The organism is Pseudomonas sp. GL_103 (assembly GCF_057835175.1).
The window spans coordinates 2,618,027-2,674,187 of the sequence record NZ_CM174420.1 but is presented as its reverse complement, the minus strand read 5'-3'; the positions used below and the strand labels follow the sequence as shown (position 1 = coordinate 2,674,187).

General features: G+C 60.8%; 53 protein-coding genes and 3 pseudogenes (2 of these 56 cut by a window edge). 28 read left to right on the top strand and 28 right to left on the bottom strand.

Translation table 11 applies throughout. The features are described from left to right. Positions 1–759: the 5' portion of an NAD(+) kinase gene (locus AC3IP0_RS12335; protein WP_008016128.1), read on the bottom strand. It extends 132 nt beyond the left edge of the window; only the first 759 of its 891 coding nucleotides appear in the window; the start codon lies at positions 757–759; its stop codon lies beyond the left edge, outside the window. A 117-nt stretch (positions 760–876) separates the two neighbouring features. On the opposite strand from AC3IP0_RS12335, the gene AC3IP0_RS12330 reads away from it, so the two are divergent. Then, complete coding sequence (locus tag AC3IP0_RS12330; RefSeq protein WP_489319437.1) at positions 877–1,827, top strand: DUF1853 family protein; 951 nt, start codon at positions 877–879, stop codon at positions 1,825–1,827. 58 nt (positions 1,828–1,885) lie between these two features. On the opposite strand, the gene AC3IP0_RS12325 is transcribed toward AC3IP0_RS12330, so the two are convergent. Next, positions 1,886–2,446 (bottom strand): NADPH-dependent FMN reductase, encoded by a 561-nt coding sequence (locus tag AC3IP0_RS12325; RefSeq protein ID WP_489319436.1) that lies wholly within the window; start codon positions 2,444–2,446, stop codon positions 1,886–1,888. 175 nt (positions 2,447–2,621) lie between these two features. On the opposite strand from AC3IP0_RS12325, the gene AC3IP0_RS12320 reads away from it, so the two are divergent. Next, positions 2,622–2,849, top strand: coding sequence for a hypothetical protein (locus AC3IP0_RS12320; RefSeq protein ID WP_008051885.1), 228 nt, complete (start codon positions 2,622–2,624; stop codon positions 2,847–2,849). Between the two features lie 88 nt (positions 2,850–2,937). Beyond that, a complete protein-coding gene (locus tag AC3IP0_RS12315; protein WP_489319435.1) occupies positions 2,938–3,831 on the top strand; it encodes a LysR family transcriptional regulator in 894 nt (297 codons plus the stop codon). On the opposite strand, the gene AC3IP0_RS12310 is transcribed toward AC3IP0_RS12315, so the two are convergent. The 5 genes from AC3IP0_RS12310 to AC3IP0_RS12290 all read right to left on the bottom strand — a co-directional run bounded on the left by AC3IP0_RS12310 (position 3,797) and on the right by AC3IP0_RS12290 (position 9,023). Next, on the bottom strand, positions 3,797–4,411 hold the full coding sequence (locus AC3IP0_RS12310) for a GNAT family N-acetyltransferase (protein WP_489319434.1): 615 nt from the start codon (positions 4,409–4,411) through the stop codon (positions 3,797–3,799). The two genes, AC3IP0_RS12315 and AC3IP0_RS12310, sit on opposite strands and share 35 nt — an antisense overlap. A 14-nt stretch (positions 4,412–4,425) precedes the next feature. Then, complete coding sequence (locus AC3IP0_RS12305; protein ID WP_090455012.1) at positions 4,426–6,681, bottom strand: Orn/Lys/Arg family decarboxylase; 2,256 nt, start codon at positions 6,679–6,681, stop codon at positions 4,426–4,428. 124 nt (positions 6,682–6,805) lie between these two features. Then, positions 6,806–7,564: a DNA polymerase III subunit epsilon gene (gene dnaQ / locus AC3IP0_RS12300; RefSeq protein ID WP_046037200.1), complete on the bottom strand. Its 759-nt coding sequence runs from the start codon at positions 7,562–7,564 to the stop codon at positions 6,806–6,808. Between the two features lie 155 nt (positions 7,565–7,719). Beyond that, positions 7,720–8,172: a ribonuclease HI gene (gene rnhA / locus AC3IP0_RS12295; RefSeq protein ID WP_007979123.1), complete on the bottom strand. Its 453-nt coding sequence runs from the start codon at positions 8,170–8,172 to the stop codon at positions 7,720–7,722. A 92-nt stretch (positions 8,173–8,264) separates the two neighbouring features. Further along, positions 8,265–9,023, bottom strand: a complete 759-nt coding sequence (locus tag AC3IP0_RS12290; RefSeq protein ID WP_489319433.1) for a class I SAM-dependent methyltransferase — start codon at positions 9,021–9,023, stop codon at positions 8,265–8,267. Positions 9,024–9,088: 65 nt separating this feature from the next. On the opposite strand from AC3IP0_RS12290, the gene gloB reads away from it, so the two are divergent. The 8 genes from gloB to fabI all read left to right on the top strand — a co-directional run bounded on the left by gloB (position 9,089) and on the right by fabI (position 19,734). Continuing rightward, positions 9,089–9,856: a hydroxyacylglutathione hydrolase gene (gloB, locus tag AC3IP0_RS12285; protein WP_489327511.1), complete on the top strand. Its 768-nt coding sequence runs from the start codon at positions 9,089–9,091 to the stop codon at positions 9,854–9,856. Between the two features lie 99 nt (positions 9,857–9,955). Then, positions 9,956–11,389 carry a transglycosylase SLT domain-containing protein gene (locus AC3IP0_RS12280; protein WP_489319431.1) on the top strand — a complete coding sequence of 478 codons (1,434 nt, stop codon included), beginning with the start codon at positions 9,956–9,958 and terminating at the stop codon, positions 11,387–11,389. 152 nt (positions 11,390–11,541) lie between these two features. Continuing rightward, a complete protein-coding gene (locus tag AC3IP0_RS12275; protein ID WP_489319430.1) occupies positions 11,542–13,371 on the top strand; it encodes an extracellular solute-binding protein in 1,830 nt (609 codons plus the stop codon). Further along, on the top strand, positions 13,368–15,209 hold the full coding sequence (locus tag AC3IP0_RS12270; RefSeq protein ID WP_489319429.1) for an extracellular solute-binding protein: 1,842 nt from the start codon (positions 13,368–13,370) through the stop codon (positions 15,207–15,209). Before AC3IP0_RS12275 ends, AC3IP0_RS12270 begins: the two co-directional genes overlap by 4 nt. Positions 15,210–15,213: 4 nt before the next feature. Then, positions 15,214–16,287, top strand: a complete 1,074-nt coding sequence (locus AC3IP0_RS12265; RefSeq protein WP_489319428.1) for a microcin C ABC transporter permease YejB — start codon at positions 15,214–15,216, stop codon at positions 16,285–16,287. 1 nt (position 16,288) lies between these two features. Next, complete coding sequence (locus AC3IP0_RS12260) at positions 16,289–17,308, top strand: ABC transporter permease (RefSeq protein WP_489319427.1); 1,020 nt, start codon at positions 16,289–16,291, stop codon at positions 17,306–17,308. Position 17,309: 1 nt separating this feature from the next. Next, positions 17,310–18,920, top strand: a complete 1,611-nt coding sequence (locus tag AC3IP0_RS12255; RefSeq protein ID WP_489327510.1) for an ABC transporter ATP-binding protein — start codon at positions 17,310–17,312, stop codon at positions 18,918–18,920. Between the two features lie 19 nt (positions 18,921–18,939). Further along, a complete protein-coding gene (gene fabI, locus AC3IP0_RS12250; protein ID WP_489319425.1) occupies positions 18,940–19,734 on the top strand; it encodes an enoyl-ACP reductase FabI in 795 nt (264 codons plus the stop codon). A gap of 58 nt (positions 19,735–19,792) precedes the next feature. On the opposite strand, the gene AC3IP0_RS12245 is transcribed toward fabI, so the two are convergent. Both AC3IP0_RS12245 and AC3IP0_RS12240 read right to left on the bottom strand, forming a co-directional pair. After that, positions 19,793–20,929 (bottom strand): RHS repeat-associated core domain-containing protein, encoded by a 1,137-nt coding sequence (locus tag AC3IP0_RS12245; RefSeq protein WP_489319424.1) that lies wholly within the window; start codon positions 20,927–20,929, stop codon positions 19,793–19,795. 262 nt (positions 20,930–21,191) lie between these two features. Further along, positions 21,192–22,046 carry a LysR family transcriptional regulator gene (locus AC3IP0_RS12240; RefSeq protein WP_489319423.1) on the bottom strand — a complete coding sequence of 285 codons (855 nt, stop codon included), beginning with the start codon at positions 22,044–22,046 and terminating at the stop codon, positions 21,192–21,194. Between the two features lie 112 nt (positions 22,047–22,158). Here AC3IP0_RS12240 and AC3IP0_RS12235 point away from each other — a divergent pair, with 112 nt between their 5' ends. Then, the gene (locus AC3IP0_RS12235; RefSeq protein ID WP_489319422.1) at positions 22,159–22,584 is read left to right on the top strand and encodes a VOC family protein; all 426 of its coding nucleotides are present in this window, start codon (positions 22,159–22,161) and stop codon (positions 22,582–22,584) included. Between the two features lie 117 nt (positions 22,585–22,701). Here AC3IP0_RS12235 and AC3IP0_RS12230 read toward each other — a convergent pair whose 3' ends face one another. The 6 genes from AC3IP0_RS12230 to AC3IP0_RS12205 all read right to left on the bottom strand — a co-directional run bounded on the left by AC3IP0_RS12230 (position 22,702) and on the right by AC3IP0_RS12205 (position 28,147). Further along, a complete protein-coding gene (locus AC3IP0_RS12230; RefSeq protein ID WP_489327508.1) occupies positions 22,702–23,283 on the bottom strand; it encodes a GGDEF domain-containing protein in 582 nt (193 codons plus the stop codon). Between the two features lie 74 nt (positions 23,284–23,357). Further along, positions 23,358–23,939, bottom strand: a complete 582-nt coding sequence (locus tag AC3IP0_RS12225) for a hypothetical protein (protein WP_489327507.1) — start codon at positions 23,937–23,939, stop codon at positions 23,358–23,360. 1 nt (position 23,940) lies between these two features. Continuing rightward, a complete protein-coding gene (locus AC3IP0_RS12220) occupies positions 23,941–26,109 on the bottom strand; it encodes a xanthine dehydrogenase family protein molybdopterin-binding subunit (protein WP_489327506.1) in 2,169 nt (722 codons plus the stop codon). Positions 26,110–26,116: 7 nt separating this feature from the next. Further along, complete coding sequence (locus AC3IP0_RS12215; RefSeq protein WP_489273309.1) at positions 26,117–26,572, bottom strand: (2Fe-2S)-binding protein; 456 nt, start codon at positions 26,570–26,572, stop codon at positions 26,117–26,119. A gap of 172 nt (positions 26,573–26,744) precedes the next feature. Next, a complete protein-coding gene (locus AC3IP0_RS12210) occupies positions 26,745–27,899 on the bottom strand; it encodes an NnrS family protein (protein WP_489319418.1) in 1,155 nt (384 codons plus the stop codon). Further along, positions 27,899–28,147, bottom strand: a complete 249-nt coding sequence (locus AC3IP0_RS12205) for a transmembrane sensor/regulator PpyR (protein ID WP_489319417.1) — start codon at positions 28,145–28,147, stop codon at positions 27,899–27,901. The genes AC3IP0_RS12210 and AC3IP0_RS12205 overlap by 1 nt, the downstream gene beginning before the upstream one ends. A gap of 266 nt (positions 28,148–28,413) precedes the next feature. Between AC3IP0_RS12205 and AC3IP0_RS12200 the strand changes: the two genes are divergently transcribed. Both AC3IP0_RS12200 and AC3IP0_RS12195 read left to right on the top strand, forming a co-directional pair. Further along, positions 28,414–28,917, top strand: coding sequence for a VOC family protein (locus tag AC3IP0_RS12200; RefSeq protein WP_150724096.1), 504 nt, complete (start codon positions 28,414–28,416; stop codon positions 28,915–28,917). 33 nt (positions 28,918–28,950) lie between these two features. Beyond that, on the top strand, positions 28,951–29,784 hold the full coding sequence (locus AC3IP0_RS12195) for an AraC family ligand binding domain-containing protein (RefSeq protein WP_489319416.1): 834 nt from the start codon (positions 28,951–28,953) through the stop codon (positions 29,782–29,784). 17 nt (positions 29,785–29,801) lie between these two features. On the opposite strand, the gene AC3IP0_RS12190 is transcribed toward AC3IP0_RS12195, so the two are convergent. Together AC3IP0_RS12190 and AC3IP0_RS12185 are read right to left on the bottom strand one after the other, a co-directional pair. Next, on the bottom strand, positions 29,802–30,389 hold the full coding sequence (locus AC3IP0_RS12190) for a LysE family translocator (RefSeq protein ID WP_489319415.1): 588 nt from the start codon (positions 30,387–30,389) through the stop codon (positions 29,802–29,804). 86 nt (positions 30,390–30,475) lie between these two features. Further along, positions 30,476–31,807, bottom strand: coding sequence for an aminotransferase-like domain-containing protein (locus AC3IP0_RS12185; protein WP_489319414.1), 1,332 nt, complete (start codon positions 31,805–31,807; stop codon positions 30,476–30,478). 89 nt (positions 31,808–31,896) lie between these two features. Here AC3IP0_RS12185 and AC3IP0_RS12180 point away from each other — a divergent pair, with 89 nt between their 5' ends. Beyond that, the gene (locus AC3IP0_RS12180) at positions 31,897–32,793 is read left to right on the top strand and encodes a DMT family transporter (protein WP_489319413.1); all 897 of its coding nucleotides are present in this window, start codon (positions 31,897–31,899) and stop codon (positions 32,791–32,793) included. A 91-nt stretch (positions 32,794–32,884) separates the two neighbouring features. Then, positions 32,885–33,253, top strand: a pseudogene (locus tag AC3IP0_RS12175) (LysE family translocator); the annotation flags it as partial. A 72-nt stretch (positions 33,254–33,325) separates the two neighbouring features. Here the strand turns inward: AC3IP0_RS12175 and AC3IP0_RS12170 are convergent. After that, a pseudogene (locus AC3IP0_RS12170) lies at positions 33,326–33,484 on the bottom strand (IS5/IS1182 family transposase); the annotation flags it as partial. A 99-nt stretch (positions 33,485–33,583) separates the two neighbouring features. Then, entirely contained in the window at positions 33,584–33,814 is a 231-nt protein-coding gene (locus AC3IP0_RS12165) for a hypothetical protein (RefSeq protein ID WP_489319412.1), read from the bottom strand. 324 nt (positions 33,815–34,138) lie between these two features. Between AC3IP0_RS12165 and AC3IP0_RS12160 the strand changes: the two genes are divergently transcribed. Next, the gene (locus AC3IP0_RS12160) at positions 34,139–35,071 is read left to right on the top strand and encodes a universal stress protein (protein WP_489319411.1); all 933 of its coding nucleotides are present in this window, start codon (positions 34,139–34,141) and stop codon (positions 35,069–35,071) included. A 252-nt stretch (positions 35,072–35,323) separates the two neighbouring features. On the opposite strand, the gene AC3IP0_RS12155 is transcribed toward AC3IP0_RS12160, so the two are convergent. Both AC3IP0_RS12155 and AC3IP0_RS12150 read right to left on the bottom strand, forming a co-directional pair. Further along, a complete protein-coding gene (locus AC3IP0_RS12155; RefSeq protein WP_489319410.1) occupies positions 35,324–36,811 on the bottom strand; it encodes an IS1182 family transposase in 1,488 nt (495 codons plus the stop codon). A 162-nt stretch (positions 36,812–36,973) separates the two neighbouring features. Next, the gene (locus AC3IP0_RS12150) at positions 36,974–38,314 is read right to left on the bottom strand and encodes a tetratricopeptide repeat protein (protein ID WP_489327504.1); all 1,341 of its coding nucleotides are present in this window, start codon (positions 38,312–38,314) and stop codon (positions 36,974–36,976) included. A gap of 329 nt (positions 38,315–38,643) precedes the next feature. On the opposite strand from AC3IP0_RS12150, the pseudogene AC3IP0_RS12145 reads away from it, so the two are divergent. From AC3IP0_RS12145 to AC3IP0_RS12130, 4 genes and pseudogenes are all read left to right on the top strand, one after another. Continuing rightward, positions 38,644–38,904: pseudogene (locus AC3IP0_RS12145) on the top strand (LysE family translocator); the annotation flags it as partial. A 101-nt stretch (positions 38,905–39,005) separates the two neighbouring features. After that, positions 39,006–40,088, top strand: a complete 1,083-nt coding sequence (locus AC3IP0_RS12140; RefSeq protein ID WP_489319408.1) for a bifunctional transcriptional activator/DNA repair enzyme AdaA — start codon at positions 39,006–39,008, stop codon at positions 40,086–40,088. A gap of 35 nt (positions 40,089–40,123) precedes the next feature. Beyond that, positions 40,124–40,936, top strand: a complete 813-nt coding sequence (locus AC3IP0_RS12135; protein ID WP_489319407.1) for an isocitrate lyase/PEP mutase family protein — start codon at positions 40,124–40,126, stop codon at positions 40,934–40,936. 4 nt (positions 40,937–40,940) lie between these two features. After that, entirely contained in the window at positions 40,941–41,558 is a 618-nt protein-coding gene (locus tag AC3IP0_RS12130; RefSeq protein WP_489319406.1) for a DNA-3-methyladenine glycosylase family protein, read from the top strand. Positions 41,559–41,690: 132 nt separating this feature from the next. Here the strand turns inward: AC3IP0_RS12130 and AC3IP0_RS12125 are convergent, their stop codons facing one another. The 3 genes from AC3IP0_RS12125 to AC3IP0_RS12115 all read right to left on the bottom strand — a co-directional run bounded on the left by AC3IP0_RS12125 (position 41,691) and on the right by AC3IP0_RS12115 (position 44,900). Beyond that, positions 41,691–42,788 carry an extracellular solute-binding protein gene (locus AC3IP0_RS12125; protein WP_489319405.1) on the bottom strand — a complete coding sequence of 366 codons (1,098 nt, stop codon included), beginning with the start codon at positions 42,786–42,788 and terminating at the stop codon, positions 41,691–41,693. 2 nt (positions 42,789–42,790) lie between these two features. Beyond that, positions 42,791–43,915 carry an agmatine deiminase gene (aguA, locus tag AC3IP0_RS12120; protein ID WP_489319404.1) on the bottom strand — a complete coding sequence of 375 codons (1,125 nt, stop codon included), beginning with the start codon at positions 43,913–43,915 and terminating at the stop codon, positions 42,791–42,793. 100 nt (positions 43,916–44,015) lie between these two features. Then, entirely contained in the window at positions 44,016–44,900 is an 885-nt protein-coding gene (locus AC3IP0_RS12115) for a LysR substrate-binding domain-containing protein (RefSeq protein ID WP_090454991.1), read from the bottom strand. 228 nt (positions 44,901–45,128) lie between these two features. On the opposite strand from AC3IP0_RS12115, the gene AC3IP0_RS12110 reads away from it, so the two are divergent. Beyond that, positions 45,129–45,287, top strand: a complete 159-nt coding sequence (locus AC3IP0_RS12110) for a hotdog family protein (protein WP_489319403.1) — start codon at positions 45,129–45,131, stop codon at positions 45,285–45,287. Between the two features lie 51 nt (positions 45,288–45,338). Continuing rightward, positions 45,339–45,827 (top strand): GFA family protein, encoded by a 489-nt coding sequence (locus AC3IP0_RS12105; RefSeq protein WP_489319402.1) that lies wholly within the window; start codon positions 45,339–45,341, stop codon positions 45,825–45,827. 131 nt (positions 45,828–45,958) lie between these two features. Here the strand turns inward: AC3IP0_RS12105 and AC3IP0_RS12100 are convergent, their stop codons facing one another. Beyond that, on the bottom strand, positions 45,959–46,567 hold the full coding sequence (locus tag AC3IP0_RS12100; RefSeq protein ID WP_223542583.1) for a MiaE family protein: 609 nt from the start codon (positions 46,565–46,567) through the stop codon (positions 45,959–45,961). A 157-nt stretch (positions 46,568–46,724) separates the two neighbouring features. On the opposite strand from AC3IP0_RS12100, the gene AC3IP0_RS12095 reads away from it, so the two are divergent. Continuing rightward, positions 46,725–47,588 (top strand): universal stress protein, encoded by an 864-nt coding sequence (locus AC3IP0_RS12095; RefSeq protein WP_489319401.1) that lies wholly within the window; start codon positions 46,725–46,727, stop codon positions 47,586–47,588. 111 nt (positions 47,589–47,699) lie between these two features. On the opposite strand, the gene AC3IP0_RS12090 is transcribed toward AC3IP0_RS12095, so the two are convergent. Further along, positions 47,700–48,170 (bottom strand): DUF1289 domain-containing protein, encoded by a 471-nt coding sequence (locus AC3IP0_RS12090; RefSeq protein ID WP_056727706.1) that lies wholly within the window; start codon positions 48,168–48,170, stop codon positions 47,700–47,702. 457 nt (positions 48,171–48,627) lie between these two features. On the opposite strand from AC3IP0_RS12090, the gene acnB reads away from it, so the two are divergent. Beyond that, positions 48,628–51,228 carry a bifunctional aconitate hydratase 2/2-methylisocitrate dehydratase gene (gene acnB / locus AC3IP0_RS12085; protein WP_489319762.1) on the top strand — a complete coding sequence of 867 codons (2,601 nt, stop codon included), beginning with the start codon at positions 48,628–48,630 and terminating at the stop codon, positions 51,226–51,228. A gap of 171 nt (positions 51,229–51,399) precedes the next feature. On the opposite strand, the gene AC3IP0_RS12080 is transcribed toward acnB, so the two are convergent. Beyond that, positions 51,400–53,043 (bottom strand): SulP family inorganic anion transporter, encoded by a 1,644-nt coding sequence (locus tag AC3IP0_RS12080; protein WP_489327503.1) that lies wholly within the window; start codon positions 53,041–53,043, stop codon positions 51,400–51,402. 179 nt (positions 53,044–53,222) lie between these two features. Next, entirely contained in the window at positions 53,223–54,503 is a 1,281-nt protein-coding gene (locus AC3IP0_RS12075; protein WP_489319399.1) for a serine/threonine transporter, read from the bottom strand. A 377-nt stretch (positions 54,504–54,880) separates the two neighbouring features. On the opposite strand from AC3IP0_RS12075, the gene AC3IP0_RS12070 reads away from it, so the two are divergent. From AC3IP0_RS12070 to AC3IP0_RS12060, 3 genes are all read left to right on the top strand, one after another. Further along, complete coding sequence (locus AC3IP0_RS12070; RefSeq protein WP_489319398.1) at positions 54,881–55,264, top strand: tautomerase family protein; 384 nt, start codon at positions 54,881–54,883, stop codon at positions 55,262–55,264. 28 nt (positions 55,265–55,292) lie between these two features. Continuing rightward, the gene (locus tag AC3IP0_RS12065) at positions 55,293–55,880 is read left to right on the top strand and encodes a TetR/AcrR family transcriptional regulator (protein WP_489319397.1); all 588 of its coding nucleotides are present in this window, start codon (positions 55,293–55,295) and stop codon (positions 55,878–55,880) included. A 183-nt stretch (positions 55,881–56,063) separates the two neighbouring features. Then, positions 56,064–56,161, top strand: partial view of a 2-hydroxyacid dehydrogenase gene (locus AC3IP0_RS12060; protein ID WP_489319396.1) — the 5' portion only. Its footprint extends 874 nt past the window's final position; 98 of the gene's 972 nt are visible here — the first part of the coding sequence; its start codon is at positions 56,064–56,066; its stop codon lies off the right edge, out of view.

The following is a 56,161-nucleotide window of genomic DNA, read 5'->3' as shown; positions in this document are numbered from 1 at the left end:
CGCGCAGGTAAAGTGGTTCTGCCCGTCGCACGAAACTTGCGGGTAAATCTGCATATCCTTGGACACGACGATTTTCAGCTCACTGTTGCCATCGACCACAATCGGCCTACCCGACAAGGTATGGGGGTACATCGGCACAATCACAATAGCGTCGAGCTTGGGATGCATGATCGGCCCGCCGGCGGACAACGCGTAGGCGGTGGATCCGGTCGGCGTGGCGACGATCAGGCCGTCGGCCTTCTGGCTGCAGACGAACTGGCCGTCGATGTACAGCTCGAATTCGATCATTCGCGTGGATTTGCCGGGGTGCAGCACCACGTCGTTCAGTGCGTCGCCCTGGCCGATGGCCTCGCCGTGGCGACGGACTTCGGCCTGCAACAGGAAGCGGTTTTCCACCAGATAGTGGCCGTCCAGCACTTCGGCGACCTTGGTTTCCAGCTCATCGGGACGGATGTCGGTGAGGAAACCCAGGCTGCCACGGTTGATGCCGAGCACCGGAATATTGTGTTTGGCCAGTGCCCGGGCGGCGCCGAGCAGGCTGCCGTCACCACCGACCACGATGACCATGTCGCAGACTTCGCCGAGCATCTTGCGCGACGAGGTTTGCAAGCCGTGCCCTGGCAGCACTTCGGCGATGGTGTCTTCGAGGATCACGTGCAGGTGACGATCGAGCAGAAACCGTTTCAGTCGGCGGACGGTATCCAGCACCTGGGAACTGCCCAGGCGACCGATGATGCCGATATTGCGAAATTGCTCCATGGGGCTCCTGCGGGGATCTGTGTGACGGCGAAAACCACGATTATGGGCGAAAGCCGCTCGTAGACAAAATCCTTTCAGCTTCAAGGGTGTGCCCGGGTTTCGGGCTATGCTCGCAAGATGATGCTATTTCCGGATTTGCTCCACCTGCCCCATCAGTTACGCCATCCCGAAGTGCGTGACCTGGCGTGGGTCATCCTCGCGCCCCCCATGCTGGACGATACCCCGTGGCCGCAGCGTCACCCGTTGGCCGGCAGCGACTGGGTGCAGGCACCGGATCGGCTGGAGCATTGGCTGCGGCAGCTGGACCGGGACAGTTATGGCCTGCTGCACTGGCTGGCCCAGGCCCGGACCCGGCGCCTGGGCCTGTACTACGAACGCCTCTGGCAATTCGCCGTGCAGCATGCCCCGGGCATTGAACTGATTGCCGCCAACATGCCGATTCGCCGCGAGGGGCACACCCTGGGTGAACTGGACATGCTGCTGCGCGACCGCGACGGCGTGCATCACCTGGAACTGGCGATCAAGCTCTACCTCGGCCCGCAATCCGGCGACGGACACGACACCGCCCAATGGCTGGGCCCGGGCTGCCACGACCGGCTCGACCGCAAACTGGCGCACCTGAGCCAGCATCAATTGCCGATTTCCGCGCGCCCCGAGAGCCGCGAAGTGCTGGCGGCGCTGGATATCCAGGCGTTCAGCGCCCATTTGTGGCTGGGGGGTTACTTGCTGTATCCGTGGCCCGGGCAGGCCGCCCCGCCATTGGGTGCCCATCCTCAGCATTTGCGCGGTCGCTGGTTGCATCAAAAGGATTGGCCGGCGTTGTTGGCCCAGAGCCCGCCCGGTCGCTGGCAACCCCTGCCCCGCCACGCCTGGCTGGCGCCGGCGCATTATTCGGCGGAGCACACCTGGAACCCCGGACAGATGCAGGCGTGGCTGGATGACCTGGACCCGTTGGCGCCGGCACAACTGCTGGTGCGCCTGACGGAGAATGCCAGCGGCGACTGGGAAGAAGCCGAGCGGCTGTTTCTGGTGGCGGATCTTTGGCCGAATGTGCCGGGACAGGGTTGAGTCTTGCATTGCCTGAGTTGGCCCCTTCGCGAGCAGGCTCGCTCCCACATAATGAACATCAAACCTTCTTGTGCTGCTCGACCCATTGCCCATAGGCATTGATGAATTTTTGCAGGAACGGCTTGACCGACTCGGACAACTTGCCCGCCTCGTCGAACGCCGAACCGGCGTTCCCCAGATAGGCCTCCGGTTGCTGCATCAGCGGCACATTGAGAAACACCATGGATTGACGCAGGTTGTGGTTGGCACCAAACCCGCCGACGGCCCCCGGCGAAACACTGATAACGGCGCCCGCCTTGCCGTTCCAGACACTCTTGCCATACGGACGCGAGCCGACGTCAATCGCATTTTTCAACGGCGCCGGCACCGAACGGTTGTATTCCGGGGTTACGAACAACACCGCGTCGGATGAGCGCACCTGTTGTCGGAAAGTGCTGTAGGCTGCCGGCGGTGAAGCGCCATCGATGTCTTCGTTATAGAGCGGCAGATCGCCAATTTCGACGATGTTCAACTTGAGATTGGCCGGCGCCAGCTCTATCAGGGCCCGTGCGACCTTGCGGTTGATCGATTCCTTTCTCAAGCTGCCGACCACGACGGCGATCGTATAGACGTTGCTCATTAGAGTTTCTCGACTGTCCGATAGGAAGAGCTTGTAGTTATAGATGACGATTCAAGCAGCGGGCGACTGAAAACGCCGTCCCTGACTATTTTTTTCCTGTAGGAAAACTTACCTCGCCCAAGCACGGTCTACAGTGCCGCAAATTGAGTGATTTATCTCCAGAGGTTCTAAGCAGATGGCAGCAGTACTCGTCGGTCAGTTCCATGCAAGAGACGCGGAAGGCCGTATTTATTCGGTGCACGAGTTCCAGGACTCCACCCCGGCGGTAGACGGTTCAGGCCCTGTCACCACCTACAAGCTGGCCATTGGCGACCGTGTCAACAAGGTCGACGACAATGAATTCATGCTGGTGCAAACCGGCGTGACCATTACCCGCGAACCGCAAACCGCCAGCGTTTCATAACCCGTCGTTATGAGCAGAAGTCATATGCGCGGACTTGGGGTAGGATTCAGCCACTGACTCCTCCACCTGCTGAACATGGACTTCACGCATGCGCTTACGCCATATCGAAGTGATCCAGGCGCTCTTGCAGACAGGTCACCTGGGCACCGCCGCCGAATGGCTGCAGTTGCCGGTGGCCGAAGTCGAGCGCTTGCTGCGCGACGCCGAGGATCAGTTGGGTTTCATGCTGTTCGCCAGCGTGCGCGGACGATTGCAGGCCACCCGCGAAGCGCGGGAACTGCAGGTGGAAATTGCCCGGGTCTACGATGCGCTCGAACCGGTGCAGCGCCTGGCCAACAGCCTCAGGCAATACCTGGCGCCGCCGCTGCGCATCATCTGCACCCCGCCCCTGGCCAACCAATTGTTGCCACACAGCATCGCGGCCCTGCGCCGACGCCTGCCCGACGCCCCTTGCACACTGCTGAGCCAGCCGACCCGCGACATCGTCAGAAGCCTGCTGCTGCGTGAAAGCGATCTGGGCCTGAGCCTGCATGACCCTGATCACGCCGACCTCGATTGCCAGGTGATTGCCCAGGGCAAACTCCAGTTGCTCGCCCCCCATGGCTGGCTGCAACCGAAACAGAAATACATTTCACTGCAGGATCTGGCCGGCCAATCGATGATTGGCCTGGAGGGGCACGACCCGTTGAGCCCGGCGCTGGAAAACAAACTGCACGGCTTGCGCCCTGCCCCGGTGATTCAGACCCGGGTCCAGACGCATCAGATGATGCGCAGCATGGTCGAGGCCGGCGAAGGCCTGGCCATCGTCGACCCCTTCACCGCCCTCGGCGCCAAAACCTCGGGACTGGACGCCTGCCCGCTGGCGCCAGCGGTCCCGATCAGCCTCTACGCCCTGACCCTGAAAAACACCGAACCTTCTCCGGCGGTTCAGGCACTGTTGGCCATCGTCACGGAACAAGCCGCGGCGATGCTGACGAACTGAACGGTTTCTCCAGCGGGTTTTCGAAGAGTCGATACCAGAACAGTGCCACTTCGGCGGTGTTCGGATCGATGCCGCGATAGCGCAGGTGGTCAATCCCGCCAATCACGTAACCAGAGCGTTCATAGAGCCGGCAGGCCCCCAGGTTGTTGTTCTGGGTTTCGAGCATGATGCCCGGGAGCTTTTTCTTGCGGCTCCAGAATTGCGCCACATCCAGCAGGGCCTTGGCCACGCCATGCCGCCGGGCCGGTGCGTGCACCGCCAGTTCGTCGATATGGGCAAAGCCGTTCCAGTTGGTGCTGACCACCAGGTGCCCCACGGGCTGGTCATCCAGATACGCCATGAAAATCGCGCTGTCGGCGCCATCGCGATAGCTGCTGAATTCCTCGGGGTCGATGCCGTAGCACTTGCGATAAGGCGTGATCGGTGTGACCGGCCACTGTGCCACCGGCGCTCCTATTTGTGCCGCACCGTAGGACGCGACTTCAAAACTGAAATCACTGCCCCAGATATAGGCGGCAAAACCCTCGTCGGCAACCCGTACCGACAACCCTGGATAATTCGGATTAATAACCGGCTGCATACTGGGAAAGGTCCTCATTCCTTGATGCAATCGACGGTGTAGCACCGTCCACTGCCCTGATCTTCATGTTGCAATCCGTGCACATCAGCAACGAACCCCGGGAAACTGCTATCGAACGTGCGGGCAAACGCCAGGTAATCGATGATCGAGCGGGTTGACTCGGTAAAACGCTCGCCCGGCATGATCAGCGGAATGCCCGGTGGATACGGCACCAGCATCACCGCAGCGATCCGCCCGTCCAGCGCATCGATCGACACGGCTTCGACTTCACCCCGCACCAATTGATCATAGGCGTCCGCCGGCTTCATCGCGACTTCCGGCAGTACCGTGTACATGCGCTTGAGGTGCCTGGCGGTGGCGTTGCTGCGATAACAGGCATGCAACTGATCGCACAGATCGCGCAGCCCCATGCCCTGGTAGCGCGCGACATTCTCTTGCGCCACACAGGGCAGGCAACTGGCCAGACTGACGTTGGCGTCGTAGCTGCGCTTGAACTCCAGCAGTTCGGTAAGCAGCGTGCTCCACTTGCCCTTGGTGATGCCCATGGAGAACAACACCAGGAACGAATACAGCCCGGTCTTCTCGACCACCAGGCCACGCTCCCAGAGGAACTTACTGACCACCGCCGCCGGAATCCCGCGCTCGCTGAGGGCGCCACCGGCCGTCAATCCCGGCATCACCAGCGTGACCTTGATCGGGTCGAGCAGCACATAATCGTCGGTCACGCCGCCAAAGCCGTGCCAGTCGGCATCGGGTTGCAGCAACCAGTCCTCGGTGACGACCCGCTCGATACCTTCCGCCGACGGCGGTTGCCAGATCGAGAACCACCAGTCATCGGCAGCAATGTGCTGGCGCAAATTGGCCAGCGCCCGGCGAAAACTCAGGGCTTCGTCGAACATTTCCTGCAACAGCGAACGCCCGGCCGGTCCTTCCATCATCGCCGAAGCCACATCCAGCGAGGCGATGATGCCGTACTGCGGCGAGGTCGAGATGTGCATCATGAAAGCTTCGTTGAAGCGATCCCGATCCAGTTGCCGCGCACCGCCATCGCGCACGTGAATCATCGACGCCTGGCTGAAGGCCGCCAGCAATTTGTGGGTCGAATGGGTGGTGAACACCAGCGGGCTGTCCTCATCACGGGAGGTGCCCATGCCGTAGCGCCCGGCAAAGAACTCATGGAACGCCGCATAGGCGTACCAGGCCTCGTCAAAGTGCAACACCTCAACGCTATTGCCCAGTTGCTGCCTGATCAACTCGGCGTTGTAGCAGAGGCCGTCATAGGTCGAATTGGTCACCACCGCGAGCTTGACCTTAGGTGAACGCCCCTTGGTCAACGGACTGGCGTCGATCTTGGCCTGGATCGATTCGCGGCTGAACTCACTCAGGGGAATCGGGCCGATGATCCCCAGCTCATTACGCTCCGGACACAAGTACAGCGGAATCGCGCCGGTCATGATGATCGAGTGCAGCACCGATTTGTGGCAATTGCGATCCACCAGTACCAGGTCGTCGCGGGCGACCACCGAGTGCCAGACAATCTTGTTGGCCGTGGAGGTGCCATTGATCACGAAAAAGGTGTGATCGGCGCCGAAATTACGTGCTGCACGGGCCTCGGCTTCAGCCAGGGGGCCGGTGTGATCGAGCAAGGAGCCGAGCTCGGGCACCGACACCGAAAGATCCGAGCGCAGGGTATTTTCACCGAAAAACTGGTGAAACGCCTGCCCGACCGGACTTTTGTGATACGCCACGCCACCGCCGTGACCGGGTGTGTGCCAGGAGTAGTTGGAATCGGCCGTGTGTTGCACCAACGCCTTGAAAAACGGCGGCAGCAGGCCATCGAGGTATTTGCGCGCGGCGCGGGCCACCTGCCGGGCGAGAAAGGGCACGGTGTCCTCGAACAGGTAAAGAATGCCGCGCAACTGATTGAGCTCGGCCATGGCGTCGGCGGGCGCGTTTTCCAGGGTCACCTTTTCGCCCAGGGCGAAGATCGGCAGATCCGGTGCACGTACCCGCGCCAGACCGATCAGCTCTGCCATGTTTTGCAACAAATGGGAGTGAGTGCTGGCGTCCTCGGAGGCAATCAACATGCAGGACAGGCCATGGTAAGTCGACGCCACCAGACGTCCTTCGGTGTAGTCCACCGCCGAAACGACGCTGAACCCTTCCTGCTCCAGCTCCCGGGCAATCCCCCGCACGCGGTCGCCGGCGACGCTGTCGGCCTTGATGTCGCGATGGACAATCAGGACCGGGAATTTCAAGTCTTTGTACATGAGGCTCAGTGTCCTGAGGCGGCAGACCAGAGCCTGCCAATCACCTCAGGGTAGAGTGTTGCAGAGGATGTGGCGAGCGGGATGCCCTGAAATGGGTCACAAGGTGTCCCTTTTTTTGAAAGGGTCAAGCCTGCGCTTCAGCCTCAGCCAACTGCACCCACAACGCCGGGGCGCCCGCGGATTTGCCGATGATTTCCAGGCGCGCCGCGTGGCGGGCCAGGTCGTCTTCACTGGCGCGGATGATGCGCGTCGGCTGGCGGTCCGCCGGCAAGCGGCGAATCTCGGTGGCCGAATTGTCCGCCCCTTCACCCGAACCATTGCCATCGGAGGCGTTGCCGGCCAGGGACAGACTGGTCTGCCCACCGGTCATGGTCAGGTAGACGTCGGCGAGAATCTCGGAGTCGAGCAAGGCGCCGTGCAGTTCACGGCCGGAGTTGTCGACGCCATAGCGTTTGCACAAGGCGTCGAGGCTGTTGCGCTGCCCAGGGTGACGCTCCCGGGCCATCATCAGGGTGTCGAGGATCGAGCAGTGCTGCGTGATGTCTGCGCGGTCCTGCTGGCCCATCAGGGCGAATTCGTTGTTGATGAAGCCAACGTCGAACGCCGCGTTATGGATGATCAGCTGCGCGCCCTTGATGAACTCGAAGAACTCTTCGGCCACCTCGGCAAAACGCGGCTTGCCCACGAGGAATTCGTTGGTGATGCCGTGGACGCCGATGGCGCCCTCGTCACTTTCGCGATCGGGTTGCAGGTACACGTGAAAGTGCCGGCCCGTCAGGCGACGGCCGATCAACTCGACACAACCGATTTCAATAATCCGGTGGCCGTCGGTCACCGGCATACCGGTGGTTTCGGTGTCGAGTACAACGGATCTGGTGGCCATCAGTGCTCAGCTCTCAATCGGTCAATCGTGCAAAAGCGGCGATGTTAACACGGTCCCTGTAGGAGCTGCCGCAGGCTGCGATCTTTTGCTCTTGATCTTGAAAATCAAAGTCAAAAGATCGCAGCCTGCGGCAGCTCCTACGGCAGACATCGCGATCAGCCCTGCTTGTACCCACGCACTTCATCGACGCCACGGTTGGCCAACTGGTCGGCCCGTTCGTTGCCGTGATGGCCAATGTGTCCGCGCACCCATTTCCAGGTGACCTTGTGGCGGTTGACCTGCTCGTCGAGCAACTTCCACAGGTCAGCGTTTTTCACCGGTTCCTTCGCCGCGGTTTTCCAGCCGCGCTTCTTCCAGTTGTCCATCCACTCGTTGATGCCTTTCATCACGTACTGGGAGTCGGTCACCAGCAGCACCTCGCAGGGACGCTTGAGCTCTTCCAGGCCACGGATCGCGCCCATCAGTTCCATGCGGTTGTTGGTGGTGTTGGCTTCGCCGCCCCACAGTTCCTTTTCGACGCCCTTGCACACCAGCAGTGCGCCCCAGCCGCCAGGGCCAGGGTTGCCTTTGCAGGCGCCGTCGGTGAACAGTTCTACGCTATCGCTCATGCCAATCTATCCAGAAAATGCGCTGGCCCGCCGATCGCTGACCGACGACGCCCAAAGCCGGGACAAGCCCGGCCGCAAATGAAAAGTGTGTATTACGGTTCGATGTTGCGCCGGTTGACCTTGGCCATCGGCAACGGGATCAGCTTGCCCATTGGTTCGCGCCGCTCCTGACGGACCGGTCGCAGGCCCACCACGATCTTGCGCGCCACCAATAAATAGAAGCCGCCGCCCGACAATTGCCAGTCACCCGCCTTGCGCTCCCAACCGGCCAGGCGGGTCTGCCACGCCGGTGACGCAAGCGGCGGACGATAGCACCCGAAGCGGCGTTTCTCCAGCGCGAAGCCCAGCAGGTTCAGCCAGTCCGCGACCCGTGACGGCGAAATGCAGCGCGCCTTGTGCAGCGCATCCTGGGCAAACACATGTCGCAGACCCCAACTGCTCCAGGGGTTGATGCCGATGATCAGCAGATGCCCGCCGGGGCGTACGCTGCTTGCCGCCTCGCGAAGCAGACCGTGGGGCGACAGGCAGAAATCCAGGCCATGCTGCAGCACCACCACATCGGCGGCATGCTCGCTCAGCGGCCAGGCCTGTTCCTCACAAACGATCTCGACCCCCGGCAACGGCGCGCCAAGGCGCACGTTGCGCTGTACCTGCGGGGCCGACGGCGGTGTCTGGGCCGAGGGACCGTAATGCACCAGATAGCCACCAAAGAACCGCCCGAGCTCGTCTTCGAGCATGCGCCGCTCTTCGTCCAGCAGAAATTGCCCGAGGGGACCGGCCAGCCACTCGCGGGCGGCGCTGATCAACGCCAGCCAGTCGGGATCGGCTTGTGCGAACGCTTTATCAGTCATTGCATTCTCCAAAGCGCCAGGAAGTTCTAAGATGCGCCAATGTTTTCCGCTTGGCGAATCCGACGATGATACAGATCACTGCACTGCCCGCCTTCACCGACAACTACATCTGGTTGTTACAAGACCACGGCAGCAAGCGCTGCGCGGTCGTCGACCCGGGTGATGCAGCCCCCGTGCAAGCCTGGCTCGCAGCCAATCCGGGCTGGGCACTGAGTGATATTTTGATCACTCATCACCATCATGACCACGTCGGCGGCGTCGAACAGCTGAAAAAAGCGACGGACGCGAAAGTCTATGGTCCGGCCAGCGAAACGATCCCGGCGCGGGACGTTGCGCTCAAGGACAACGACAAGGTCAGCGTGCTCGGCTGGGACTTCGACGTCCTCGCGGTCCCTGGTCACACCCTGGGGCACATTGCCTATTACCATCACGACTTGCTGTTCTGCGGCGATACACTGTTTGCCGCCGGCTGCGGACGCTTGTTCGAAGGCACGCCACAGCAAATGTACAGCTCGCTGACACGCCTCGCCGGGTTGCCGGATGACACGCTGGTGTACTGCACCCACGAGTACACCCTCAGCAACCTGAAGTTTGCCGCGGCCGTCGAACCGAACAACCCGGACACCGCCGAACGCCTGGCCAAAGTCACCCGCCAACGGGAATCCGGGATCATGACGCTGCCCTCGACACTGGCGCTGGAAAAGCTCACAAACCCGTTTTTACGCTCCGGTGAAACATCCGTTAAAGAAAAAGCGGACGAACGGACCGGCACCGATAACTCGGCGCCCGATATGGTTTTTGCTGCGCTTCGAGCGTGGAAAGACAGGTTCTAAAGGGGCTTCTCAAGATTGCAACAATTCTGAAAGGTTGACCGCGCAGGGTGCGCTTTCTAGAATCGCCCGACATTTTTGCCCGGAACTTACTTCCAGCCAATGTCGTCACCTATTCGCAAAGCCATCAGTTCAGACGCATTGACCCGCTTGGCTCAAGCCATAGCGGTGGCTGTGTCCGCCACCCTGGCGGGCTGTTCCAGCCATGCGCCGCAGACCGATGCGGCGCACACGCAGAACATCGCCGCGCGCGCCAAGCAGAAGCCGATCTGGCTCAGCGAAAAACCCAGCCCGCAAATCCCCCAGGACGTCTGGGAGCGCATGCGCCAGGGCTTCCAGCTGCAGGACGGGCTGGGCGTCAATCCGCGCATCGAGCAACAGCGCCTGTGGTTCGCCAGCAATCCATCTTTCCTCGAAAACGCCGGCGAGCGTGGCAGCCTCTACATTCACTACATCGTCGAGCGCCTTGAAGAACGCAACATGCCGCTGGAACTGGCCCTGCTGCCAGTGATTGAGAGTGCCTACAACCCGATGGCCTATTCCCGGGCCAACGCGGTGGGTCTTTGGCAGTTCATCCCGTCCACCGGGCGTTACTTCAACCTGCGTCAAACCCGTTTCTATGATGGCCGTCGCGATATCACCGCGTCGACCACCGCCGCGCTGGATTACCTGACCCGCCTGCACGACATGTTCAACGGCGACTGGATGCTGGCCCTGGCGGCCTACAACGCCGGCGAAGGTACCGTCAGCCGGGCCATCGAACGCAACGAACGCCTCGGCCTGCCCACCGACTACTGGAACCTGCCGCTGCCCTCCGAAACCCAGGCCTATGTGCCGAAGTTGCTGGCACTGTCGCAGGTGGTAATGGCGCCGGAAGCCTACGGCGTGAACCTCAACCCGATCGCCAACGAACCGTATTTCCAGGTCGTCGAAATCAACCAGCGCATGGACCTGTCCAAGGTTGCTGAAGTCGCCAACATCGACGAAGACGAACTGTTCCAGTTGAACCCGGCCTTCAAGCAGCGCACCACCACCCTTGATGGCCCGCAACATCTGCTGGTGCCGACTTCCAAGGCGCAACTGCTGACCAGCAGCCTGCAGACCATGCGTCCTGAAGAACTGATCAGCAAGAAGTCGCTCAAGCCGGTCTTCGAAGGTGCCGACGACACCCAGGTCGCCAGCGTCAAGCGTTCCTACCGGGTCAAGCGGGGTGACAACCTCGGCTCCATCGCCAAGGCCAACAACGTTGACGTGAAGGACCTGCAACGCTGGAACAAACTGACCGGCAAGAACCTCAAGCCCGGCCAGACCCTGGTCATGCAGGACACCAGCAAACGCAGCTCCGGGCGCGTCAACACCGTGATCGCAGCCAATACCAAGAAACAGCAGACCAAGTACAAGGTCCAGCAAGGCGACTCGCTGTACATCGTGGCCAAGCGCTTCAACGTAGAGATGCAGCACCTCAAGCGCTGGAACCCGCGTGTTGGCCAGGCGCTGAAGCCTGGCCAGATGTTGACGGTGGCCAATCCGCACTAAAAAACAGCCCCTGAATTCAGGGGCTTTTTTATGCCTGCGCAGTTTTTGTGGCCCGGCCGATATTGCGCATTAAGCCCCCGTCTTTTTCCTGTCCATACAAGCTGTTACTGTACGGTCCACAAAGCCCAAGCCGCCTGGATCGGATCCCCTATTTGAAGCGTCCCCTCCTCTTCCTGATCAGCCTGGCCTTGAGCTCCACCGCAAGCGCGACGATCAGCGAAAGCCATGGTTATGCGCAGTTCGGCACGCTCAAGTACCCGGCCCGATTTACCCACTTCGACTGGGTCAACCCGCAAGCGCCCAAGGGCGGTACGTTGCGGGTCATGGCGTTTGGCACCTTCGATACGCTCAACCCCTACACCTTCAAGGGCACCAGCCCGGTCACTACGCCGAGTTTCCTGCAATACGGCATCAACGAACTCAACGAGCCGCTGATGGTCGGCACCGGGCAGTACGCACCTTCGGGTGACGAGCCCGCGTCCAGCTATGGCCTGATCGCCCAGTCGGTGGAGTACAACGAGAACCGCAGCTGGGTGGTGTTCAACCTGCGTCCCGAAGCACGCTTCCATGACGGCACGCCGATCACCGCCTACGACGTCGCGTTCTCCTATCGCATGCTGCTCAAGGAAGGCCATCCGCTGTACCGCACCAGCCTTCAGGAAGTGCAGCGAGTCGACATCCTCAACCCGCAGCGCATCCGCTTCGTGTTCAAGCGTGCCGGCAATCCGTTGCTGATCCTGCGCCTGGGTGAAATGCCAGTGCTGGCGCAGCACTACTGGAAAGGCCGCGACTTCAAGGCCACCACTTTCGAACCGCCGCTGGGCAGCGGGCCGTATCGCGTCACCTCGGTCACGCCAGGACGGCAAATTGTCTTTGAACGGGTCAAGGATTACTGGGGCAAGGACCTGGCGGTCAATCGCGGCAAGTACAACTTCGACCGCATGGAAGTCGAGTTCTACCGCGACAGCGACGTAGCTTTCGAGGCGTTCAAGGCCGGTGAATTCGACATCTACATCGAGCATCAGGCGAAGAACTGGGACAGCGGCTACAATTTCCCCGCCATACGCCGCGGTGACGTGGTCAAGGCACAGATTCCCCATCAGATCCCGACCCAGACCCAGGGCCTGTTCATGAACAGCCGTCGTCCGATTTTCTCGGACGCCAAGGTCCGTGAAGCGCTGGGGCTGATGTTCAACTTTGAATGGACCAACCGCACGCTGTTCGGCGGCGCCTACCAACGCGCCATGAGCTACTACCCCAACAGCGAGTTCTCGGCCAGCGGTTTGCCGGTCGGGCATGAATGGCTGCTGCTCAAGCCCTATCGCGAGCAGTTGCCGGCCAGGCTCTTTACCGAGCCGTTCAACCTGCCGCAAACCGACGGCCGCGGCATCCCCCGGCAGACTCTGCGCAAAGCCCTCGGCCTGCTCGCCGAAGCCGGCTGGAAGCTCAATGGCCAGCGCCTGCAAAACGCCGCCGGACAGCCGTTGCGCCTGGAACTGCTGCTGGTCAACCCGAACCTGGAACGCATTCTCCAGCCTTACGTCGAGACCCTGGCCAGCATCGGCATCGACGCGCGGCTGCGCACGGTCGATCGCGCGCAATACAAGCAGCGCCTCGACCAGTTCGATTTCGACATGATTCTGATGACCCTCAACCAGACGCTCAGCCCGGGCCTGGAACAATGGCAGTACTTTCACTCCAGCCAGGCCGGGGTCAAGGGCAGCAAGAACTTCGCCGGCATAACCAACCCGGTGGTCGACCACTTGCTTGAGCAGTTGCTGGCCGCCCAGACCCGCGATGAACAGGTCGCCGCCGGCAAGGCCCTCGACCGCGTGCTGCTGTGGCAGCACTACATCGTTCCCAACTGGTACCTCAATAATCACCGTCTGGCGTACCGCAACCGGCTCGCCTTCGTCACCACGCCGCCCTACACCCTGGGCCTGAACGCGTGGTGGCTGAAATCTTCGGAGAAAGATCAATGAGACCCATTCGTACCCTGCTCCTGCAGGCCAGCGGTCTGCTGTTCGCCGGGCTGGCCTGCGCCGCCCCGCAACATGCCGTGACCCTGTACAACGAACCGCCGAAATACCCGGCCGATTTCAAACACTTCGACTACGTGAATCCCGACGCGCCCAAGGGCGGAATCTTCCGTCAGGCCGGTTTCGGCGGCTTCGACAGCCTCAACCCGTTCATCAGCAAAGGCGTGCCGGCGGACGATATCGGCAACATCTACGACACCCTGGCCAAGCAAGGCCTGGACGAGCCGTTCACCGAGTACGGCTTGATCGCCCGGCTGATCGAGAAAGCCCCGGACAACGCTTGGGTGCGCTTTTACCTGCGCCCCGAAGCACGCTTCCATGACGGCCATCCGGTACGCGCCGAGGACGTGGTGTTCAGCTTCCAGATGCTGACCAAGGACGGCGCGCCGATGTACCGCGGCTACTACAGCGACGTGGCTGAAGTGATTGCCGAAGACCCGCTGACCGTGCTGTTCAAGTTCAAGCACACCAACAACCGGGAGCTGCCGCTGATCCTCGGCCAGTTGCCGGTGCTGCCCAAGCACTGGTGGGCCGACCGCGACTTCAACAAGGGCAACCTGGAAATCCCGCTGGGTAGTGGCCCGTACAAGGTCAGCGAAGTGAAGGCCGGACGCTCGGTGCGTTACGAGCGGGTCAAGGACTACTGGGGCAAGGACCTGCCGGTCAATCGCGGTTTCTACAACTTCGACGTGATGACCACCGATTACTACCGCGACAACACCGTCGCCCTGGAAGCGCTCAAGGCCGGGCAGTTCGACTACTGGCTGGAAATGACCGCGAAGAACTGGGCCAACGCCTACAACATTGCGGCGGTCACCGAAGGTCGACTGGTCAAGGAACAGATTCCCAACGGCAACCCCACCGGCATGCAAGGCTTCGTGTTCAATATGCGCCGCCCGGTGTTCCAGGATGTGCGTGTGCGCCAGGCCTTGTCGCTGTTGCTGGATTTCGAATGGACCAACAAGCAACTGTTCAACGGCGCCTACGCGCGCACCCGCAGTTACTTCGAGAACTCGGAAATGGCCGCCACTGGCCTGCCTGACGCCGATCAGGTGGCGATCCTCGAACCGTTCCGCAGCAAGCTGCCGCCGCAGGTGTTCAACGAAGCATTCCAGAACCCGAGCACCGACGGCAGCGGCATGATCCGCGCCCAGCAACGGCAAGCCTATCAACTGCTGCAGGAGGCCGGCTGGCGCATCGTCGATGACAAGATGGTCGACGCCACCGGCAAGCCGGTGGTCATCGAGTTCCTGTTGGCCCAGACCGAATTCGAACGGGTGCTGCTGCCGTTCAAGCGCAACCTGAGCGACCTGGGCATCGACCTGGTGATTCGCCGGGTCGACGTCTCGCAGTACATCAACCGCGTGCGCTCCCGGGACTTCGACATGATCGTCGGCAGCTTCCCGCAGTCCAACTCGCCGGGGAACGAACAGCGGGAATTCTGGATGTCGGACGCCGCCGACAAGCCCGGCAGCCGCAACTCCATGGGGCTGAAAGATCCGGTGGTCGACCAACTGGTCGAGCAACTGATCAACGCCGATTCGCGCAACAGCCTGGTGGCCCACGCCCGCGCGCTGGACCGGGTGCTGCAATGGGGCTATTACGTAATACCCAACTGGCACATCAAGACCTGGCGCGTGGCGTACTGGAACCACATCGGCCATCCAAAGGTCTCGCCTAAATACGACATCGGCACGGCCACCTGGTGGGTCAAGCCCGATATCAAGCCGGCAATAGAAGTCGAAACCACACTGCAGGCCGATCCTGCGGGCACGGAGTAATCAGATGCTGGCGTACATTTTTCGGCGACTGTTGCTGATCATTCCAACCCTGTTCGGCATCCTGCTGATCAACTTCGTGATCATCCAGGCCGCCCCGGGCGGGCCGGTGGAGCAGATGATCGCCAAGCTCGAAGGCTTCGAAGGTGCCACAAGCCGCATCGCCGGCGGCGGTGCCGAAGTCTCGGTGGCAGGCTCCGCCTATCGCGGCGCCCAGGGCCTGGACCCGGCGCTGGTCAAGGAAATCGAGCACATGTACGGCTTCGACAAATCGGCGCCGGAACGCTTGTGGATCATGGTCAAGAACTATGCGTCCCTGGATTTCGGCGACAGCTTCTTCCGCGACGCCAAGGTCATCGACCTGATCAAGGAAAAGATGCCGGTGTCGATCTCCCTCGGGCTGTGGAGCACCCTGATCATGTACCTGGTGTCGATCCCGCTGGGGATCGCCAAGGCCAAGCGGCACGGCAGCCACTTCGACGTCTGGACCAGTTCGGCAATCATCGTCGGCTACGCGATCCCGGCGTTCCTGTTCGCCATCCTGTTGATCGTGGTGTTTGCCGGCGGCAGTTACCTGGACTGGTTCCCGTTGCGCGGGCTGACCTCGAACAACTTCGATGAACTGAGCATGGGCGGCAAGATCCGCGACTACTTCTGGCACCTGGCGCTGCCGGTGACCGCGCTGGTGATCGGCAACTTCGCAACCATGACCCTGCTGACCAAGAACAGCTTCCTCGACGAGATCAACAAGCAGTACGTGATCACCGCCAGGGCCAAGGGCCTGACCAACCACCGCGTGCTGTACGGCCACGTGTTCCGCAACGCCATGCTGCTGGTGATCGCCGGTTTCCCCTCGGCCCTCATCGGCATTTTCTTCACCGGCTCGTTGCTGGTGGAGGTGATCTTCTCCCTCGACGGCCTCGGCCTGATGAGTTTCGAGGCAGCGATCAACCGCGATTACCCGGTGGTGTTCGGCACGTTGTTCATCTTCACCCTGCTCGGACTGGTGGTGAAACTGATCGGCGACCTCACCTACACCTTTGTCGATCCGCGCATCGACTTCGAAAGCCGGGAGCATTGAGATGAACCTGTCCCCTCTCAATCGCCGACGCTACGAACTGTTCAAGGCCAACAAGCGTGGCTGGTGGTCGCTGTGGCTGTTCCTGATCCTGTTCGGCGCCAGCCTGGGCGCCGAGCTGATCGCCAACGACAAGCCGCTGGTGGTGCACTACGACAACAACTGGTACTTCCCGGCGCTCAAGCGTTACCCGGAGACCACTTTCGGCGGTGAGTTTCCGCTGGAAGCCAATTACAAGAGCCCGTACATCCGCGAACTGCTCAAGGCCAAGGACGCCTGGGTGCTGTGGGCGCCGATTCCCTATAGCTACCAGAGCATCAACTACGACCTGAAAGTCCCGGCCCCGGCCCCGCCATCGACGGATAACCTGCTGGGCACCGACGATCAGGGCCGCGACGTGTTGGCCCGGGTGATCTACGGTTTCCGCATTTCGGTGCTGTTCGCCCTGACCCTGACCGTGCTCAGCTCGATCATCGGCGTGATCGCCGGGGCCTTGCAGGGTTTCTACGGCGGCTGGGTGGACCTGGCCGGGCAGCGCTTCCTGGAGATCTGGTCCGGGCTGCCGGTGTTGTACCTGCTGATCATCCTCGCCAGTTTCGTGCAACCCAATTTCTGGTGGTTGCTGGGGATCATGCTGCTGTTCTCGTGGATGAGCCTGGTGGACGTGGTGCGCGCCGAATTCCTGCGCGGGCGTAACCTGGAATACGTGCGTGCCGCCCGCGCCCTGGGCATGCAGAACGGCGCGATCATGTTCCGCCACATTTTGCCCAACGCGATGGTCTCGACCATGACCTTCATGCCGTTCATCCTCACCGGCGCCATCGGTACACTGACCGCCCTGGACTTCCTCGGCTTCGGCCTGCCGGCGGGCAGCCCGTCTTTGGGTGAACTGGTGGCCCAGGGCAAATCCAACCTGCAAGCGCCGTGGCTGGGCATCAGCGCCTTTGCCGTGCTGGCCTTGATGTTGAGTTTGCTGGTATTCATCGGCGAGTCCGCTCGCGATGCCTTCGACCCGAGGAAGTGAAATGAATCAGGAAAATCTGATCGAAGTGCGCGACCTGTCCGTCGATTTCGTCGTCGGCAATCGCTGCCAGCTGGCGGTCGAAGGTGTCAGCTTCGACATCAAGCGCGGTGAAACCCTGGCTTTGGTCGGCGAGAGCGGTTCCGGTAAATCGGTAACAGCGCATTCGATCCTGCGCCTGCTGCCCTACCCGCTCGCGCGGCATCCGTCCGGCACCATCTTGTATTCCGGGCAGAACCTGCTGGACCTGAAAGAAAAAACCATCCGCCACATTCGCGGCAACCGGATTGCGATGATCTTCCAGGAGCCGATGACCTCGCTCAATCCCCTGCACTCGATTGAAAAGCAGATCAACGAAGTGCTGGGGATCCACAAGGGCCTGACCGGCAAGGTCGCGACCAAGCGCACCCTGGAGCTGCTGGAGATGGTCGGAATCCCCGAGCCACACAAGCGCCTCAAGGCCCTGCCCCACGAATTGTCCGGCGGCCAGCGCCAGCGGGTGATGATCGCCATGGCCCTTGCCAACGAGCCGGAACTGCTGATTGCCGATGAGCCGACCACCGCGCTGGACGTGACCGTCCAGCTGAAAATCCTCGAATTGCTCAAGGAATTGCAGGCCCGTTTGGGCATGGCCCTGCTGCTGATCAGCCATGATTTGAACCTTGTGCGAAGAATTGCGCATCGCGTATGTGTCATGCAGCAAGGTTGCATCGTCGAACAGGCATCGTGCGAAGAATTGTTCCGCGCGCCGCAGCATCCGTACACTCGGGAACTGCTGGCAGCGGAGCCCGACGGCAAGCCTGCAAGCAACGTGATCGGCCCGCCCTTGCTGGCGGTCGAAGACCTGAAAGTCTGGTTTCCGATCAAGAAAGGCCTGCTCAAGCGCACGGTGGATTACGTCAAGGCGGTCGACGGGATCAATTTCAGCCTGCCCCAGGGCCAGACCCTGGGGATTGTGGGCGAAAGCGGTTCCGGCAAATCGACCCTGGGCCTGGCGATTTTGCGGTTGATCGCCAGCAAAGGCGCCATCCGCTTTGAAGGCCAGCAGCTAGACTGCCTGACGCAGCAACAGGTACGGCCGCTGCGGCGGGAGATGCAAGTGGTGTTTCAGGACCCGTTCGGCAGCCTGAGCCCGCGGATGTGCGTGAGCCAGATCGTTGGCGAGGGCCTGCGGATCCACAAGATGGGCACCGAGGCGCAACAGGAACAAGCGATCATTGCGGCACTCAAGGAGGTAGGTCTGGATCCGGAAACCCGGCACCGCTACCCCCACGAATTTTCCGGCGGGCAACGGCAGAGAATCGCCATTGCCCGGGCATTGGTGTTAAAACCGGCGTTGATTTTGCTGGACGAGCCGACTTCGGCCCTCGACCGCACGGTACAACGCCAGGTAGTGGAGCTTTTGCGTTCACTGCAAAGCAAGTACAACCTGACGTATCTGTTTATCAGCCATGACCTGGCTGTGGTGAAAGCGCTGAGCCACCAGTTGATGGTGGTCAAGCATGGCAAAGTGGTCGAACAGGGAGACGCGCAAAGCATTTTTGCCGCCCCCCAACATCCGTATACACAGCAGTTGCTGGAAGCCGCTTTTTTGGCTCCGGCCACTGCGCAATAACCTGAAAGAGGAGCAACACATGGGTTTTCTCGCCGGTAAGCGCGTACTGATCGTCGGTGTCGCCAGCAAGCTGTCCATCGCATCCGGCATCGCTGCCGCCATGCATCGCGAGGGCGCTGAGCTTGCCTTCACTTATCAGAACGACAAACTCAAGGGTCGTGTCGAAGAGTTCGCACAAGGCTGGGGTTCGAGCCCTGAGCTGTGCTTCCCGTGCGACGTGGCCAGCGATGAAGAAATCGCCAAGGTCTTCGAAGAGTTGAGCAAGAAGTGGGACGGCCTGGACTGCATCGTGCACTCCGTCGGCTTCGCACCTGGCGACCAACTGGACGGCGACTTCACCGAAGCCACCACCCGTGAAGGTTTCCGCATCTCCCACGACATCAGCGCCTACAGCTTCGTGGCCCTGGCCAAGGCCGGCCGCGAAATGATGAAAGGCCGCAACGGCAGCCTGCTGACCCTGTCGTACCTGGGCGCCGAGCGCACCATGCCGAACTACAACGTGATGGGCATGGCCAAGGCTTCCCTGGAAGCCGGTGTACGTTACCTGGCCGGCTCCCTGGGCCCGGACGGTACTCGCGTCAACTGCGTATCGGCAGGTCCCATCCGCACCCTCGCCGCTTCCGGCATCAAGAACTTCCGCAAGATGCTGGCCGCCAACGAAGCGCAAACCCCACTGCGCCGCAACGTCACCATCGACGAAGTCGGCAACGCCGGCGCCTTCCTGTGCTCGGACCTGGCGTCCGGCATCAGCGGTGAAATCATGTACGTGGACGGTGGCTTCAACACCACGGCCATGGGCAGCCTCGAAGAGTAATCTTCGGTTAGCCAATAAAAAACCCGCCTTTTGAGGGCGGGTTTTTTATATTGATATTTTAATCACGCCACGGCCCCAAGTCTTCAATACCCGTAACTTCCGCCTTAATTCTTCTTCGCACTTGCCAACTTACAGCATCGACTTCCTTACGCACTCTTTTTATTTGGTCCGCCACCTCAGTAAATACGTACTCCCCTCCCCCGTAATAAATCTCCTCCCCTGAACTACTTTTTTTTGCAAAAATCATTTTATCAAAATGCTCATAAGGAACCTCAGGCTGAATATATTTCTGCCTATGAAGATCTTCCCACCTTTGAAAATGCGGTACTTCGCTATAATTTTTTACAGATGATAAATATTTTTCATCCAAATAAACTTTATGGATATCTGTCACTCCCGAGAGATGGATAAAAGGCCTGTTCCCTACATTTTTACCCTGCTGAAAGAAAGCAGCTGCCTCACTTTCCAATTTAAAGCCCGATGCATCAGGCCCAGCGCCCCCAGAGACTCTCCGTGTTATTAGATCCATCGTGTCAGCCACTTTATAACCTACTTGCTTATAAATTTTACTTACCCGACCTTGGGGACCAGCAGCGGCCACATAAGGAGCTAACATCCTATTAGCAAGTCTATATTTGAGTCCATTAAGAAACTCACTCACGACATGCCCTGTCGGATCCGTCCGCCCAATCGGATTCCCCACACAATACGCATAAGCATTCAATCCCCCCTTTCCAAACGGACTCCAACTGTCCGGACTATTGAACCGCATCAACACCGGATTGAACGCCCTGTATCCATTACCCAGCAAATAATGCCCGGTCACGGGATCTGCCCGTTCCCCGTTGAAACCCAACAAACTACTCAAGCCGCTTTCGGCTCGATGGTGGCCATAGGGTGAGTAAGCGATGGGCTGCGGCAGATTGTCTTTCTGGAGCGTTTGCAGGACTGAACGTTGCTGATCAGTGGCCAGTAGCGCGACGTCGATTGAGTCGCCATGGCGCTGTTGTTGCCCAAGAACCTGATCACCAGACTGGAAAATGGTGTTGCGTAATGCACCCTGTATCTCGTTGGCGAGGCGACTTTTACAGTAAAACCGCTGATACACGGGGGTATTCGGTTGGGCGTGACTGGTCAGGCGATCCAGAGGATCGTAGTGATATTCGCAGAGCAGTGACCGCAGTTGAGTCAACATAGGATTGATCCATTCATTGAGTATGGATAAATCACTATCTGCCCTGTTTCGTTTATTGGGTACTAGCAGAACTGATAGGTTGAAACGGATAAGTGCGCGCAGGCACAGCGGTGAAATCATGTACATGGGCGGCGGTTTCAGCACCAAGGGCATGGGCAGCATCGAAGAGTAATCTTCGGTTAGCCCATAAAAAGATCGCAGCCTTCGGCAGCTCCTACACAGATCTCTGTAGGAGCTGCCGAAGGCTGCGATCTTTTGATTTTCAGAGCAAGCAGTTCGCAAACAACCGCTGAATCGGCTGATTACGCTGACTGTAACGCTGCAACAAGACAATCTCTCGATAGAAGGTCAGCTCGCCTAAGCGGATTACCCTGACCTTCGCCCCATGCTCAAGCCACAACCCGGCCTCCGGCAACAGGGAAATCCCCAACCCACACTCGACCATTTTCACAATGGCCTCCAGTTCATCCAGCTCCAGCGCCACCTGCACCTCGATCTGCCGTTCCCGCAGAAACCGCGTCACCAGTCGCCCGCCGAATGAATTGCGGTCGTAGCGCACATGAGGGTGCTCGGCGAGCAGTTGTAGCGGATCATCGCCGTCCAGGTCCGCCGGTACGATCAGCACGAACGGCTCGCGGCGAATTACCTGTGCGGACAATTCCTTGGGCAACTCGAACGGCGGCTTGATCAGGATCGCCAGGTCCACTTCTCCGGTGTCCACCTGACTCAACAGGTTCAGCGACACCCCGGGCACCAACTTGGGCTCCAGCAAAGGCGCCTGTTGGCGCAAGCGCACCAGCGCCTGGGGCAGCAGCCCAGTCTGGGCGGTGGCCACTGCGCCGATTTTCAGTTCGCCACGGTATTCACTGACATCGTCACTGACGGCCATGCGGCTGAAGGTTTCGAGCATTTCCCTGGCCATCGGCAACGCACGCTGCCCCGCCGCATTGAGCAGCGCCTGGCGCCCGGTGCGGTCGAACAGCCGGATGCCAAGGGCCTGTTCCAGATTGCGAATCTGCGCGCTGACCGCCGATTGCGTCAGGCCGATGTGCATGCCGGCTGCGGCGAAGGTGCCATGACGCGCCACCGCGATAAAGGTTTTCAGTTCTCGCAGCATGGCGGCCTCGATTGATCGAAATAATTTGAGCTCGACGCAAAAATTATCGTCTTTCAATCAAAAAGCACAGGGCTAAACTCGACACATTCCCACCCACACCGAGGTTCGCCTGATGCAACTGTCCCCTTTTCACCTGGCCATTCCGGTCTACGACTTGCCGGCCGCCCGACATTTCTATGGTTCAGTGTTTGGCCTGGAAGAAGGTCGTTCCAGCGAGCATTGGGTGGATTTCAATTTCTTCGGCCATCAACTGGTGATTCACCTGGCACCGAAAAACCCTGCGCAAGAAGCCGCGCACACCAATGCCGTGGATGGTCACGATGTGCCGGTGCCGCATTTTGGCGTGGTGCTCGGGATGGCCGAGTGGGAGACTCTGGCCGAGCGGTTGAAGTCACTGGGGACTCGCTTCGTGATCGAGCCGGGGATTCGTTTTCAGGGGCTGGTGGGTGAACAGGCGACGATGTTTCTGTTTGACCCTTGCGGGAATGCGCTGGAGTTCAAGGCGTTCAAGGATATCGGGCAACTGTTTGCCAAATAGGTGGTGCCTGTCAGGACTCCATCGCGAGCAGGCTCGCTCCCACAGTAGATTTGTGGCGTTCACAAAACCTGTGGTTGCGAGCCTGCTCGCGAAGAGGCCCGCCAACACAACACCGCCCTAACGGCTCATCACACGCTCGGCCGCCTCCAGCAGCTCCTCGATTGAGTCATGAACAACGGGGTCATATTCGACCTGGGTAACACTGAACCGAATGTCATAACTGCGATGCGCCGTGGCGTTGCGCTCATCGAGAATCTCATTGAGCCGTGCCTTGATCGCCGCAATCTCCACGACGCTGGAACCGGTCAGCAGCGCCACGAACCGGTCGCCGTCGAGTCGGCCGACCACATCGTTTTCACGAAAGCCGATCCGCAGGACGTCGGCGAACGTCTTGAGCGCATCGTCACCTTTGGCCCGGCCATACAGATAGCAGATGTGTTTGAATTCATCGAGGGTGAAGTACAGCAGCGCCGCCGGCGTCTCCAGCTCCTGGCAGGCGTCCAGCCCGAGTTGGGCCAGTGCGGTGAAGCCATGGCGATTGGACAGCAACGTCAACTCGTCCATGCTCGCCATCTGCACGCCTGCCAGCTCTTGCTCGGCCTGGCGAGCCAGATCGCGCAGCCGTTCACGTTCTTGCTGTGGCGTGAGCAAGGGGTTGGCTGATCGGCCCGACTTGCCCGTTTTGCCTGAGATCAACATCGTTCACTCCTTTGGCAGGTATGCACGTTAGAGTCGCCCGTACCCGCATTGACTCCCTGTTAGCGTGCCGCTGGTCAGCTACCGGCCACCGGGCACGGCCCTCCTGCATCGGCCCAGCGTTTGAACCGGGTGACGAAGATATCGTGGGGTACCGGCACCGGCGCACGATTGCCGCCGGGGTTCCAGCCCCACAGCACCAGCTTGTCGTCGCTGACGTGCTTGATCAGCGCCGCGAAATCCCGATCGCCATTGCTGGAGCGATCCTTGATCATCGCGCACAGCCGGTCGGCTGGCAGGCCAATCCAGGCCATCCGCTGCGCTGCCGGCGGAAGGCTCCAGTGCGGCGCACCCGGTGGCGCGTGGGGGCCGTAACTGGCCGGCGGATTGCTTTGGGCATGGCAGGTTGCACAGGGCAACCCGGCCGAGCCCTTGCCGTCCATGCCACGCACGACATTCATGGCGTGGGGCACGCCAGCATCGAATTGCAGCGGCGAATCCCCGGGGATGTGGCAGTTCTGGCAACGGGGGCTCTGGAAGACCTTCTGCACGGTATCGAACGCCTGCAAGGCCTCGCGGTCATCGGCGAACACATGGGATGCGTAGGCGACGAGAAAGATCAGGATCAACGCCCCAAGCAACCAGTGATGTCGTTTCATCTCACACCCCCGACAGCTGCAAGGGCAGTTCCCGCAGGCGCTGCCCGGTCAAGGCAAACACTGCGTTGGCCACCGCCGGCGCCATGGGTGGCACACCGGCCTCGCCGATACCACCGGGTTTGTCGCTGCTGGGCACGATATGCACTTCGACCACCGGCATTTCGTTGAGCCGCAGCACCTGATAGTCGTGATAGTTGGACTGCACCACCTGCCCGTCCTTGAGCGTCAGCTTGCTGTGCAAGGCGAAGCTCAGGCCAAAGGTAATGCACGACTCCATCTGCGCGGCGATGCTCTGGGGGTTGACCGCAATGCCGCAGTCCACCGCACACACCACCCGGTGCACGCGGATGGCAAGGTTGTCCTGGGACACCTCGGCCACCTGGGCCACATAACTGCCGAACGACTCATGCACCGCCACACCCAGGGCATGGCCGTCCGGCAGCGGCGCCGTCCAGTTGGCCTTCTCCACCGCGAGGTTCAGCACACCGAGGTGGCGCGGATGGTCCTTGAGCAAGGTGCGCCGATATTCCACCGGATCCTTGCCGGCCGCCGTGGCCAGCTCATCGATCAGCGACTCCATGACAAACGCGGTGTGGGTGTGCCCCACCGAACGCAGCCACAACACGCTGATGCCGGTTTTCGGTGAGTGCAGTTCGATCTGGTGATTGGCCAGTCCTTCGAGGTAAGGGCTGTCGGCCACGCCTTCGACGGAGGTCTTGTCGATCCCGTCCTTGACCATGCTCGCTTCGAGCGAGGTCCCGGCCATGATCGACTGCCCGACCATCACATGTTTCCAGGCCAGCGGCAGACCGTCGGCGCCCAGCCCGATACGCGCATGGTGCAGGAACGCCGAGCGGTAATAGCCGCCGCGGATGTCGTCTTCCCGCGCCCACACGGTTTTCACCGGTGCACCGGCGGCCTTGGCGACATACACCGCTTCGCTGACGAAATCCGAGGTCGGATTGGCCCGGCGCCCGAAGCCGCCGCCGAGAAACTCGGTATGGATCACCACCTGTTCCGGTTTGAGCCCGGTGATTTTCCCGGCGACCATCTGGTCCAGGGTCTGGAACTGGGTGCCGGTCCAGATTTCGCATTTGTCCTGGGTGATGCTCACCGTGCAGTTCAGCGGTTCCATCGGCGCGTGGGCCAGGTAAGGCACGCTGTACTCAACGTCGATTTTCCTGTTCGCTTTCGCCAGTGCAGCCTGGGTATCCCCCGCCTGGCCTGCGTTCAGGCCGGGGGTGGTGGCGAGCTTGCGGAAGCTTTCCAGCAACGCCTGGCTGTCGAGCCCGGCGTTCGGCCCCGGATTCCACTCGATTTTCAGCGCATCGCGCCCCAGCTTCGCAGCCCAGAAATGATCGGCAATCACCGCGATGCCTGTCGGCACTTGCACCACCTTGTGCACCCCCGGAATCGCCAGCGCTTCGGCGCCTTCAAAGGATTTGACGCTGCCGCCGAATGTGGGCGAACGGGCGACCATCGCGGTCATCAGCCCGTCAAACTGCACGTCCATGCCGAATTTCGCCCGGCCGGTGATTTTTTCCGGTGTGTCCAGGCGCTTGGTGGGTTTGCCGATCAGCCGCCAGTCCTTCGCGTCCTTGAGTTTGATCGAGGCCGGGTCCGGCCGTGGCAACTGCCCGGCGTCATCGGCCAACTCGCCATAGGTGGCACGGTGCTCACCGGCAATGACCACCCCCGATTCGGTACGGATCTCGGACGGCGCAACGTTGAAACGCTTGGCCGCCGCGTCGATCAGCATCAAGCGCGCCGCCGCGCCGGCCTGGCGATAGCGGTCGAACTCCATCCAGGTCGAGGTCGAGCCGCCGGTGATTTGCATCCCGCCAAAGCCAGGCAGGCCGTAATCGGCGGCTGATGCCGGGGAATGCTCGACACGGATTTTCGTCCAGTCGGCGTCCAGTTCTTCGGCGATCAGCATGGTCAGGCCGGTCCAGATGCCCTGGCCCATTTCCGAGTGGCCGAGTAACACGGTCACGCTGTTGTCGTTGCCAATGCGCAGGAAGGCGTTGGGCGCAAACACGTTGCCCTGGTTCTGGGCGCCCATGGCGAAACGGTGGGCGCCGGGCATGGCAAACGCGACCACCAGCCCACCGCCCAGCACGGCACTGCCCTTGAGAAAACCACGACGGGATAACGCGTTGATGCTGTTCATGCTCACCTCAACCCAGCTCGGCGGCGCGTTTGACCGCCGCGCGGATCCGCGGGTAAGTGCCGCAACGGCAGATGTTGCCGGACAGCGCCTGATCGATGTCGCTGTCGGTCGGTTGCGGAATTTTCGCCAGCAATGCCGCCGCCGACATGATCTGCCCGGACTGGCAGTAGCCACACTGGACCACGTCAAGTTCCGCCCAGGCCTGTTGCACCGGGTGCGAACCGTCCGCGGACAGGCCCTCGATGGTAAGAATCTTTTGCCCATGGGCCACGGCCGTGGCCGGTGTGATGCAGGAGCGCAGCGGTGCGCCATCGACGTGCACGGTGCAAGCCCCGCATTGGGCCATGCCACAGCCGAACTTGGTGCCGGTGAGGTGGGCGACATCGCGCAAGACCCAGAGCAGCGGCATGTCGGCGGGGACATCCAGCTCCTGATCCTGGCCATTGATGTTCAGGGTGAGCATGGCGCGGTTCCTCAGACTCAGGGTGATCTGAAGGGGCGTCGCTGCGGCCTTGTAAAACCTGCGCGCGCCTCGGGCTATCCCTTCAGCTAAGCGCAAATTTGCCGGCAGGCCGTGGCGCATCGACCACCGGTCATGAAAAAGCCGCCTCGAAGGGCGGCCCTGAAGGTCTTCGCTAGAGCCTCGGCCCCAATAAAATGCCGGTGTAGCGCCAGACAAAAACACCGAAAGCGCTACACCACAGCAACGCCGACAGCGCCAAACCCTGGCCGGAAAACGGCACCAGCCACACTCGAAACGCACCCGCCAGCAACAACAGGGCAAACCCTGCAACGATCGCCTTTGACGGCTGCAACAAGCGCCCGGTATGCCCCAGGCTGACCCGCGCGATCATCGCCAGAACCAACCCGCCGATACCGCCGACGGCCAGCGAATGGGTGGCCAGGCTTTGTTGCGGCATCCAGCCCAGGTGCCACAGCGCCATGGCCAGCGTCGCCACAGCCAGCCAGGCGTAAGCCAGGTACAGCGACCACAGCAGCGGCACGCGCCACAGACCACGATCATGCCAGCGCCACAATCGCAGCAGATGCAAACCGCTGATCAACGCAAACAACAGCGCCAGCCACACCCGTGGGACGTCATTCAATCCGGCGGCAAAAGACACCGCCGCCAACATCGCGCTGATCAGCAGCACCTTGCCCGGCAACGGATGGACCGCAGGCGATGCGGGCCGGTTCAAGCCGCGCTGGATAAAGAACGGAATCACCCGCCCGCCGATCACGCTCATCAGCGCGCCCACCAGCCACAAGGCAGCCAGCACGCCATGACGTTGCAGATTGGCGTCATCAACAGCAAACCCCAGCAACGTCAACGCCTGACACCCGGCCAGCAGCGTCACCATCAACAGAATCGGATAATTCTCGCGCTTGCCCGCGGCCAGCAGATCGCGCCCCAACACCCACGCCAGCAACGGCAGAAACGGAACCTGCAAGGCCAGCAGCAAGGGCGCAGGTATCGGCAGGCACCAGGCCAGCCGTGCCAGCAGCCACACCAGCACCAAGCCGATCAGCGGCCAGCCCTTGAGCCCCGGCCGACCGGTCCAGTTGGGCACCGCCGTCAGCAGGAACCCGGCAATGATGGCCGAGGCAAATCCGAAAGGCATTTCATGTCGATGCCAGGCGAGCATACCGCCCACCGGTTGCGCACCGGGCAAGCGGCCGTACAGCCACAAGGCCCAGATCGCGATGGCGAGGGCCGCGAACCCGGCCCCGGCCAGAAAGAAAGGTCGAAAGCCCAGGCTGAAGACCGGTGCAACGGCAAGCCGGCGCATCAAGCCACCACTCGGGCCGGGAATTGGCTCAGGCGATACTGGGAAAGCAGGCGCATGACATAGCCGATTTTCAACAGGGTCGGGCCGAGAATGGTCATGGCGTGCATGGTCACCAGCGCGGTGATCGCCAGATGGCCGTCGTAGAGATAGGCACCGTAAACGCCGGCCAGCAGCATTGCCAGGCCCGCGCCGAGTACACGGCTCGACCATTGAAGAACGTTCCGAGGGTTGCTGAAGAAGTTGAACATTGTGCGTACTCCTGAAGGCGTTCAGTTGTACGTTTACCTCTTCAAGTCCCGTGCCAGGTTTTTACCCCTTCAGATCCAGGCACTTGCGCGCATACGAGTCATAAAGACACACCACACAAATAGTCTTATTAACTCCATAAAAAGTCATTTTGACTACAGTAGCGCACCCCTGCGGCAATTTTCTCGATCTACGGTACGGCCAGACGACCAGAGGCTGACTACGCTGAAAGTCCGGAACATGCGTTACCTGCAGAGGAGCTGGCACCATGCTACGCGTACAAAAACTCACGCCCTGCCTGTGGTTCGACGATCAGGCCGAAGAGGCGGCGAAATTCTATTGCTCGATCTTCGACCATTCGAAAATTACTGCCATCACCCATTACGGCCACGCCGGATTCGAGTTCCACGGCCGGCCCGAGGGTTCGGTCATGACCGTCAGCTTCGAGCTCGACGGGCAGAGCTTCACCGGTCTCAACGGCGGACCGCTGTTCACCTTCAGCGAGGCGGTTTCGTTTCAGGTCAACTGCCTGAGCCAGGAAGAAGTCGACCATTACTGGGGCAACCTGTCGGCCGGTGGAACGCCCGAGGCCCAGCAATGCGGTTGGCTCAAGGACAAGTTCGGGCTGTCGTGGCAGATCGTCCCCGTCGCGATGATGGACATGATCAAGGACCCCGACACGAAGAAATCCCAACGGGCCATGCAGGCGATGATGCAGATGAAAAAACTCGATATTGCGACGTTGCAGCGCGCCTTTGACGGCGAGAGCTAATACACTCGGGCACTGACCTGCCGAGGAGTGAGCATGAAGCACGCCGTTGCCAAGAACGCCGACAAGGCCCCGCGCTTCTGGCGCGATGATGCCCTGCCCTTCATCGAAGCCCGCTCCATCGCCGACGGGCGCGAAGTCTGCTACACCCGGCACGCCCACGAGCACTTTTCCATCGGGGCGATCACCGCCGGGCGCAGCACCTATCTCCATGAGCAGTCAGCCTTCGAGGTCAGCGTCGGCACGGTGGTGCTGATGAACCCCGGCGACGTCCACGCCTGCAACCCGATCGAAGACCAACCCTGGTCGTACCTGATGCTGTACGTCGATACGCCGTGGCTGACCGATTTGCAGCATCAGCTCGGGTTCAGCGATGACGCGGCGTTTCGCCGCTTTTCCCTGACCCACACCCGGGACGCCCAGCTGTTTGCCGACCTCGCGGGTTTGTATGAGGTGCTGGTCGATCCACAGCAGGACGTGCTGCGCAAACACAGCGTGGCCGTGGAGTTCTTTACCGAGGTTCAGCTACGACTCAACCCGGCCGACCCGCCGCTGCGCGAACCCAATTTCAAGCTGGAGCGCGCGGCCGACTACATCCGCGACCACTGCACGCAAACCCTCAGGCTCGAAGACATTTGCGAGGCGGCGCAATTGTCACCGTCCTACCTGATCCGCGCTTTCAAACAGCATTACGGCATGACGCCCCACGCGTTCCTGGTGAACCGGCGCATCCAGTTCGCCCAGGATCAATTGCGCAGCGGCAAGCTGATCGCGGACGTGGCACTGGAAGCGGGGTTCGCCGATCAGGCGCATTTTCAACGGGCGTTCAAACAGCATCTGGCGGCGACACCGGGGCAGTATCGGGGGTGAATCCTTGGTGATTGCCGTTACGGCAACAACAGGTACACCGCACTCACCACCAGCAACAACGCCATGGCGCGATTGAACAGGCGCATACCCGCCGGGTTGTTCAGAAAACCGCGCAAAAACGTCCCGGCATACGCCCAACATCCGACCGATGCATAGCAGATCACCAGGTAAATCGCGGCGAACTGCCAGACCAGGCGTGCCTCGCCATCGGCGACAAACGCGCCCATGCCGGCCACGCAGGCCAGCCAGGCCTTCGGGTTGAGCCATTGCATGATGGCGCCATACAGCATCGACGGCGCCTGGGCCGACTCACTGGCCTGCACCTGCCCGTTGTCGGCCGCCAGCTTGTAGACCATGTACAACAGAAACGCCACGCCTGCCCATTGCACCACCTGGGTCAGCGCCGGCCAGCGTTGCAGCAACTCATGCAGGCCCAGGCCCATCAACACCAACAACAAGACAAACCCCAGGGTGGCCCCGGCCACGTGACGCTGGCTGGCCCGGAAGCCGAACCGTGCACCGGAACTCAACGCCACAATGTTAACCGGCCCCGGCGTGATGGAAGCGACCAGCGCAAACGCCGCCATGGACATCATCAGACTCATTGCACACCTTCTTCCATCGAATTGAACAAGGCCCTCAAGGTAAAGAGCCGAGCGGCTCGCGTATTGAAGAAAACTGCCCTGCAGCGCTATGAGTAATAGCCAACGACGTTCTTAACCTTGCCCAGGGCCACCCGCAGCGAATCCATGTCCACGGAGCCCAACGCCAGGCGTATCGCGTGCGGCACATGGGACGAAATCGCAAAGGGCTCGGCGGGCGACACCGACACCTGCTCGCGCATCAGCGCCATGGCGATCTGGTCGGCCCGGGCGTCTTCCGCCAAGGGCAGCCAGATAAAATAGGAGTTCGGGTGACTGATGATCCTGAGCCCTGCCAGCACCTCGCGGGCCAAGGCTTGCCGGGCCCGGGCGTCCGCGCGTTTTTGCGCCTCCAGTTGGCTGACGGTGCCGTCGTCGAGCCAGGCCGTGACGATGGCGGTCATCACGCCCGGAGTGTTCCAGGTGGTCGCCATGATGGTGCGTTCGAAGGCCGCGACCCATTGCGCGGGTGCGGCGATGAAACCGACGCGCAGCCCGGTGGCGACATTCTTCGACAGACCGGACACGTACACCGTCCTCTCCGGCGCCAACTCGGCCAACGGTGGCGGTACGTCTTCGGCCAGGAACGCGTAGGCCGCATCCTCGATGATCGTCAGGTCATGCTGGCGCGCAATCGCCACCAACTGCTCGCGCTGATCGAAGTCCATCACCCAGCCCAAAGGGTTGTGCAAGGTCGGCATCGAGTAGACGGCCCGTACCGATCGGCTGCGGCAGAGTTTTTCCAGCGCTGGCAGATCAGGCCCAGTATCGGTGACCGGAATCGGCAAGACTTCCAGATGCAGGGTTTCCGCCAGCGTCTTGAAACCGGGATAGGTCAACGCATCGGCGGCGATCACATCGCCGGGCTTGAGCAGCGTCATCATCGCCACCGCCAGGCCATGCTGGGCGCCGCTGACGATCAACACCTGTTCAGGCGGCACGCTCAGCCCGCGCTCAAGCAGATGGCGCGCAACCGAGGCCCGCTCGTGCAGGCGTCCCGCGTGGGGCTGGTAACGCAGGAGGGATTCCAGGTCACCGGACAACGCCAGTTGACGCAAGGCCGTGCGCAACAGGTCGGCCTGACCGGGCAACGACGGGTAGTTGAAATTCAGGTCGATCATCCCCGCCGCCACCACGTGCTGCGAGATGCCCTGCCCCGGCGGCAACGAGGTTTCCCTGACAAAGGTTCCGCGTCCGGTTTCGCCGCTGACCAGGCCCATGCCCTCCAACTCGGCATACACCCGGCTGGCGGTGACCAGTGCCAGACCGTGCTCGATTGCCAGTTGCCGGTGAGTCGGCAGGCGCGTGCCGGGCGGCAGACGCCCGGAGCGGATGTCGGCGGCAAAGGCATCCACCAGGGTCTTGTAGCGGGATCGAGGCATGTCGAGATGTATCCATGACAATTTTTTGATTGTATCAATAGTCGCTCATACGATGAGTTTCGTGCAATCAGACAATGAGCGTGAGCCAAATGGAACGGACCTCGAACCTGCAACACCGGACGCTGGAAAACAGTACCAGCGGCTGGATCAACGGCCTGATCGGCGTGGTGATCTTCAGCGGCTCGCAGCCGGCGACCCGGGTGGCGGTGCTGGAGTTTGACCCGGTGTTCCTGACGGTCGCGCGCGCGACCATCGCGGCGGTCCTGGCGCTGTGCCTGCTGTGGTTATTCAAGGAAAAACGCCCGGCGCGCCAGCAACTGATACCGCTGATCATCGTTGCCCTGGGCGTGGTCATCGGCTTTCCCCTGTTGACCGCGCTGGCGCTGCAATACGTGACGTCCGCGCACTCCATCGTCTTCGTTGGCCTGTTGCCCCTGGCGACGGCGGTGTTCGGCGTCCTGCGCGGCGGCGAGCGGCCACGGGCGGCGTTCTGGATTTTCTCGGTGCTGGGCAGCCTGCTGGTGGTCGGCTTTGCCCTGTCCCAAGGCCTGACCGCCTCCCCCCAAGGCGACATCCTGATGCTGCTGGCCATCCTCGCCTGCGGCCTGGGTTATGCCGAAGGCGCGAAGCTGTCGCGCACGCTGGGTGGCTGGCAGGTGATCAGCTGGGCGTTGGTGCTGTCGCTGCCGGTCGTGGCGGCGCTTAGCTGGACGCGCATGCCGGCTTCGTTCACCGGCATCAGCACGCCGGCCTGGTTCAGCCTGGCTTACGTCTCGCTGTTCAGCATGCTGATCGGTTTCGTGTTCTGGTATCGCGGGCTGGCCCAAGGGGGCATCGCCGCCGTTGGGCAATTGCAGCTGCTTCAGCCGTTTTTCGGGCTGACCCTGGCCGCCACCCTGCTGCATGAACATGTCAGCGTAGGCATGCTGGGTGTCACCGTCGCCGTGATCCTCTGCGTCGCCGGGGCGAAAAAGTTCGCCAGATAGCCCCGTGTACAGTGGTTTGCGCCCATGACTGTATGGGTCTGGCCAAGGGTGAGCCGTGATAAAAATAGCGCTCTTGCTACAGGAGCCCACCATGGACCTCGCCACCCTCACCCTGTTTCTGCCGGCCTGCTTCGCCCTCAACATGGCACCCGGCCCCAACAACCTGCTGTCGGTCAGCAATTCGACCCGCTATGGCTACCGCACCGCCTGTGTGGCCGGCATCGGCCGGTTGCTGGCGTTCGCCGGGATGATTGCCCTGGCCTCGGCGGGGCTGGCGGTGGTGCTGCAAACCTCCGAGCTGCTGTTCTACGCCATCAAGATCCTCGGCGCGGCCTACCTGTTCTACCTCGCCTGGCAATTGTGGCGCGCCGATCCGGGTGTCGAAAACGTGGTCACCACTGCCCCCGTGGGCACGCTGGCGCTGGCCAGGCAGGAATTCCTGGTCGCGGCCGGCAAGCCTAATGATGGGCAATGTAAAATCGTCTAATAGGCTGCTATCGGCTGACGTTCAGGCAAGTCCAGATTGCGGTTACGCCGGATGACTGCGTTGTCTCTCCGGGTAACAGGGCTTGAACAAAGCAACCAGCCCAGTCCATGCCACCACCTGATCCATCACAATCAGGAAGCGCTCGCGACGAGTTTGCTTGCGTTTTTCGGCGTACTCGGCATCGAAAAAGGTAATCTGCTTCAGGCGTCTCGGCCAGCGAGAGCGGTGCTTTTTCTTCAGATCGAATGGGGTTTGTTCAGAGTTTCCTTAGGTGAAAATCAACTAACTCAGTCGACCAACTACCTAAGCTTTAAGCAGAATAGCCACCATACTTAGCCATTGAGTTGAGCGCGCAAAAAGCGCCCACAAGAAAGCAACTCGATTCATTCCACCAAGGTCGGGGGTATCCACTCGGGCGTAGTATTTGCGCGGGCGGATAGGCGCAGGCAGGCACAGCATTGAACGCGGCAGACACTCACGCGCTTTCTTTGCCAGCAGCGCGACCAGCAAGAAGTAACGCAGTTCATCCAGCACCAAGTGTACCGGCCGCGTTACAACTCAATATAGATGCAAAGGAACAACAGCGCCAGCGCTGTGGAGTCAGCTTGCGCAGTTGCATGAGCGATCAGCCGCCGTTCCGGTTATTAATGCCAGCTCGATTCAAGCGTTAACAATCGGACTGAGCGGGCAGAATTCGATTTTAGCTGTCGCGTGCATGATGTCGGTAAGTGAGCTTCCAGTTGACGGGTGGGCAAGGGTTGGCCAGTAACGCGTACAACCCGCCCGAAGGGGCATAGGCCAAGAGCGCCCGTGCCGCCGCCCCACATAAAAACTGTACTCACGCACAGGAAGATACTCATGCACACCATTCGCAACACCTTGGTGGTGGTGGATTCGCAGCAGTCCGAGAACCTGATCCTGAATAGAGCCAAAATGATTGCCAGCGCCACCCAGTCGCACCTGCATCTGCTGGCCTGCGACAAGGGACACCACCATTCCTCCTACCTGAACGACATGCAAGCCGCCTTGGTACAGGAGGGTTATAGCGTCAGCGCCCAGCAGGCCTGGCATGGGAGTTCACACAAGACCATCATCGCCGCCCAACGGGCGCAGGGCTGTGGCCTGGTGATCAAGCAGCACCTGCCCGACACCCCGCTGATGAAGGCCCTTCTCACCCCCGAGGACTGGAAGCTACTGCGATACTGCCCCTGCCCGGTGCTTATAGTAAAAACTGCAAGACCCTGGAGCGGTGGCACCATTCTCGCGGCCATCGATGCTGGCCGCAGTGATATGGAGCATCGCGTCCTGCATTCCGGCATTGTCAGCCACGGCTACGACATCGCCGCACTGGCCGGCGGCACTCTACACATGATGAGCGCCCACCCCTACCCCATGCTTTCGGCGGCCGACCCCGTACTCCAACTCAAAGAGAGCATTCAGGCTCTCTATCGCGAACTGTGCAAGACATTCCAGGCCGAATTCGACGTCAGCGACGAACGCCTGCATATCGAGGAAGGTTCGGCCGATGTGCTGATCCCGTACATCGCGCACAAGCTCAAAGCCGTGCTCACGGTGATCGGTAGCGTAGCCCGTACCGGACTGTCCGGCGCATTGATCGGCAACACCGCCGAGATGATTCTGGACACCCTGGACAGTGACGTACTGGTGCTCAAACCGGACGACATCATTACCCATCTGGAGGAACTGGCCGCCCCATCACCCAGTACATCGGTAGATACTGCGGCATCCTCTTGGCCATATAACCACCATAATCATCGGCCACATACTTAGGAGTTAGTCAACTGCACCGGCCAACCAACTGCCTTGGCATAGCACCTCAGATCAACCATGCAGATTCACTCAGTAAGCAAGACCTGCCATCCTGCTAGTCAGCGCCAAGAAGAAGGCGAGGCCAGCCCGCACCGGAATCAGCTAGCAAACATGTCTGCTGGATGAATTGCCACGTGTTTCGTTGGCACTTGTGATCGTCGGCTTTGGGTCCAGGCTGTGTGAAAACGCACTGAATACGTCGAAAGCTGAGAGCTACGGACGTTGCCTGCGAAACCAGCAGACGGAAGCGCGAATTACCCTAGTCAGCCGCTTGATCGCCTCAAGCAGTCCCAAGATGCCGAAGATGCTCATCATTCGTTTGAGGTTGCAGGCGAGCACATGAAGGCTCATTTCGGTACTTACCCGCGGAAGTGTTTTGGTGTGGAAGTGGGTGGCTCCCATCCAGTATTTGAGCGTTACAAAAGGATGCTCAACAGTTTGACGGCGAACCTTCATCTTCCCCGGGTCAAGTTCCAACCGAACCTGCATCGCATCGATTACCGCCTCATGTTCCCAGCGCTTCACACGGCGCTCCTTACCCGTCGTACATTGCTTGTGCATTGCGCAGGACTGGCAGCCCGAGAAGTAGTAACAATGCAATAACATGCCGTCTTCCATCGACGAATGCCGCCGGGTCAGTAACTGTCCCGCAGGGCATCGATACTCGTCCGATGCAGCAACGTAGATGAAGTCCTGCTTGCCAAATCGGCCTTCGGCTTTGCTGCCCGAGATCAGGGGTTTCGGTACGAGGGTGGTGATGCCAGTCTGCTCGCAAGCAAGGATTTCCAGACCCTTGTAATAACCTCGGTCGGCTACCACCGTCAGCGACTCAGCGCCGATCTCTTCACGCGCGTGGTTCGCCATATTGCTGAGTTGCGTCCGGTCATTGCCAACATTGGTCACCTCATGGGCAATGATCAGATGGTGCTTGTCGTCGACGGCTGTTTGTACGTTATAGCCAACCGTTCCGGTGCCTCGCCCGCTCGTGGCCATTGAGCGTGCATCTGGATCGGTAAGAGAGATTTGCTGGTCTGGACTGTCATGAAGCTGCGCCTCGATGTCCTTGAGTTTCTGCATCTGCTGTTTCAGGGTTTCGATTTTTTCTTTCAGCCGCTCGGCCTTGGCCTCGGCCACTTCGGGCGTTGCCCGATACGCCGAATCCATCGCCGCCAGATAACGGTCAATGCTCTGCTCGATCTGTTGCATGCGCGCCTTCACTTTGCTCTGGGTGAAGTTACGGTCACGGTTGTTGACGGCTTTGAACTTGCTGCCATCGATGGCGATGATCGATTGAGAGAAGAGATTGAGGTTGCGACAAAGCACTACGAACTGGCGGCATACCCTGCGAATGGCTTTGCCGTTATCCTTGCGAAAGTCGGCAATGGTTTTGAAGTCTGGAGCCAAACGCCCCGTAAGCCACATCAACTCGACGTTACGCTCGGCCTCACGCTCAAGCCGGCGGCTGGACTGAATCCGATTGAGGTAGCCGTAAATATAGATCTTCAGCAAGATCGCGGGATGGTAGGCCGGACGCCCCGTTGCAGCAGGATCGACACCTTCAAACCCAAGTGCACCCAGATCGAGTTCATCGACGAAAACGTCGACCACGCGCACTGGATTTTCTTCAGCTACGTAATCGTCCAGACACTCCGGCAGCAAGGTGACTTGCGTCCGAGCCTCACCTTCAATGAATCGCTTCATGATCGCCCCCGATACGATCTCGACGATCAGAAGGTTAGACAATCACTGGCGTGTTCACACAGCCTGGACCCATAGCTGCCCGCTTCTACAAGGTTGCTGCAAGCCCCGGAGAAAATAGATCTGCCCCCTTATTGCTGGTCCCCTTATTGGTCGGACTTCCTGCTATCGCGCATGCAGCGGCTGAAATTGACCCGCTCGCATTTTCCAGGCGCGGTTGATCGGGCTCTCAGGCTTCAATGCAAGGCGCTCGGCAACCAGTGCCTCGGCAAGTGTGCGGTTGCCAAGGCGAATAGCGGCTTCGGTCAGCGTCCATGAGAAGACATCACGCTGCGCGTGACTACCGCCGAAGCGGTTGGCTTTGGCTCGTAGCGGCATCAACGACGCTATAGCCTGGGCGTAATCCCCACGACCAAACGCCACCAACCCTTCGCACGCCGGCACACCAATCTCTCTACTCATCATGGCGTTGGTACCAGTGCCAGCAGCAGCCCGCTTCAGGGTATCCAACTGCTGAGTTTGTGCACGGCTGTTTTCAGAACCCACGAATGACATCATCGCGTTCACGTCGTTAAAGGCGTAGAAGCCGTCTTCACAACGGGACTCCCATCTTTCGGCCAGTCCTTTCCACCGATCTCCAACGTCATGACCGAGCAGAGAGAGTCTCCAGAGCAGCGCTGATCCATCAAGTAGCTCAAGCGCTTGACCAAATCCACCCGCTGAAATGTCCTCATCAAAGAGACGAAACGCGCCCGCCACATCATTGGCCTCAAGGAGGAATAGCGCTTGGTGCCACCACAAATGGAAGGCAAACATGCTATTGGGAGCCCAAGCACTGGCGCTGGATGAAAGATACTTGGCCCCCTCTTCGCTACGGCCCTGCATTTCCATGACATGGGTGACGGCATGCACTGCCCAGCCATCCTGCGGGTTCAAGGCAACAGCCTCGCGCCCCTGCTCTTCGGCCTGCCGGTAATCCCCTGCCTCTTCCAGGCCAAAGGCATACATCCCTTTCACAAAGCCAAAGCCAGGAGTCTGGTTATCCCAGCGCGGCATCACACGAGCCACGCGATCACGTAGCATGTGCGAGTAACCTAGATAGAAGTCGCCCAAATGGGCGAGTTGCAGTGCCAGCAGATCGCGGGGGTGCTCCATCGAAACACGCCCCCAGGTTTCGATTGCCCGCTCCCAGTCGCCGTCGAACCAAGCGCGTACGGCATGGATATGCTGCCGCTCGCGATCATTCGCTTTCGGTGCCAACCGCTCTGCCGCGTCCAGACTTTTGAACAGCTCTGAGTCAAACGCTTTGTCGGTCGCAGTCGCAATCGCGCCAGCACGAAAGGCGTAGGCCAGCGCAAAATCCGGGTGCTGCGCGATAATTTTGTCAGCCGCCGCCAGAGGATCGGCCTGGTAGGCATGCAGCAAGTCGCAAGCGCTATCCAGAGCATCGATCGCCTCCTGCACGCCATAGGAAACAGGATTGCCACGCTTGTCGCGCTTGCTCATGGCTTCCTCCTGACCACGCCCTAAGGGCATACATGATCGAGATGTGAAGATCGCTCTCGATTGTCCCCCCGAATGTGGCTCGGAGACACTTTTCCGACGAAACGTGAATGGCTGCTTCTGGCCCAGGCTGTGTAAAAACGCCTGCATCATTTTTCAGGCCTGCGTTGCTACGTGAAATGTGCCGGAGTTCTGGTCAAATCAAGACCTGAAATTTGCGCGGGATCGCGTTATTTGACGCGATTCAGATCGCCGTTTCTGGTCGAGAACGTTTTTACACAGCCTCGGTCGAAAGCGCCCCCTCAGGTCAGGACGAAATCAAGCTGCGCCCCAGCAACCCCAAAGCCATCCTGATTTTCACCGCGTTCCTGCCGCAATTCGTCGACTCGACCCACGCCATTGCGCCGCAGTTCGTGGTGTTGGGTGCGCTGTTTCTGGTGCTGGAGTGGATTGCCATCGGCGCCTATGCCTACATGGGCCTGCACATGCGCCGCTGGTTCGCCAGGCCGTCGGGCAAGCGGATGTTCAACCGTTGCTGTGCCGGGTTGTTGTCGGCGGCGGCTTCAGTATTGCTGATGGCCAGACGCGCCTGAAGTAGATATTTTTCCCACATTGACCCGCAGTGTTCAAAGGAGCGAAATTCACTGTCGATTTTCCGGTGGAGGCCATCCATGACGCGATCTATGCTGCGCCCATGAACCTACAAAAAACGCTGCTTCCGCCCCGTGCCGAGATGGTTCGCGCCATGCTCGAGCGAGACACCTCCTACGAGGGGGTGTTCTTCACGGCGGTCAAGACCACAGGCATCTTCTGCCGTCCCGGTTGCACCGCCCGCAGCCCGAAGCCGGAGAATGTCGAGTTCTTTGCCAACGCCGAACAATGCCTGGCGGCGGGCTATCGCGCCTGCCTGCGCTGCAAACCGCTGGACACCGCCGCCAGTGCGCCGGACTGGGTGCAGACACTGTTCAAATCGGTAGACGCCGACCCGGAGCAGCGCTGGACAGACGCCCAACTACTGGCCGAAGGCATCGAACCGCTGAAACTGCGCCGCTGGTTCAAGCAGCATTTCGGCATGACCTTCCACGCCTGGCTGCGCGCCCGGCGCCTGGGCATGGCGTTGGACGGGATCAAACAGGGCGACTCCATCGACGACGTCGCCTTCGATTCCGGCTACGAGTCCCTGAGCGGATTTCGCGACGCCTTTCAAAAGTCGTTTCACATCACCCCGGGCCGCGCGGCCAACAGCGAGCCGCTGCTGTTCACTCGCCTGACCACGCCGCTGGGGCCGATGATCGCCATGGCCGAACGGCGTGGGCTGGTGCTGCTGGAGTTTCTCGACCAGGCCTCGCTGAACCCGGCGGTCGAGGCGCTGCAAAACCGTTTCGGTTATGCCGTGGCGCCGGGGCACAACGCGCATTTGCAGCAAATCGAAGAGCAATTGTCCGCGTACTTCGCCGGCACGCTCACTGAGTTCAGCGTGGCCTTGCACATGCCCGGTAGCGAGTTCTCCCGCCGGGTCTGGGCTGAACTGGCGAAGATCCCCTACGGCCGGACCACCACCTACGGCGCCATCGCGGCGAGCCTGGGCAAGCCCGGTGCCAGCCGGGCGGTGGGCCTGGCCAACGGGCATAACCGCTTATCGATTGTCGTGCCCTGCCACCGGGTGATCGGCGCCGACGGCTCGTTGACCGGCTACGCTGGAGGCCAGCCGCGCAAGGCGTTTCTGCTCAGGCTGGAAAACGCCGCGGTGCAGCTCACGGAGCAATTGGCGCTCTGATCCCCCCACAGATTTTTCATAAGGAAGGAAACTCGATGGACAGGCTCGATAATCAACTGCACCAACTGCATCAAGAAGGTTTGCTGATCCTCACCAACGTCGCCGATGCCGCCGGGGCGCGGCTGGTGGAGCAACTGGGCAACAAGGCCGTGGCCACCAGCAGCGCGGCGGTCGCCTGGGCACACGGCTATCCGGACGGCAACACCCTGCCCCTTGAGCGCCTGGTCTCGACGGTCGAGTCGATTGCCCGGGTCATTTCGGTGCCGCTGACCGTGGACATCGAGGCCGGTTATTCCGATGACCTGGAACGGGTGGCCCAGGTGGTTGACGCGGTGATCGCCGCTGGTGCGGTCGGGATCAACATCGAAGACGGTTCCTCGCCGCCGGAGTTGCTGGTACGCAAGATCGAAACCGCGCGCCAGGTGGCCGACCGACGTAACGTGAACCTGTTTATCAATGCGCGCACCGATGTCTACCTGCGGGGCCTGGTGCCCGCCGAAGACCGCGTAGCCGAAACCCTCAGGCGCGCCGCGCTGTATCAGGCGGCCGGTGCCAATGGCCTGTTTGCCGCAGGCGTTACCGCGGAGTACGAGATCAAGGCGCTGTGCCAGGGCACCTCGCTGCCACTGAATGTGCTGGGGTTCGCGGGCCTGCCGTCGCCCGAAGCACTTGAGGCACTGGGCGTACGCCGCCTGACTGCAGGTTCGGGCATCGCAGAATTCCTCTACGGCGCCATGGCCGGCATCGCCAAGAGTTTTCTGCAAACCGGCCGGTTCGATAGCCACGACCTGAAGGCTTTGACCTATGGCGAAGTGAACGCCCTGTTGAAACCGTCCGGGAAAGCCTGAGCCCATGGCCGACGGCTATCGGGCGGCCAGTGCGTTCCTGGCCGCCATCGATGAAGACTGGCGCCGCCACATCGACGCCATCGGCCCGTGCCTGCACCAGCCGCATGCGGCGCGTGACCCGTATGAGTCGCTGGTGCGGGCGATTGCCTATCAGCAACTGCACGCCAAGGCCGGCGATGCGATTGTCGGCCGGCTGCTGGCGCTGTTCGGTTCGGATTCGTTTCCCCGGCCTGAACAGATCGTCGCCACGGATTTCGACCGACTGCGCAGTTGCGGGTTTTCCGCGAGCAAGATCGCGACCATCCAGGGCATCGCCCAGGCGTCGCTGGACGGCGTGGTGCCGGATTACGCCACGGCGCTGGCCATGGACGATGAAGCGCTGATCGAACGCCTGATCACCCTGCGCGGCGTGGGTCGCTGGACCGTGGAGATGCTGCTGATCTACAGCCTGGAACGCCCGGATATCCTGCCGGCCGATGATTTTGGCGTGCGTGAAGGTTATCGACGGCTCAAAGGGCTGGAGGTGCAGCCGACGCGCAAGCAAATGATCGAGATCGGGTCGGCGTGGAGCCCTTATCGGACGGTGGCCTCCTGGTATTTGTGGCGGGTGCCCGGGCGGTAGACCGCGTTATCGTTCTTCGCGAGCAAGCCCGCTCCCACAGTTGACCGAGTTCTCAAATGGGATCGCGGTCGAATGTGGGAGCGGGCTTGCTCGCGAAGGCGTCTGCCCAGTCAATACATCACCCGAAACTGATCACAACCCCGACTTCAACCGACTGAACGCCCGGATCAACGCCCGGTTGAACGCCTTGCCATTGTCATTCTTGCTATACAACGAAGCCCTGACCGCGGCCGTCGGATACGTCCCCGGATCATTGCGAATCGCCGGGTCGACCAGATCATCCGCCGCCGTGATCGCATTGGCGTAATGGATACTGTCGGTGATCGGCGCAATCACCTCCGGGGTCATCAGATAGTCCATCAATGCCAGGCCGGCCTTCGGATGCGGCGCATCCTTGGGAATGACCATGGCGTCGAACCAGATCAGCGTGCCCTCCTTAGGAATCCGGTACTTGAGCGAATACGGCTTGCCCGCCGCCTCGGCCTGGCCCGCGGCGATGGCCACGTTGCCGTTCCACGACATCGCCACGCAGGTGTTGCCGTTGGCCAGGTCGCTGATGTTCAGGTCGTTGTCGAAGTAACGAATGTACGGCCGAATCTTCGCCAGTTGCTGCTCGGCCAGCTTCAAGTCATCGAGGTTCTGGCGGTTGATGTCCAGGCCCATGTACTTCATGACCGCCGCAAACACTTCGTTGGGATCGTTGAGCAGACTGACCCCGCAATCGGCGAATTTCGATACCACCGCCGGATCGAACAGCATCGCCCAACTGTCGGTCGGCGCGTCGGGCAGGCGCTGCTTGATCGCCTGCTCCTGGTAACCCACCCCCGTGGTGCCCCAGGCGTAAATCCCGGCATGGCGGTTGCCCGGATCGAACACCGCCATGTGCTGGCGAAACTCCTCGCCGACGCCGGCGAAATGCGGCAGTTGCTGCTTGTCGACCGTCTGCACCGCGCCACTCTCGATGGCCCGGGACAGATGCTGCCCCGCCGTCAGCACCAGATCGTAGCCACTGCGGCCGGTGAGCAGCTTGGTCTCGACGGTTTCCAGGGAGTCGAAGTGGTCGACCACCACATGGATGCCGGTTTTTGCTTCAAAATTCTTCAAGGTGTCCGGGGCCAGGTACTCGCCCCATATGTACAGGTTGACCACCGGTTTGGTGGTGTCGGCGGCCTGCACACACAGGGGTGCAAGCACCAGCAGTATTGCTTGAGTCAGTTTGTGCAGGCCCACGGTCACGCTCCTTTCTTGTTGGCGTGGGCGGCGGCGTACTGCGGCATGGTGATGCACGCGACGTTGCCGCCACCGAGGAGGATTTCCCGGGAGTTTTCGATGCCGACGATGCTGTGTTTCGGGAACAGCTCGGCCAGGGTCGCCAGCGCCACCTTGTCGTTGCGATCACCGAACAACGGCACCACGATGGAACTGTTGCCGGCGTAGTAGTTGATGTACGACGCGCAGATCTTCGTCCCGGCCTGGCGGGTATGGGTGCTGTCCTGCTGGTCCAGGCCTTCGGCTTCTTCGGCAGTCCACTCCAGTACATCCGGCTGCGGCAGCTTGTGCACGATCAACTCGCGGCCGCGACTGTCGCGGGTACTGCGCAGGATGTCGTAGGCCTCCTGATAGATTTCCCACTGCGGGTCGTCGCGATTGTCGGTCCATTGCAGCACCACCTCCCCAGGCCGCACGAAACACGCGAGGTCGTCGACATGGCCATCGGTTTCGTCGAACTTGCAGCCCCGTGGCAGCCAGATCACCTGCTCGGCGCCGAGGTAATCGGTCAGGCGACGGGTGACTTCGGCCTTGCCCAGGTGCTGGTTGCGATTGCGGTTGAGCAGGCATTGTTCGGTGGTCAGGATGCTGCCCTGGCCGTCGCTCTGGATGCCGCCAAGTTCGGCGATCAACGGTGCGCGATAGCGGTCGAAGCGTTCAATTTCGAGGATCTTGCCAGCGATCTGGTCGTCCTTGTCCCACGGATAGTACAGGCCGCCGTCGAGGCCGCCGTAGGCGTTGAATTCGAAGTCGACGCCGCGCACTTCGCCGCTCTGGTCATTGACCACAAAGCACGGGCCGCTGTCGCGGAACCAGGTGTCGTTGCAGGTCATTTCCACCACGCGCACTTGCGGCGGCAGCTGCCGGCGCGCGGTGGCGAACTGTGCCGCCGAGGCGCACACGGTGACCGGTTCGCTCATCGAAATGGCGGTGACGATCTGCACCCAGACTTTCTGCGCAGGCTTGGCCCCGTTGCGCCAGACGTCGGTGCGCTCCGGCCAACCGAGCCAGCAACCGGACTTGGCTTCGAATTCGCCGGGCAGACGGAAACCGTCCAGTTTGGGAGTAGTGTCGAGCAAGCGGGCCATGGTCAAACCTCTTCAACATGGATTGGAATGACCACAGGCTAAGGGCGTTGGCGACTGGCTCGCCAACGATGATTATTTCGGAATACTTGAATCTAACTCATCAATCGAGCAACTGATCGTTGAACCATTCCAGCATCTGCGCCACCGCCGGACGCTCCAGCCGCAGCCGCTCGCACACCAGCGCGTATTGGCCCAGCGCAGTCATACTCGAGGTGAACGGCCGTACCAGCCGCCCGCTGAGCAAATCTTCCTGGGCCGTCAGGTTGTCGCCCATGGCCACGCCCTGCCCTTGGGCCGCGGCCTCCAGCGCCAGCCCCGCATGGGCGAAATACAGTTGACGGTCGGGGCGCTGGTCGCCGGCATGGCTGGTGAGCCACGCGGTCCAGGTCTTGCCGTCCTGGTCGTCGTGCAACAGGCAGTGGCGGGCCAGGTCCTTCGGGGTTTTCAGCGTGCCCTGGTTGAACAGGCCGGGGCTGCACACCGGGAAGAACTGCAACGCCGGCAGCGGCCGGACAAAATACGCGGTACTGTCCACTGGGCCGGTGCCATAGGTGATCGCCAGGTCGATGTCTTCCCCGGGCGCCGTGGCGTCGATCGGTTGTTCGTACAGATGCAAGGTGATGTGCGGGTAGCGCGCGTAGAAATCCGTGAGCCGGCTCATCAGCCACTTTTGCGCCAGCTCGGCGGTGACCGCCAGACGTAACACCGCCAGGGATGAAGGGTCGCGCAGTTCATCACAGGCATCGCCAATCAGTTCGAAAGCCTGCTGCAAGCTCTGCATCAGGCGCCCGGCGGCCAGGGTCGGGCGAATCTGACGGCCCTCGCGCACGAACAACGGCACGCCGAGCTGCTCTTCGAGTTGGCGAATCTGGTGGCTGACCGCGCTGTCGGTGACACACAACTCAGCCGCCGCCCGACCGAAATGGGCGTGGCGGGCGGCGCATTCGAAGGTTCGCAGGGCTGCCAGGGAAGGTAGTCGTCGCATCAGGTCATGTCCCGGTTTCGAGGGGGACATGCTGACTTGGCCTTTGGTGGGCGTCCAGTGGGACCGCGTTTTCGTTCATCGTCGGAGCGCCGCCCGGAGCAAGCTCGCTCCCACAGGGGAGCGCGTCGAACACCGATTTTTCGCTCACCACAGATCCACTGTGGGAGATTCTATGTTGCAGGGGAACCCTGCAGCCTTAGATTCGGCTGGTATTCGCTCTGGTTTTTCATGAGGGCGCCTGCCATCGGTGAAGTGTTCATCGCCCGGGGCCGGGTGGTGAAGGCCGGCAAGAAGCAGGTGTTCGCCCGCGCCGAGCTGTTCGCGCAAACCGGTGATCAACTGAAACTGGTGGCGACCGGCGACGCGATCCTGGTGCCGGTCGAGTAGCCCGGACGGTCTAGGCTGTTCCGGGTACGTTCCAGACAACCGGAGATTCTCATGCAACTCGAAGGTTCCTGCCATTGCGGCGCGGTGTCGTTCAGTTTGACCTGCGCCCACCCCTACCCTTACCAGCGCTGCTACTGCTCGATCTGCCGCAAGACTCAGGGCGGTGGTGGCTATGCGATCAACCTCGGTGGCGATGCCGCCAGCCTCAAGGTTCGCGGGCGCAAGCACATCGCGATTTACCATGCGCGGCTCAAGGAAGACGGCGACAAACGCGCCCACAGCAGTACCGCCGAACGGCATTTCTGCTCGGTCTGCGGCTCGGGCCTGTGGTTGTTCAGTCCGCAGTGGCCGGAGTTGATTCACCCGTTCGCCTCGGCCATCGACACCCCGCTGCCGGTGCCGCCGGAACACACGCACCTGATGTTGGGTTCAAAGGCATCATGGGTAGAAGTCGAGGCGCAGCCCGGAGATCTACAGTTCGATGTGTACCCCGAAGAGTCCATTGCGCAATGGCATGAACGGCTGGGTTTGAGCCGTTAGCTTTTGTGTTGCTGATGGCCCCTTCGCGAGCAAGCCCGCTCCCACATTCGACCGTGATCCCATCCGAGAACTCGGTCAACTGTGGGAGCGGGCTTGCTCGCGAAGGCGTCTGCCAGAACAACACCGAATAATCAGGCCGCCGCAGGCACACCACTATGAAAACGGAACTCCACGTCCGGCGACTCGATCAGTTCCTGCTCGGCGGCGCGGACCCTGTCGATCACCTGGGCGATGTCCTTGGCGTCGCCGTACTGGTAGGCCAGTTTCAGGTAACCCTGGAAATGCCGGGCCTCGCTCTTGAGCAAACCGAAGTAGAACTTGCCCAGCTCTTCGTCCAGGTGCGGCACCAGGGCTTCGAAACGCTCGCAACTGCGGGCCTCGATGAACGCCCCCACCACCAGGGTGTCCACCAGTTTCACCGGCTCGTGACTGCGTACCACCTTGCGCAGCCCCGACGCATAGCGCCCGGCGGACAGCTGGCGCAGTTCGATCTTGCGCCGCTTCATCAGGCGCATGACCTGTTCGTGGTGCACCAGCTCTTCCCGGGCCAGGCGCGACATCATGTTGATCAGATCGACGTGTGAGTGATACTTGGCGATCAGGCTCAACGCGGTGCTGGCCGCCTTGAATTCGCAGTTCTTGTGGTCGATCAGCAGGGTTTCCTGATCGGCCAGCGCGGCCTGGATCCAGCCGTCGGGGGTGCGGCAGCCAAGGAACTCGTGAATTTCGGGAAGGATCATGGGGCTCACGGAAAAATAGGTTCAAAACGAAGGGCGCCGATTATACCGGCCTGCCCGCAGACCACCAGTCGCCAACCGTTGATATGCATCAAGTCCCCGAATCGCAGACAGCAACTATAGTTGTGCAACGCCGTGTTTTTTTCAGGAGATCGCGCACATGCAAGCCGTTCGCAGCATTCTGGTGGTCATCGACCCCGAACATTCCGAAAGCCTGGCGCTCAAACGGGCGAAGTTGATCGCCGGTGTGACCCAGGCACAGTTGCATCTGCTGGTGTGCGACCCCAAGCATGATCACAGTGGCATGTTGGGTGTGCTCAAGGCCGCTTTACTGGAAGACGGTTACAACGTCACCACTGAGCAGGCCTGGAATCAGAGCCTGCATCAAACCATCATCGATGTGCAGCAAGCCGAAGGCTGCGGTCTTGTGGTGAAGCAGCACTTTCCCGACAGCGCGCTGAAAAAGGCCCTGCTGACACCCGAGGACTGGAAATTGCTGCGCCAATGCCCTTCCCCGGTACTGCTGGTGAAAACCGCTGGCTCATGGAAAGACAAAGTGATCCTGGCAGCCGTCGACGTCGGCAACACCGACCTCGAACACCGCCACTTGCACGACACCATCATTGATCATGGCTATGACATCGCCACCCTGGCCAAGGCTCGCTTGCACGTGATCAGCGCCCACCCGTCGCCGATGCTGTCGTCGGCCGACCCGACGTTTCAACTCAGCGAAACCATCCAGGCGCGCTACCGCGAGCAATGCAAGTCGTTCCAGGCGGAATTCGACATCGACGATGATCACCTGCACATCGAGGAAGGCCCGGCGGACGTGTTGATTCCGTTCATGGTGCACAAGCTGCAGGCGGCCGTGACCGTCATCGGCACCGTGGCGCGCACCGGGTTGTCAGGGGCGTTGATCGGCAATACCGCGGAAGTGGTGCTCGATTCGGTCGAGAGCGACGTGCTGGTGCTCAAACCGATGGAAGTGGCGGATCATCTTGAGGAGATTGTCGACAAGCATTGAGATTTTTGCTGTTTGGCCGGACGCCATCGCGAGCAAGCTCGCTCCCACAGGGGATCTGTATCGTTCACAAACCTTCTGTGGGAGCGAGCTTGCTCGCGATGCTTTTAAGAGCTACCCGCCGAAGGCATCTTTCAAAAACCCCGGCGCAATGTAGCGCTGGTAATGGGCCTCGGAGAGCAGGAAAAATTCCCGATCAATGGCGTCGCGCAGTTCCGGCAGGTTCCACTCGCGAAACTCCGGCAGCAACACCATCCCGTAGGCTTCCAGGTTGTTGATCACCCGCGCGCCCCGGGCGATCAACTGGTAGGCCCAGCAATATTCCGACTGATGGGGCACGAAGCGGATCTTGCGCTGCTCCAGCTGCATTCTCAGCAGCGCAGGATCGAAAATTTCCACCTTGGCGGCCATCACCTGGGACAGCAACTGCTCAAGACGCAGCCATACCGCGCGCTTTTCTTCCTCGTTGTAACCGTTCCAGTGGATCACTTCGTGGTGGAAACGCTTGCAGCCACGGCACACCAGGTCACCGTAAACGGTGGAGCAGAGGCCGACGCAGGGTGTCTTGATGGTCTGATTGGGCATAGATAGGCAAAACGCGAAAAAGCAGGACAGGCCGGCATGTTAGCCCTTTGTCGGCCATTGATCACCCCTCAAAGTTCAGGGCCTATGGAGAATCGGGCTCTGGTGACCGCCTCCACCAAAGTCCAATAAACACTGACTTACCTTTAATTTTTTTTTGCCGTAGAATCAGCCTGCCTTTTTAGGCGCCAATGTCCGTTAGAAGCTGTTTTCAAAGCGTCACGAGCACAGTCGTTCCTTCAGAGCGGTGTTGGCGAGGGGTTTTTCCAGCGGGGAAAAGCCCAACGCCAACCCTCATCAGCTCCCGTTCTGCAGGCGTAAAACTTTGAAAGCAGCTTCTGTAAGGAATTGTCGGTAATTCTGGCTAAGTGGCTCACAACGCCATGCAGCGCATGAGTACGGCAATTTCGGGATGAGCGTCCCGGACACCCATTTGGGACCACTGATGAGGGTAATAACTGTGCTTGAAGCCTACCGCAAACATATCGAAGAGCGCGCAGCACTGGGTATCGTTCCCCAGCCGCTAAACGCCGAACAAACTGCAGGCCTGGTCGAGCTGCTGAAAAATCCCCCGGCTGGCGAAGAAGCATTCCTCGTTGACCTGATCACCAATCGCGTTCCGCCTGGAGTGGACGAAGCAGCCTATGTAAAGGCCGGCTTCCTGTCCGCCATCGCCAAAGGCGAAGCCAAATCCCCCCTGATCGACAAGAAGCGCGCTGTTGAACTGCTCGGCACCATGCAGGGCGGCTACAACATCGTGACTCTGGTTAACCTGCTGGACGACGCCGAACTGGCTCCAGTAGCTGCCGAAGAACTCAAGCACACCCTGCTGATGTTCGACGCCTTCCACGACGTCGCTGAAAAAGCCAAGAACGGTAATGTTCACGCCCAAGGCGTGCTGCAATCCTGGGCTGACGGCGAGTGGTTCGTGAAGCGCCCGACCCTGGCCGACAAGATCAGCCTGCGCGTGTTCAAGGTCACCGGCGAAACCAACACCGACGACCTGTCCCCTGCGCCTGATGCCTGGTCCCGTCCTGACATCCCGCTGCACGCCCTGGCCATGCTGAAAATGGCTCGCGACGGCATCGTGCCTGACGCACAAGGCGTCACCGGTCCGATGAAGCAGATCGAAGAAATGCGCAACGCCGGTTTCCCTATCGCCTACGTCGGTGACGTGGTCGGTACCGGTTCTTCGCGTAAATCGGCCACCAACTCGGTGCTGTGGTTCTTCGGCGACGACGTTCCTTATGTACCGAACAAGCGTGCCGGCGGTTTCTGCTTCGGCAGCAAGATCGCTCCGATCTTCTACAACACCATGGAAGATGCCGGCGCACTGCCAATCGAATTCGACGTTTCCAACATGCACATGGGCGACGTGATCGACCTGTACCCGCATGCTGGCAAAGTCTGCAAGCACGGCACCGACGAAGTCCTGACCACCTTCGAAATGAAGACCCCGGTGCTGTTGGACGAAGTTCGTGCCGGCGGCCGTATTCCGCTGATCATCGGCCGTGGCCTGACCGAAAAGGCTCGCACCGAGCTGGGCCTGGCACCTTCGGACCTGTTCAAGAAGCCTGAAGCACCGGCTGAAAGCACCAAGGGTTTCACCCTGGCGCAGAAAATGGTCGGCAAGGCTTGCGGCGTGACCGGCGTTCGTCCGGGCACCTACTGCGAACCGAAGATGACCACCGTGGGCTCCCAGGACACCACCGGTCCCATGACCCGTGACGAACTGAAAGACCTGGCGTGCCTGGGCTTCTCGACCGATCTGGTGATGCAGTCCTTCTGCCACACCGCGGCTTACCCCAAGCCGATCGACGTGACCACCCACCACACCCTGCCTGACTTCATCATGACCCGCGGCGGCGTTTCCCTGCGTCCGGGCGACGGCATCATCCACTCGTGGCTGAACCGCATGCTACTGCCAGACACCGTCGGTACCGGTGGTGACTCCCACACCCGTTTCCCGATCGGCATCTCGTTCCCGGCCGGTTCCGGTCTGGTTGCGTTCGCCGCAGCCACCGGCGTCATGCCGCTGGACATGCCTGAGTCGATCCTGGTTCGCTTCAAAGGCGAACTGCAGCCAGGCGTCACCCTGCGCGACCTGGTTCACGCCATTCCTTACTACGCGATCCAGGCTGGCCTGCTGACCGTAGAGAAGAAAGGCAAGAAGAACGCCTTCTCCGGTCGCATCCTGGAGATCGAAGGCCTGCCTAAGCTGACCGTAGAGCAAGCGTTCGAACTGTCTGACGCCTCGGCTGAACGTTCGGCTGCCGGTTGCACCATCCAGCTGTCCAAAGAGTCGATTGCCGAATACCTGCAGTCCAACATCACCCTGCTGCGCTGGATGATCGGCGAAGGCTACGGCGATGCACGTACTCTGGAACGTCGCGCTCAAGCGATGGAAGCCTGGCTGGCCAACCCTGAGCTGCTGCAAGCGGACAAAGACGCTGAATACGCTGAAATCATCGAGATCGACCTGGCCGACATCAAGGAGCCTGTGCTCTGCGCGCCGAACGACCCGGACGACGCTCGCCTGCTCTCCAGCGTTGCTGGCGAGAAGATCGACGAAGTGTTCATCGGTTCGTGCATGACCAACATCGGTCACTTCCGCGCTGCCGGCAAGTTGCTGGAACAGGTCAAGGGTCAGCTGCCAACCCGTCTGTGGCTGTCGCCGCCGACCAAGATGGACGCTCACCAGCTGACCGAAGAAGGCTACTACGGCATCTACGGCAAGGCCGGCGCGCGCATGGAAATGCCGGGCTGCTCGCTGTGCATGGGTAACCAGGCACGTGTAGAGCCGAACTCGACTGTCGTGTCGACTTCGACCCGTAACTTCCCGAACCGTCTGGGTGACGGCGCGAACGTCTACCTGGCTTCGGCCGAGCTGGCGTCCGTGGCTTCCATCCTGGGTCGCCTGCCGACCGTCGAGGAGTACATGGAATACGCTGGCAAGATCGACAGCATGGCGGCCGATGTCTACCGCTACCTGTCCTTCGACCAGATCGCCGAGTTCCGTGAAGCTGCTGCGAACGCCAACATCCCGGTCGTTCAAGCCTAACGTTGCAACGCAATGAAAAACGCCGCCCATCGTGAGATGAGCGGCGTTTTTTTATGCCTTCTGCCACAGCCCCCTACCCCTGTGGGAGCGAGCTTGCTCGCGATAGCGGTTTGTCTGTTACATCTATGTCGACTGATCCACCGCTATCGCGAGCAAGCTCGCTCCCACAGGTTATGCGCCAGCCTTCAGCGCCTGTTGCACCGCCCCGTCCACACTCAAACCACTCAGAATCACACCGCTGGATTGCACCTGCGCCAGCGCCGTTTGTGCATCGTCCTTCAGACGCGCCAGAATCAGCCGCTTGCCTTCCTGATGCACCCGCACGAAAAACTCCTGCAACGCCTCGATGCTGGTGCCATCCAGGTCGGGGGACTCCTCAAGACTGAGAATCACCGTATGAACCGGCGTTTGCGAATGCCGGATCAGACGCAAGGCACCGCCGAGAATCCGCTCGACGTTGGCAAAGAACAACGCTTCCCCCGGTCGCACAATCAACACGCCCGGCACGGCTTGCGCCGTTAGATGGCGCTGCAGGTCGACAAAGTCGTGACCGCCATCGATGCGCCCCAGAATCTGGATATCCGCCGCCGACATCTGCTTGAGCATCAGCAACACACTGATCGCCACCGCCACCAGCAAGCCGTCCAGCACCCCCAGCACCAACACCGCCCCCACGGCGCAGATCACCAGCAAGCGGTCACGGCGCCAGATGAAATAGCGTCCCAGCGGCTGCAGGCTCAAGCCCCGCCCCAGAGCATGGATGACGATGGCGGCGAGGATCGGCTCCGGGGTCAGGGCGATGTAAGGCAGCACCGTCAGGACAATGAGCAGAACCACCAGCGCCGCCACGATACCGGCTAGACGCGAAGTGGCGCCCGCCGCCTCATTGGCCGACGTCGCCGAATACCCCGCGCCCGCCGGCATGCCATGGAACAGGCCGGACAACAGGTTGGAAGCCCCCAGCACCAGCAGGTCGCGGTTCGAGGTCACCCGGTCGCGATGTTTTAGCGCATAAGAACTGATCGAGCCGTAGGACTCCGCATACAGGATCATCACCATGGCGAACGCCAATTCGCCCAGGCGCAGCCAGTCGGCAAACGGCAGTACCGGCAGCTTCGGCACCTCCAGGCTCAGGTCGATCACGCCAATCAGCTTCACGCCATAAGCCGGCAGGTCCAGCCACTGCCCCGCCGCAATGCCGAGCACCACCACCAACAAACCACCCGGCAAGCGCCGAAACCGCGCAAACAGCCATAACAAGGCCAATGCCACGGCGCCGACGCCAGCCGCCACCCAGTTCCATTGCGGCAATTGCTCCAGCAGTTGCGGCAGAAACCCCACCAGATTGGCATCGGTCAAATGCACGCCGACTACACTGGCGACCTGTTTGAGAATGATGGTCAGCGCCAGGCCAAAGGCAAAGCCGCGCAGCACCGGTTTGGCGATGAACGAAGTCACGCTGCCGAGCTTGAACAGCCCCGCTAGCAGGAAAAACGCTCCGGTCACCAGCACCAGGCCGATGGCCAGGGTCGAACGAAGCCCGGGATCGCCATTGGCCAGGGTGGCGGTCGCGGCGGCCAGCACGGCGGCGGAGGATGAAGTGGCCGAGACAATCGCAAAACGGCTGGTGCCGAACAGGCCATAACACAGCAACCCGGCGAACAAGGCGATCACCCCGGCCTGGGGCGCCAGGGCGGCGATGCTTGAATAGGCGACCGCTTCGGGCAGCAACAGGCCGGCAATCGACAGCCCTGCCAACAGGTCCTGCCAGCGATTGGGTTGCTCGATGGGATTAGCCTTTGGGGCGCTCGACAATCCAGTGTCTCCAGGCGAAAAAAAACCGCTGCACGTATCACGTGCAGCGGCCACTGTAGCTGAAAATCAAAAGATCGCAGCCTGCGGCAGCTCCTACGCAGGCCGCGAACCGCTGCGATGTGTCGGTCACCCGATCTCTGTAGGAGCTGCCGCAGGCTGCGATCTCTTGATCTTTAACCTCAGGCGGTCAGCGAGTAGATCAACGCCGTAATCGCCACCAGGCCCACCGCCGTCACGAAGACGTTGGATGCCTGACCGCGATAGCGCGCCATCGCCGGCACCTTGCGGATGGCGTACATCGGCATCAGGAACAGGATCGCCGCGATCACCGGGCCACCGAGGGTTTCGATCATGCCGAGGATGCTCGGGTTCAGCGTGGCGACGATCCAGCACACCACCAGCATGAACGCAGCGGTCATGCGGTCCAGGGCCTTGGCGGACGGACGCTTGCCGCTCTTGACGATCAGGCCCTTGAGGCCTTCGCTGGCGCCGATGTAGTGCCCCAGGAACGACTTGGAAATGGCCACGAAGGCAATCAACGGCGCCGCGAAGGCGATGGTCGGATTGCTGAAGTGGTTGGCCAGGTACGACAGGATCGACAGGTTCTGCGCCTTGGCTTCAGCCAGTTGCGCTGGCGACAGGGTCAGCACGCAACTGAAGACGAAGAACAGCACCATCACCACCATCAGCAGGTGGGCGCGGGACAGGATCTGCGAGCTGCGCTCTTCGGCGTGTTCGCCGTAACGACGCTTCTGGTCCACCGCGAAGGCCGAAATGATCGGCGAGTGGTTGAACGAGAACACCATCACCGGAATCGCCAGCCACAAGGTGTGCAGCAGTGCCGAAGGCGCAGGCACCTGGCTCGCGGTGGCCAGGATGCCGCCGTTCCAGTGCGGGACCAGATACACCGCCAGAAACAGCAGCGCGACGATGAACGGGTACACCATCAGGCTCATGGCCTTGACGATCATTTGCTCACCGCAACGCACCACCGCCAGCAGGCCAAGGATCAACACCAGTGACAGCACGGCGCGCGGTGGCGGCGTGATGTGCAGTTGGTGTTCCATGAAGCTGCCGACCGTGTTGGTCAGGGCCACGCTGTAGATCAGCAGGATCGGGAAGATCGCGAAGAAGTACAGCAAGGTGATCAGCGCGCCGGCCTTGATGCCGAAATGCTCTTCCACCACTTCAGTGATGTCGGCGCCTTCGCGACCGGACAGCACGAAACGGGTCAGCCCGCGGTGTGCGTAGAACGTCATCGGAAACGCCAGCAACGCCAGGACCAGCAGCGGCCAGAAACCGCCCAGGCCTGCGTTGATCGGCAAAAACAGGGTACCCGCACCAATCGCCGTGCCAAACAGGCCCAGCATCCAGGTGGTGTCCTGGCGATTCCAGCTCGACAGCGTCGCGGGTGTCGCTTCTACATAGCGTTCGTTAACGCTATTGGCCTGATCATTCATCCGGTGGGATCTCCACATTCCGGTCACTTGCCACCCGGCCAGGACGCGTCGGAATACCCGACAGGCGGCGTCCGGCCGAAACAGGGGCGGCATTCTGGGGGATTAGTGAGCAGAAGCAAAGACTTAGGTGAGGAACGGTGGTACCAATCGAACGATAGTGAACGACACATAACCTGTGGGAGCGGGCTTGCCCGCGAAGGCGGCGGCACATTCAGCGTTGAGGTGACTGACACACCGCTATCGCGGGCAAGCCCGCTCCCACAGGGATTTGTGCGTCTTTCAGATCCTGCACTTCATCGCAAGATGGCGTCTGCCACTTGATAAAGGTCAAACGTCATGTATTTTTAACCGACCAGCATTCCTTCTGGAGTCTTCCCATGCCACTGGTTCGCGTCGACATCAAAAAACACCGGGACCCCTCCCACGCCAAACGCATCGGGCAACTGATCTATGCCGCCATGCGCCAGACCATTGGCGTACCGGAACACGACAACTTCCAGATCCTGGCCGAACACGACGAGCAGCATTTCATCTTTGATCCCGAGTATCTGGGCATCAACCGCACCGATAACCTGGTCGTCATCCAGATCACCCTCAACGAAGGGCGAACCCTGGAGCAGAAAAAAAACCTCTACAAAACCATCGCCGAAAGCCTTAACGCAGAGATGGCGGTGCGCCTGGAGGACGTTTTCATTAATCTGGTGGAAGTGAAAAAAGAGAACTGGTCGTTCGGCAACGGGATTGCCCAATACGCCCTCTGATATTCAACCTGCAAACCGAGAGTGACCCATGCCCCGAGTTTCCCGTAAACAAGCCGACCTCAACCGCGAGACTATCGTCGAAGCCGCCACCCGGCTGTTTCGCGAACGCGGCTTGCACGGGATCAGCGTGGTCGATGTGATGGCCGCCGCGGGCCTGACCCACGGCGGTTTCTACGGGCACTTCGAATCCAAAGAGGCCCTGGCACAGGAGGCCAGCGGCCGGGCTTTCGAGCAGGCCGCGCAACGCTGGCTAGGGCGGGTGGCCGAGCATGACAGCAAGGACGCCTCCCGCCGCGCCGTGGTCGAAACCTATCTGTCCAACGAAAGCCGGGACAATCCGGGCGACAGCTGCCCGGTGGTGGCCTTTGCCGGGGACATGTGCCATGAGGCCGCCGAGAGTGGATTACGCCAAACCTATCTGCAGGGCGTGAACAACCTGCTCGATTCCCTCGGCTCGCTGCTGGACTCAGAGGACGAAGCCAGCAAGCGGCAGCAGGCGCTGGTGCAGTACTCGCTGATGTTCGGTGCGCTGATGCTGTCCCGGGCCACCCGCGGCGATCCGCTGTCGGATGAAATTCTCGAAGCTGCCCGGGCCGCCCTCACGCCGTCGAAGTAAAGCGACCGCACCCCGCGCAATGAACAGATCGCAGGCTTCGCCAGCTCCTACACTCAGCGCAGTGCCCGCCATGGCGCAGGAGCTGCCGCAGGCTGCGATCGCTGGTGGTTGCCAAGCCACCCTGAAATCAGCAATCTCAAGTGACGTTCGAGCCGATTTTTCGATGCCCACAGGGAGCCACGCATGCCTGTAACCGTTCTGGTACTGGTTGAAACCATCAATGATTACCTGCCTATCCTTGAACATCAGGGCTTTCACCTGATCCTGGCCCCGACGCCCGC

Excerpts from the sequence above, each read along its gene's own strand:
- AC3IP0_RS12330 (WP_489319437.1), top strand. The coding sequence starts at position 877 with ATGATGCTATTTCCGGATTTGCTCCACCTGCCCCATCAGTTACGCCAT.
- AC3IP0_RS12325 (WP_489319436.1), bottom strand. The coding sequence starts at position 2,446 with ATGAGCAACGTCTATACGATCGCCGTCGTGGTCGGCAGCTTGAGAAAG.
- AC3IP0_RS12320 (WP_008051885.1), top strand. The coding sequence starts at position 2,622 with ATGGCAGCAGTACTCGTCGGTCAGTTCCATGCAAGAGACGCGGAAGGC.
- AC3IP0_RS12315 (WP_489319435.1), top strand. The coding sequence starts at position 2,938 with ATGCGCTTACGCCATATCGAAGTGATCCAGGCGCTCTTGCAGACAGGT.
- AC3IP0_RS12310 (WP_489319434.1), bottom strand. The coding sequence starts at position 4,411 with ATGCAGCCGGTTATTAATCCGAATTATCCAGGGTTGTCGGTACGGGTT.
- AC3IP0_RS12305 (WP_090455012.1), bottom strand. The coding sequence starts at position 6,681 with ATGTACAAAGACTTGAAATTCCCGGTCCTGATTGTCCATCGCGACATC.
- dnaQ (WP_046037200.1), bottom strand. The coding sequence starts at position 7,564 with ATGGCCACCAGATCCGTTGTACTCGACACCGAAACCACCGGTATGCCG.
- rnhA (WP_007979123.1), bottom strand. The coding sequence starts at position 8,172 with ATGAGCGATAGCGTAGAACTGTTCACCGACGGCGCCTGCAAAGGCAAC.
- AC3IP0_RS12290 (WP_489319433.1), bottom strand. The coding sequence starts at position 9,023 with ATGACTGATAAAGCGTTCGCACAAGCCGATCCCGACTGGCTGGCGTTG.
- gloB (WP_489327511.1), top strand. The coding sequence starts at position 9,089 with ATGATACAGATCACTGCACTGCCCGCCTTCACCGACAACTACATCTGG.
- AC3IP0_RS12280 (WP_489319431.1), top strand. The coding sequence starts at position 9,956 with ATGTCGTCACCTATTCGCAAAGCCATCAGTTCAGACGCATTGACCCGC.
- AC3IP0_RS12270 (WP_489319429.1), top strand. The coding sequence starts at position 13,368 with ATGAGACCCATTCGTACCCTGCTCCTGCAGGCCAGCGGTCTGCTGTTC.
- AC3IP0_RS12265 (WP_489319428.1), top strand. The coding sequence starts at position 15,214 with ATGCTGGCGTACATTTTTCGGCGACTGTTGCTGATCATTCCAACCCTG.
- AC3IP0_RS12260 (WP_489319427.1), top strand. The coding sequence starts at position 16,289 with ATGAACCTGTCCCCTCTCAATCGCCGACGCTACGAACTGTTCAAGGCC.
- AC3IP0_RS12255 (WP_489327510.1), top strand. The coding sequence starts at position 17,310 with ATGAATCAGGAAAATCTGATCGAAGTGCGCGACCTGTCCGTCGATTTC.
- fabI (WP_489319425.1), top strand. The coding sequence starts at position 18,940 with ATGGGTTTTCTCGCCGGTAAGCGCGTACTGATCGTCGGTGTCGCCAGC.
- AC3IP0_RS12245 (WP_489319424.1), bottom strand. The coding sequence starts at position 20,929 with ATGTTGACTCAACTGCGGTCACTGCTCTGCGAATATCACTACGATCCT.
- AC3IP0_RS12240 (WP_489319423.1), bottom strand. The coding sequence starts at position 22,046 with ATGCTGCGAGAACTGAAAACCTTTATCGCGGTGGCGCGTCATGGCACC.
- AC3IP0_RS12235 (WP_489319422.1), top strand. The coding sequence starts at position 22,159 with ATGCAACTGTCCCCTTTTCACCTGGCCATTCCGGTCTACGACTTGCCG.
- AC3IP0_RS12230 (WP_489327508.1), bottom strand. The coding sequence starts at position 23,283 with ATGTTGATCTCAGGCAAAACGGGCAAGTCGGGCCGATCAGCCAACCCC.
- AC3IP0_RS12225 (WP_489327507.1), bottom strand. The coding sequence starts at position 23,939 with ATGAAACGACATCACTGGTTGCTTGGGGCGTTGATCCTGATCTTTCTC.
- AC3IP0_RS12220 (WP_489327506.1), bottom strand. The coding sequence starts at position 26,109 with ATGAACAGCATCAACGCGTTATCCCGTCGTGGTTTTCTCAAGGGCAGT.
- AC3IP0_RS12215 (WP_489273309.1), bottom strand. The coding sequence starts at position 26,572 with ATGCTCACCCTGAACATCAATGGCCAGGATCAGGAGCTGGATGTCCCC.
- AC3IP0_RS12210 (WP_489319418.1), bottom strand. The coding sequence starts at position 27,899 with ATGCGCCGGCTTGCCGTTGCACCGGTCTTCAGCCTGGGCTTTCGACCT.
- AC3IP0_RS12205 (WP_489319417.1), bottom strand. The coding sequence starts at position 28,147 with ATGTTCAACTTCTTCAGCAACCCTCGGAACGTTCTTCAATGGTCGAGC.
- AC3IP0_RS12200 (WP_150724096.1), top strand. The coding sequence starts at position 28,414 with ATGCTACGCGTACAAAAACTCACGCCCTGCCTGTGGTTCGACGATCAG.
- AC3IP0_RS12195 (WP_489319416.1), top strand. The coding sequence starts at position 28,951 with ATGAAGCACGCCGTTGCCAAGAACGCCGACAAGGCCCCGCGCTTCTGG.
- AC3IP0_RS12190 (WP_489319415.1), bottom strand. The coding sequence starts at position 30,389 with ATGAGTCTGATGATGTCCATGGCGGCGTTTGCGCTGGTCGCTTCCATC.
- AC3IP0_RS12185 (WP_489319414.1), bottom strand. The coding sequence starts at position 31,807 with ATGCCTCGATCCCGCTACAAGACCCTGGTGGATGCCTTTGCCGCCGAC.
- AC3IP0_RS12180 (WP_489319413.1), top strand. The coding sequence starts at position 31,897 with ATGGAACGGACCTCGAACCTGCAACACCGGACGCTGGAAAACAGTACC.
- AC3IP0_RS12160 (WP_489319411.1), top strand. The coding sequence starts at position 34,139 with ATGCACACCATTCGCAACACCTTGGTGGTGGTGGATTCGCAGCAGTCC.
- AC3IP0_RS12155 (WP_489319410.1), bottom strand. The coding sequence starts at position 36,811 with ATGAAGCGATTCATTGAAGGTGAGGCTCGGACGCAAGTCACCTTGCTG.
- AC3IP0_RS12150 (WP_489327504.1), bottom strand. The coding sequence starts at position 38,314 with ATGAGCAAGCGCGACAAGCGTGGCAATCCTGTTTCCTATGGCGTGCAG.
- AC3IP0_RS12140 (WP_489319408.1), top strand. The coding sequence starts at position 39,006 with ATGAACCTACAAAAAACGCTGCTTCCGCCCCGTGCCGAGATGGTTCGC.
- AC3IP0_RS12135 (WP_489319407.1), top strand. The coding sequence starts at position 40,124 with ATGGACAGGCTCGATAATCAACTGCACCAACTGCATCAAGAAGGTTTG.
- AC3IP0_RS12130 (WP_489319406.1), top strand. The coding sequence starts at position 40,941 with ATGGCCGACGGCTATCGGGCGGCCAGTGCGTTCCTGGCCGCCATCGAT.
- aguA (WP_489319404.1), bottom strand. The coding sequence starts at position 43,915 with ATGGCCCGCTTGCTCGACACTACTCCCAAACTGGACGGTTTCCGTCTG.
- AC3IP0_RS12115 (WP_090454991.1), bottom strand. The coding sequence starts at position 44,900 with ATGCGACGACTACCTTCCCTGGCAGCCCTGCGAACCTTCGAATGCGCC.
- AC3IP0_RS12110 (WP_489319403.1), top strand. The coding sequence starts at position 45,129 with ATGAGGGCGCCTGCCATCGGTGAAGTGTTCATCGCCCGGGGCCGGGTG.
- AC3IP0_RS12105 (WP_489319402.1), top strand. The coding sequence starts at position 45,339 with ATGCAACTCGAAGGTTCCTGCCATTGCGGCGCGGTGTCGTTCAGTTTG.
- AC3IP0_RS12100 (WP_223542583.1), bottom strand. The coding sequence starts at position 46,567 with ATGATCCTTCCCGAAATTCACGAGTTCCTTGGCTGCCGCACCCCCGAC.
- AC3IP0_RS12095 (WP_489319401.1), top strand. The coding sequence starts at position 46,725 with ATGCAAGCCGTTCGCAGCATTCTGGTGGTCATCGACCCCGAACATTCC.
- AC3IP0_RS12090 (WP_056727706.1), bottom strand. The coding sequence starts at position 48,170 with ATGCCCAATCAGACCATCAAGACACCCTGCGTCGGCCTCTGCTCCACC.
- AC3IP0_RS12075 (WP_489319399.1), bottom strand. The coding sequence starts at position 54,503 with ATGAATGATCAGGCCAATAGCGTTAACGAACGCTATGTAGAAGCGACA.
- AC3IP0_RS12070 (WP_489319398.1), top strand. The coding sequence starts at position 54,881 with ATGCCACTGGTTCGCGTCGACATCAAAAAACACCGGGACCCCTCCCAC.
- AC3IP0_RS12065 (WP_489319397.1), top strand. The coding sequence starts at position 55,293 with ATGCCCCGAGTTTCCCGTAAACAAGCCGACCTCAACCGCGAGACTATC.